Source organism: Hymenobacter defluvii (assembly GCF_017589435.1).
Taxonomy (GTDB): Bacteria; Bacteroidota; Bacteroidia; order Cytophagales; family Hymenobacteraceae; genus Hymenobacter; species Hymenobacter profundi.
This window is the reverse complement of sequence record NZ_JAGETX010000002.1, coordinates 1-57,671: the sequence shown is the minus strand read 5'-3', so window position 1 is coordinate 57,671 and position 57,671 is coordinate 1. Positions and strand designations below refer to the sequence as shown.

Sequence of the window (57,671 nt, the reverse complement as noted above, 5' to 3'; positions counted from 1 at the left end):
TGGGCCGTAGATGTCGGCGCCGATTGGGCCTGTACGGTATGGCCGTAGCCAAGTGCGCTGGCAAGCAGCAAATAGGTAATGTAATGCTTCATACAACTATAAAAAGGAAGGCGATAAAGAGCACGATAAGGAGCAACCGGGCCAAGGATTCAGAAAGGATAAACAAGGTTGCACCGGCTAGCCAACGCCAAACATAGATCAATTGTGATATAGACGATGTTAAATTTCTATAAACTCCTTACGCGGGCTTATCAAAGTGCTAATTGCTTCAACAAAAGGCCGTAAAGTCCTACTAATTAGGCCTGTTAATTTCGTTGAAGAAAGCAAGCCGTCTGGTACGGCGTGGGCTTGGTTCGTTGAAAACTAACCGGACATAAAGTGCTAGTTTGTTATTTGTGACGGCCTACCCCTGCACTTCTCTTATGTCTCTTTCGCTTTCTACTACTGCGGCCGTGCACCAGCGGCTGCGGCCCTGGCTGCCCGCGTGGCTGCCGCTTCGGCCGTGGCCCCATGTGGTGTGGCTGGCGCTGCTGCTGTTCACCGATTTTCAGCTGTGGTACGGCCAATTTGGCCTGTACTACCAGGAAACTGAAACCGGCTGGCATTTTCTGCTGAAAGCGCTGTGGGTGGATGTGGTGGATTGCGCGCTGTTTTACTTTAACTGGATCGTATTGTCGCGCCTGCTCCCGGCGCGGCGGCTGGTGCTGTATGCCGGCGCGGTGGTAGGGGGCGTGCTGGTGTTTGCCGCGTTGCGCATCGGCCTCAGCGTATTCTATGCTGAGGGGGTGCAGCAGTTCAAGCTTGCTGAACACGTGCGAATGCTCAGCAACTACCATTTGGGGCTAGGGCTACTGATTATAATTCTCAGCGGCAGCCTGCGCCTGGCCGTCGACTACCTAGAGGAGCGCGACAACCGCCGCGAGTTGCAGGCCCAACATCTGGTCACGGAGTTGTCGTTGCTGAAAGCGCAGGTAAATCCGCATTTCCTGTTCAATACCCTCAACAACATCTACGCCCTCACACTGCAACACTCGCCCCGCGCTCCTGAGGCCGTCTTGCGTCTGTCTGAAATCATGCGCTACGTGCTCTACGAAAGCGGTGCTGATACCGTACCGCTGGCGCGGGAACTGACGCACCTGCACGGCTTCCTGGAATTGCAGCGCCTGCGTCTGCCCAGTCACGCCGCCGCTACCGTGCAGTTCTGCACCACCCTAGTGCCCGGTGCCGACTACGTGTTTCCAATAGCACCCATGCTGCTGTTGCCGCTAGTCGAGAATGCCTTCAAGCACGGCCACTTGCTGGCGCCGGCACCTGCTATCCGGCTAGATCTGGAAGTAGATGCGGCCGGCGCGTTGTGTTTTACGGTGCGCAATGCAGTGGCCGCGTCGCCAGCAGCTCCGCTGGAAGCGCCCGGTGGGGTAGGGCTACCCAACCTGCGGCGGCGGTTGGCGCTACTGTATCCGCAGCGCCACGCGTTAACCATCAGCACCACGGAGCAAGCGTATTGTGCTACCCTCACGGTGCAGCTACGCCCCACGGCCGTTATCTTATAAGTCTATGGAAAGCTCTTCTGGGCTGCGTGTACTGTCCTGCGTCCTCATCGACGACGAGCCGCTGGCCCTGGATGTGCTGGCTAGCTATTGCGCCCAGCTGCCATTTTTGGCCGTACAAGCCCAGTTTCACGATGCCGCGGCGGCGCTGGCATTCATTCGCACGCACCCCGTCGATGTAGTTTTTCTGGATATCCAGATGCCCGGTCTCAACGGGCTGCACCTGGCGCAATTGTTACCCGCGCCTGCCCCGCGCATCATCTTCACCACTGCCTACGACCAATACGCCGTGCGCAGCTACGAGCTGAACGCCACTGATTATCTGCTGAAACCTGTGGCGTTCGAGCGGTTTGTGCAGGCCGTGAGCAAAGTATACGGCGGCGCAGAGCGCGCCGAGCCAGCACTGCCCGCGTTGCCAGTAGAGCCGCCACCCGAGGCTATTCTGGTGCGGCACGATGGCCAGCTCCGCCGGGTAGCCTTCTCCGAAATTCAATACATCGAAGGCCGAAAGGAGTACCTGCTGCTGCATACCACCCAAGGTAGGCTGCTCACGTTGCAGTCGTTTCGGCGGGCCGAGGAAGTGCTGCCGCCCGCCCGTTTCGTGCGCATTCACCGCTCCTACCTTATTGCTCTCGCGCACGTGGAGTACCTGGAGCGCGGCCGAGTGCGGGTAGCTGGGCAGCTCCTACCTATTGGCGACACCTACCGCGAAGTACTGTTGGAGCGGTTGAGGGGGTATCAGCAGTTGTGAGGATAGGGAAGTTTGAAAACAGTAAAAGGCCGTCCTGCTCAGCAGGACGGCCTTTTTATTGGAGGCTCTCACGCCTCAAAAAGCATTGGCTTACGAAGCCAGTTTCTTGGCAATCTGGGCAGTGTGCTTGCCCTGGAAGCGGGCGCCTTCCAACTCGTTTTCGCTGGGCTGCCGCTCGCCCTGGCCACCGGCCACGGTGCTGGCGCCATAAGGCGTGCCGCCAGTTACTTCTTCGTGGCCCATCTGGCCCTGCCAGGCGTAGGGTAGGCCCACCAGAATAATGCCGTGGTGCAGCAGCGCCGTGTGCATGGCCCGGATGGTGGTTTCCTGACCGCCGTGCTGGGTAGCTGTGCTTACAAAAGCGCCGCCCACTTTGCCTACCAGTGCACCTTTTGCCCACAGGCCGCCGGTGCTATCGAGATAGGCTTGTATCTGGCCGCACATGTTACCGTAGCGGGTAGGGGTACCTAGGATGATGGCGTCGTACTCCGTCAATTCGTCGGGGGTGGCTACTGGTACGTGGGCAAAAGCTTTCTGCGCTTCGGTGGCGCCTATTTTATCGAGCACTTCCTGAGGTAGGGTTTCGGGAACGCGCTTTACCACTACTTCATTGCCGTCTACTTCGCGGGCGCCTTCGGCAATAGCTTCAGCCAGTTTATACACGTGGCCATACGTGGAGTAGAATAGGATGAGCGTTTTCATGGGCAGAATAAAAAGTGAAGAAAAGGACAGTTGAACCGGCAACCTCCGGCAAGACAATATATGTACATACATTAAATAGTGCTATATAGTTGTGCTACTTGAATTTAGTTTATTTTTAAAATTCTGATAATGAAATAGTTGATAAATAAAATGCCGTAACTATATTATCGTTTGCAACCTTGCCCAGGGTAGGTAGCATCTACCACACACAATCGTTAGCCACGCCCTTTATCTGCTTCCTATTTTACTGTTCCGCGTTGTATGTTGCATCCGTACTGCTGCCCCTGCGCCTTTCAAGCTATTTCTGTAAACTCTATTGCTGCCTGCCCTGGTAGCCTAGCCCGATGAGTGCGCTAGCTAGTGCTTTTGGGGTTTCGGGGGCATTGCGCGGACTGCTCAGCCGACAAACGGCCGAAGAGCTACCCGCACCAACCGCCGCCGTGCGCCGCCTGACGCCCCCCGCCCAACTCACCGAAGCCGAGCTGATTGACGGTTGCCTGAATGGTAGCCGCCTGATGCAAAAGCACCTCTACGAGCGGTTTGCGGCGCGCATGATGGCCGTATGCCTGCGCTACGCCCAAACTACCTTCGAGGCTGAAGATGTATTGCAGGAAGGCTTTCTGACGGTGTTTAAGAACCTGAGTAGTTTCCGGCGGGAGTGTCCGCTGGAGTTCTGGATTCGGCGCATCATGGTGAATGCGGCCTTGCGCCAGCATCGCCGCAACATGCCCCTGGTAGCTGTAAGCGACGGGGGCGACTACCCCGAGGACCTAGCTGGGGAAGAATTTGTACTGGCTAACTATGCCTTCGAAGACCTACTAAGCATCGTGCAAGAGTTGGCCCCGCGCTACCGCATGGTGTTCAACCTGTTTGCCATCGAAGGCTACAGCCACAAAGAAATTGGGGAGATGCTGGGCATCTCCGAGGGCACCAGCAAATCGCAATACTCGCGAGCCCGCGTTATTTTGAAGACTAAACTTGAGCGCCTCGACGCGCAACATTCTCATGGGCACCTCCGCAAATAAAGCCGCCCCCACCTCTCCGGACCCCCGGCCTACCGGCGACCTGGAGTACCTGTTCCGGCAAAAGCTGGGCGAGGCCGAAGTCGCGCCCCGCTTCCAGTTGTGGGAGCAGCTCGACCACGACCTACTAGTTCAACAAAACGAAACCTACCGCAAGCGGCTGCTGATGCACCGCTGGGTAGCGGCCGCCTGCGTGCTGCTGTTACTAAGCGTAGGTGGTTGGCTAAGCGTACAGCAACTGCAACCCTCTACCTCCCCAGAACTAGCCGGCACCACCACCGCCAACCGTACTGTCGCCGATTACTCCGCTACCACCGCTGGGCGCCGGGCCGCCGCAGCACAAACCGGCTCTTTAGCAAAAGCCGGAGCCGTACCTGCAGCGCAAGAAGAAGAGGAGTTGAACCTGACCACTGGGCTTAGTAAAACAGCTGCTGGTAATCAGCTGCTGGCCGCGTTGTCGCAGCCGGAAGGGGGCTTGATGGGGGAGGGCACTTCTTATACTAAGGGGCAACAAGTTGGAGGGCAACTGGCTGGCGCTGGTAGTGGCGCTTCTGCTGGGTTTGCTAATACGTTCTCGCGCAACGGCTCGCCGGTGTTTGCCGCGTATACGCCCGCTACTACCGAGGCTAATAACTACAGTATCAAAGCAGGTGCTAGCACCTGGGATTTACTTACGGCGCGGGCAGCGCGGTTGGGCTCGGCCCTGGGCCGCTTCACTCACCCCGATACGCTGAAACCTTCCTTGCTGGCCGCGCCGCCCATGCTGGCTGCCGTGATGCCACCGATGGAGGAGGAAGAAGAGAAAAAGAAGAGAGCGTTGGGTGGGTGGCGTTTCGGCGGCTCGCACGCCGTATCGGCTTTCAACCCCAACATTAACTTCGCGCAGGCCAGTACGCAAAGCACTGTTTCGGCCATCAATAACCTGGCAATGCTGGATAGCCGGGGCGTGCAGAAGGTAGCGTACGAAACCGGTGCTGCTGAGTACCGTCAAAACCTGCGCGCCGGGGTAGGGCAGCGCGTGGCCCTCACAGCAGCTCGCCCAGCCGGCAAGCACTGGGTGCTGCTGGCCGGCGTAGAAGCCGCCGAGTACCGTGCTTCCTCCGAAACGTCGTTTTCGTCGGTGGCGCAGAGCGAAACGGCCTATGCGGGCCGCGCTACGGTCGCATATCAGGCTGCGTCTAATTCGTTCTCGAACAGTGCCGCGTATGCCCGCGATGCAGTAGGCTACACGGCCGCGCCGCGCGCCACTTCCTACCGCTACCGCACGGTGGGCGTGCCCGTGGCCGCTCGCTATGGTTCGCAAAAAACGGGGGTGTCGCTCTACGCGAAGGTAGGCGCTGCTGTAGACCTGCTGCTGGGTAGCCGGGTAGAAGTAGCCGACGAAGCCGCCGCCACGCGAGACTACTCGCTGAACACTGCCAACTCGCCTTACCGCCAGGTGATTGCTACGGTGCGCGGTGGTGGCGGGGTGCAGTACCGTCCAGCTGGTGCTACCTGGGCCATCTTGGCTGGCCCTACCGCCGAGGCCGGCCTCACTACCCTCAACCGCGACCCCGCCCAGGCGCTGCTGCGCCGCTCACGGCCGTACATGGTAGGGGTAGAAGCCAGCGTGGAGTTTGGCGGCGGCAAGGCCGTGACCGTGCATTAATAACTCATTCTTCGCATAGCGCCTCTATTGACCTATGAAATCCATGCTGGCTTTGCTGAGCTTGAGTTTATTGCTGGTAGAATGTAGTAAAGATGACAGCGTGCCCAGTGCTATTCGGGCTAAGATTGCCGAATTGAAGAAGAACCCCAAGCAGAATCCGCCCGCCGCAGTATACAGCTACCTTTACCACGGGCAGGTTGTTTACACAATCTCCAGCGACTGCTGCGACCAGTTCAACTACCTGTACGATAAAGACCTGAATATCATTTGCGCCCCCAGTGGTGGCCTCACTGGCCGCGGCGACGGCCGCTGTCCTGATTTTGCCGCCGCTGCCACCCAGGAGCACTTACTATGGCGTGACCCCCGTTAAAAGCTGGTTGCGTTATACCGGTGGGCCGTTGAAAGGGTGTAAAGACGCATACTTGCGTCTCATCGTTGAACGAGATGGCGCACGCGACGAGACGCAAGTATGCGTCTCTACACGTTCATAGACCAGACTCAAACAGCCTCTAAGGTCTCGGATTCTCTCAATCTATTATATCTATCTCTAGTAGCGTATTGCTAGTTTAGTATCAATAAGAAGCCCCACGTAGTGTACTATGTGGGGCTTCGTGCGTTCAGGCGAATTTCGCCTGGGCAGACTATTCAGTAGCTGATGGCTTGCTCATGATAGGTGCTGAGGCTCTTTAAATTAGGTTGCAGATAGGGCACAGCAAAGTGCGTACCTTCAAAAAAGGCGTTCTGCTTTTGCAGTTGCGCTCGAAGGGTAGGACTGGCGGTGCGTGTAAGCTGTTGAGTGGTTTTACCACGTTGGTCAACTACGGTTACTTCTAGTGTTGCGCCCGTGTGTCGCGCTTGCAGCGTGGCACCGGCCGGCAGCGACACCGCAACCTCCTCAAAGCCGGGCAGCGAAAACCGCATGGTAGGCGCCACGCCAACCGCCTGCACGGAGTACGTACTGGTAGCCCCGGTTTGATAGTGCGCCCGCAGCTGCCCCGCGCCTACAGCCACGGCAAAGGCTACATCCGTCAACGCGGAGGGTAAGCACGGCCGAACAACGACTTTATTGCGCAGCATATCGGGCCGTATGCCCAAGAAATATTGGTACCACACGCGCAGTTGCTCAGCATTAGACCACGCCTGCAAGAACGTGCCCGAGGGCTTGCCCCGCGTCTGGCCGGAACGGGGTAGGGCATCAGCGTTTTCGCTGAGGCTACCCACGGCGCCCTCGGCCAGCGCCTGGTGGTTCATGCGCTCAAACAGCTGGTAGGCAATGTCAGGCTGATTTTCTTCCAGCATCCGCTGCATGGCCATACCGTTGTTCCAGAGCCAGACGGTGCCGTTGTGGTAGGCCGCGTCTTTGTGGTAGTAGTGCCAGTTTTCGTGGTAGGGGTGAAAATCCGGGTCGTGCTGACTGAGCGAGGCCACGCCCCACGGGTACACCAGCTCCTGCCACACTAGCTTAGTGAGTTGCATCCGGCGTACCGGGTCGGGCACCAGGGAGTAGGCATAGAGCTGGTTAGGCCGCAGTTGAAAGTCGCGCTGGCCGGCGACGGTGAGGCGGTCGGCCATGTAAGGGTGCCGGGCATCGAAAAAATCCTGCGGAAACTGCTGCTTCACCTTTGCCGCCACGGCGCGCCACTGGTGGGCGCTGGCGTCGTCGTGCAGGTAGTCGGCTAGTTGGGCGCTGGCTTGCAACTGCTCGTACCACAGCGCCTGAATATCGTTGGCGCGGTTGCCGCGGGGCGAAAGCGGCGTTACATTCTTGATTTTGGCGTCCATCCACGTATCGGCATCGTCGTGGGTGAGGTAGCCTTTGGCGTCTACCCAATACTTCAGCGAGCCTTCAGCGGCGCGCTTCACGGTCGGGTAAAACTCCCGAATGGCGGCCGTGTCGCCGGAGTAGCGCAGGTAATCGAGCATTTCGATAACGAAGCGCGGCGTGCCATCAGTGGTATTGTAGATGATGTCGTCAGGACGGGCACGGTTGGGCACACGGCCGTAGTCTTTCGAGGTAGGATCGAGGTTTTGGAACTTAGCAAACGACAGCAGAATCTTCTTAGCCGTCTCAAACTGCCCCGTTACGAGGCAGGCGCCGGGTAGGGAAATGAACAGGTCGCGGCCCCAGTAATCGTTGAACCACGGCAGGCCCGCGTAGATGCCCCAGCCCTGCTGGTTGGTCACCAGCTCGTCGGTGGTCAGCAACAGCGAGGGTAGGGCTTTGTCGAGCTGGGGGCTGTTGCTGGCAATGGGGTTCGTGTTGGCTACCAACGTGTTCATCCGTCGCCGGCGCTGCTGTAGCCACGCCTCGTGGTGCGCCCGAAACTGCCCTAGCAATGCCCGCGCTTCGTCTTTGGAATGACCATACACCAACACGAATCCGCCGCTGGCGGCCGCAGTGCTTAAGGAACCGTTTTGCACCGTTATAGCCGCAGGCTGCCACGGCGCCACCAGAATGCGGTGGGTAGGCGCTTCCTTTGGAATCAGCCATAAGCCCTCGGGTGCGTCTGCTTCAACTGTCGTCAGGTCGCCGGCGGGGCGCCAGGTGAGCTGCTGCCCGTTGACGTTCGTAAGCTGGATACCTACTACCCGTTGATTATCATAAAGATATAGCTCCTCGGTGGCAGCGGCGAAGGTGCGTTGCAGCTTGTAGGGGTACACGCGTACGCGGGCCGACTGGCGGTCCAGTGGGGTGCCATCCAGTAGCAGTTCGTAGTCGTGTAGTACGCGGTGGGTGGCAATGTTCCAGCCGGCGTGCCAGGCCGGCTGCTCGTTGGTGTGGGTGGTGGCGTAGTAGTAGCCCGACTGCTTATCGGTAAACGAAAACTCGCGGTTCTCGGCGGGCGTCACGTCGATGGCTAGCTGATCGAGGAGCATGGAGGGAGTAAGGGCAAGAGTGGCTACACGCGAATGGGTAGGGCTGCACGTGGTCAGCAGCAACCCCGCTAATACGGTGGCCAGGTAGGCAAGTGTTTTCATGAAAGGCACGTGGCAAAAGGTAGCGCAAAGATCAGCTGTGGGCGTCGTATGCACAGAAAGCCGAGGAAGATGGCAAAGCAACAGGAGACAGTTAACGAGTAATTACAAGCGAAATTTTTTCGCGTAAGAAGACAGGTCTAATGCTATAATTGACAACTTTTATACATATAAAATAATGTAATAATTATAATTATAGCAAATCGTAAATTTTTATAAATTAATGATTTAGGGTAAGATTATTGACTTATTTATGTTTTAAGCTATGCTTATATTTGTGGCCAGTTTCCTTTGTAATTTATATTCTATGACCAGTGCTTCTAAGCATGTTACAGTGCCAACAGAGTCGTCTTTTTCGCCGGAAAGCGAACAGCTGTGGCGTGGATGGGCCGAGAAGCATATCATAGAATTAGAGCAAGCAGTGGCAGCCGCGCAGGCGCAGGCGCAGTTGCAGGAAGCTCGCTTTCAGGCACTCCTACAAGCACTGCCGGGGCACGCTATAGTAGCCACAGCCAGCGGCGAAGTAGTGGCCACTAACGACCAGAGCCGTGCGTTGCTGGCATCAACCCAGGACCAATTGCCCGAGCAGTTGCTCCATGTGCTACGTACTGCACCACATACGGCCGCGCAGCCACTTGCAATAGCCGATAGCCACTACGAAGCGACAGCCCAGCCAGCCGGCGCCGAAACGGTGCTGTACCTGCACGATACCACTGCCTTGCGCTGCGCCGAGGCGGCCCTGGCTACACAGCAAGAATTTTACGAAACCATTTTGCATGCGCTACCGGTACAGGTAGCCGTATTCGATGCCGCATACCGGTTTTCCTTCGTAAACGTAGCGAGTATGACATCGCCAGAGGTGCGGGCTTGGGTTATCGGGAAGGATAACTTTGCTTACTGCGCGCACCGGCAGCGGCCCCGCGAGGTGGCCGTACGCAGGCAGGAGCATTTCGACCATGTGGTGGGCACCCGGAAGGCGGCTATGTGGGAAGAAGTAGAGGGCATAACCGGCGAAAAACGATACCTGCAACGGCAATACCTGCCCGTATTTGCCTCCGATGGCTCCCTGCGCATGGTCGTGGGCATGGGGGTAGACGTGACGGAGCAGCGCCGGATGGAAAAACAATTGGTCGATCAGCGGACCTTCTACGAATTTGTGCTGGACCATTTGCCTACCGATGTAGGCGTATTTGACAGCCAGTTTCGCTATCTGTTTGTGAATGCCCGCGGCATTAAAGACCCGGAGATGCGCAAATGGGTGATAGGCAAAGACAATCTCGCGTATTTCAAGCGCACCGGCCGACCAGATGAAATGGGCCACGAGCGGCAGGCTCAACTGGAGCACGCGGCCCGCACCCGCGAGCTGGTTACCTATGAAGAAACCTTCACGCGGCCCGACGGCGACCGGCACCTGCTGCGCTGCCTGCAACCCGTTTTTCATGCCGATGGCTCCCTGAACCTAATTCTGGGCTACGGCCTAGATGTGACGGAGCGCGTGGCCACGGAGCGCGCCCTGCGCCACGCCAAAATCACGGCCGAGTCGGCGGTGCGGGCACGAGAACTGTTTCTGGCCAACATGAGCCACGAGATTCGCACGCCCATGAACGCCATTCTGGGCATGAGTCAGCTGCTGGCCAAAACGCCGCTTACTCCCAGCCAGAGCAGTTACCGGGAGGCCATTACCACCTCAGCCGAAAACCTGCTTGTCATCATCAACGACATTCTGGACCTCTCGAAGCTGGAAGCGGGCAAAATGACGCTGGAGCAGGTAGGGTTTGGGCCCACGTTGCTGCTAGACCAAGTAGAGCAAACCCTACGCTACAAAGCTGCCGAAAAAGGCCTGCGTCTGCGCACAGAGCTGGATGAGCGCCTACCCCAGGTATTGCTCGGCGACCCATACCGCATCACGCAAGTGCTGCTGAACCTGGCCGGCAACGCCATCAAGTTCACGGAGCGCGGGGAGGTGGTGGTAGCCTGCCAGGTGCTAACTACCTTGCCATCGGCCACTGGGGTAGAGATACTGTTTCGGGTGACGGATACGGGTGTGGGCATCGAGCCGGAGTTTCTGGCGCGTATTTTCCAGGAGTTCAGCCAGGAAGACGCCTCTGTGACGCGCAAGTTTGGTGGCACTGGCCTGGGCCTGTCTATCTGCCGCAACTTGGTGAAGCTGATGGGCGGCGATGTGCGGGTGAGCAGTCAGAAAAACCAGGGTACGGTGGTGGAGTTTTCGCTATGCCTACCCGTTGGCACTACCACCGACCTGCTACCCCAAACGATACTACCCGAAGACAGCTCGATCCGCCAGAACCTACGCTACAAGCACGTGCTGTTGGTGGAAGACAACCGCTTCAACCGTCAGATTGCCCGCACGTTCCTGCAACAAGCCCAGGTGCAGGTAACCGAAGCCGAAAATGGCGAGCAGGCCGTGGAGCTGGCCCTAGCACAGCCCTTCGACCTGATTCTGATGGATATTCAGATGCCGGTGCTGGATGGCTACGGGGCCACTGCCGCGCTACGCCAGCAACTCCAGATTACTACCCCCATCATCGCCCTCACGGCCAACGCCATTAAGGGAGAGCGGGAAAAGTGCTTGGCGGCGGGCATGAATGGCTACCTGGCCAAGCCCTTCCAGGAAACAGCTTTGTTGCAGGTGGTGAGCGAGTGGATGGCTCCGCACCATGCGGCGCCCATACCGGTGCCCGCGCCGCCCCTGTTCCGGGTAGACGAGCTGCTCAGGCTTGGACAGGGCGACCAGGAGTTTGTGACGTTTATGCTGGAAACCTTCCTGGAAAGCAGCGAGGAAATTCTGTTGGAGCTGACCCAGGGTTTGCAAGAAGGCAACCTGACCCGCTTGAAAACGGCTGCTCACACACTCAAGCCCGGCCTGACGCACCTCGGGGTAGACCACCTGATACCGCCTGTGGCAGAGCTGGACCAGTGGCAGGAAGAGTTCCAGCGCGACGCCCTCACAGCGCTGGTTATGACCATTGCCCCACCCCTGCGCGAAGTGCTGGACGCCATGCGCGCCTACCTGGTCATGCCGGAGTAGGTAGGCGTTGTAAGCAAACCCATCTGTCATCCTGAGTGCAGCGAAGGACCTTATCACGCCTGAACGAGTCGTTGTTACGCTCGCCGTTTTAGCGTGATAAGGTCCTTCGCTGCACTCAGGATGACAGATGGGTTTGCTTACAACGCCTACCTACTTCAACTCCCTACCCGCCACGTCTTCCCAGCGGTAGTAATGAAAGTAGCGCCCTTCCGACATCACCACAAACAAGCCCTTCGGAAACTGCTTATTAAGCGCTATGCTCGTTACGTCGGAGCCGTCGCTGTGCAGCGCCTCTACCTTGATGACTTTTACCAGTTCATGTGAATGGTTTTTGCCTTCCTCGCGGCGGTAGATGTGAAACTGGTTGGCGCCTTGGTCTGATACCAAGAGGTAGCCTTTCTTTTTGCTGGTTTTGTAGATGCTGATGCCCTCATGGTCTTCCGTGAAGCCTTGGGTAGCAAATAGACTGAGCTGCTCGTCGCCGCGGGTAGGGTCGGCGTAGTACTGGCGCACGCCCACGCCTTCGTCGGAGTAGTAGATGTAGCCCAGCTCATTGTCTACGGCAATCGACTCGATTTCCTTGCGGCCGCTGTAGGTGCCAAACTTGCGCACCAGCGTCATTTTTACGTGGCCCGTGCCATCGTCCTCTAGCCGATACTGCCAGAGGTAGCCGGTGGTAGGACCATCTTTGCGGCCCACTATCGCAAACATCGCCTTATCGGAAGGGCGGGTGTAGAGGGCAATGCCCATGGGCAGGTTTTGCGCTTCGCCTGTAAATACAGCGAGGCCGCCGTTGTCTAGCGGCTGCATGTCGGGTAGGCGGAAGATGCGCAGACGCTGCCGCTCGCGCTCCGTGGTCACGACAATATCGGTGGGCTGGCCGCCGAGGGGTAGGCCGTAGGCTACGTCCACGTTGTTGGGGCGCTCAAGGCCGTGCACCGTGCGGCCGGGCACTTCCTTACCCTGCAAATTGAACACGTAGAGGGCACCGTCAGAATTCTTATCAGTGCCGATAATCAGGCTCTGGCTGGGGTCTTTCGGGTTGATCCAGATGGCGGGGTCGTCGGTGTCGTACCGTACCGGATCAGTGATAATAGCAGGCTTGAGAGTAGGACCCATAGCCACGCCGGGCGTAACGGGGGGTAGGGTAGTACGCTGACAGCCAACGGCCAGCAATAAAACGACTACGCAAATACTAGATAAACGACACATTCGGGAAGCGGAAGATAGAACAGAAGTAGCCTGCAAGTAGTTGATTTTCTGGTTAGTGTAGCATGATGTAGAGACGCATACTTGCGTCTAGCCGCTGAACGATTTGGGCGATGTACGTTCAACGGCTAGACGCAAGTATGCGTCTCTACATCATGCTACACTAACCAGAACAACCTCTTACCTCACAAGTCGAACTTCAAGCCAGCGTTGAAGCGGGCGTTGTAGTACTCGCTCTGCAACGTGCGGCTGCGGCTGCCTTGGTAATAGCGTAAGGGCTGGTTGGTGAGGTTGTTGGCCTCCACAAAAAAGCGCAGCTTGGGCGTGAAAGCGTAGCCCGCGTTGGCATCCAGTTGCAGTTGGTGGTCGAGGTGGCGGAAGGTGGTACTGCCGTCGGAGAGGGTAAGGGTCGATTCCTCGGGGTCGATGAAGCCGCTGTGGCGGTTGACGGACACGCGCAGGGTCAGGCGCTTGCTCTCATAGGAAAGTGACGTATTCCAGTTGTGCTTGGCGGTGCCGGGTAGGGAGGTGCGCTCGGCCAAGCCGTTGGCGCGGGAGCTGGTGTAGGTGTAGTTGGCGTAGATGCCCAGCCCGCGCAGCACGCCGGGTAGGAAATCGAGCTGGCGCTGCACGGCTATTTCGGCCCCGCGCAGGGTAGCAGAGTTGCCATTTAGCGGACGGCTGTAACGCAAAAACGTGTTGCCGGTTACGGGGTCGGTGTAGTTCAGCTCCGTGGTCGTGAACACGAAGTTCTCGATGTCCTTATAAAATACGCCGCCCGAAATCAGCCCCACCGACGTGAAATAATGCTCGGCCATCAGGTCGAAATTGGTGGACGTGGTGGCTTTCAGGTTGGGATTGCCCTCGGTCAGCTCGTTTTCCGAAGCATCGATGGTGCGGGTAGGCGCCAGGGCCGCGTAGTCGGGGCGGGCTAGGGAGTTGGTATAGGCAGCCCGTAGAATGGTGTTGTCGGTCAGGTTGTATTTCAGGTGCAGGGCAGGCAGGAAATTGGTGTAGCTATTGATGCCAGTGGCCTCTGTGGTGGGGCCTTCGCCAGTTGCATCGGCCGGAATAGTAGCCTGATAGCGGATATACGTGTGCTCGACCCGCAGGCCGGCAATAGCCGAGAACCGATTGCCCAACTGCTGGTTCAGCATGGCATAGCCCCCCGAAATGCGCTCATCGGCCCGGAAGCTGGCCGAAAGGTTATCGTACGTATCATCCTCGTAGGTGGCATTGAACTGCTGCTGAAAGGTAGGCAGCGCCGAGTTTTGCGGAGCCGGTCCTACCCGGTAACGCGTGCCGCCGCCGTTGGCCAGGAAGTTATTATCAGAGTAATCGGCGGTAGGAATAGCGCCCCAGGTCACGTCCTCGTCCGTCACCAGCTCGCCCCGGCTGCGGGCTACCTCTTTGTGCTTGTCGCGGTAGCGGCCGCCTACCTTCAGGCTGTTCATAAACGGACCTTCGGTTTGCAGGGGTAGGAGCAGGTCGATGCGGCCGTTTAGGTCGCGCTCGTGGGTGTTGTCGTTGCGCAGCTGGTAGCGGCGGAAGGGAATGGTGGCGTAGTTGATGGGAGCAGCCGGCTCTACGCTGGGGTGTTCCTCATCCACTGTGTTGGGGCGCAGCGAAATGTTGCCCGTCCGGAAGCTGATGTAGCTTTCCTGCGGCCGGTCTTCCGAAGCGTAGGCGTAGGTGCCAGCCCATGTGAGGCGGGCGCGGCTGGCAATTAGGTGCTCACCGGAAAGCGTATTGCTGAAGGTTTTCTGGCGCTCCAGGCGGGCATTGTGCTTACCATTGCCGCCTTTGGTCTCAATTTCGTAGCGGCCTGTGGTCAAGCCATTGCTGCCGGGCGCCTTCAGGCCGGAGTAGGTAGCGCGGTAGCGGTTCTCGAAATCGTCGCGCACATTGTAGAGGCTGCGTAGGGTAATAGTGGAGTTGGGTGACACGCGATAATCCACCGAAACGGAACCGCTACGCCGGATGCGCTGCACGTCATACTTGCGAATTTCCTGCTGCGTGAGGTAGTCTCGTCCGCCTTCGGTTCGGTCCCAGGCGGCCTCCACATTGTCGGAACCAAAGCGGTGGTTGAAGTAGGAACCGCTGGCGATGATGCCCAGCTTGCCATCCAGGAAGCGGTTGCCCACTACCAAAGAACCGAGGTAGGGTACCTTCTGCGACAGGAAGTTGTAGCCCGCGCCCGCCGTGCCCGACACGCGCAGGCCGTTGGGCGCGGCGCGCGTCACCAGGTTGGCGGTGCCGCCAATGGCATCGGCGTCCATGTCGGGCGTCAGGGTTTTGCTCACTTCAATGGCCTGCACCATGTCCGACGGAATCAAATCCAGCTGCACGCTGCGGGTGCCGGACTCGGCCGAGGGTAGGCGCTCCCCGTTCACCGTCACGGAGTTGAAGCGCGGCTCCGTGCCCCGAATCAGGCCGAAGCGGGCCTCACCCTGGTCATTGAGCACCGTGATGCCGGGCACGCGCTTCAGGGCGTCGCCCACGTTGGCATCGGGGAAGCGGCCGATTTGGTCGGCGGCCACCACGTTGGTGATGTTGGCATTGGTGCGCTGCTCGTTCAGAGCCTTGGCCTGGCCTTGCAGGCGGGCGCCCAGCACCTGCACCTCGCCCATTTGGTTGAGGCCTGCGCTCAGCTCAATGGGTAGGGTAGTGGTAGCGCGGTCCGTCACCGTTACGGTAGTCGAAAACTCTTGGTAGCCGAGGTAGGAAACCAGTAGCTGGTGCGTGCCCACCGGCACATCGGCCAGCAGGTAGCCGCCATCCTCATCCGACACGGCCCCGCGGCCCAATGCCGGCAGCCGCACCGAAGCACCCGGCAACGACAGGCGCGTACCATCCAACACCTTTCCCCGGATAGCACCTGTTTGAGCCAGCAAAGCGGGCGATAAGAACAGACTCAAGAAGCTCAACAAGAGCAATCGACGTAAAAAATAGGGCATATGCCAGGCAAAAGATGAAGATTCGATGAAATCGACTGCAAAGCTCTTGGTGGTATATTGCCTTAGTTTGTTGAGACGGTTACGCTTGTGTTAAGAGTGGGGGGTAGGGTGGTTAAATAGAAAGCTTCCCCTAAAGAACGTCGTGCTTGATCTGGCGTCCGCTTGTCGAAGCATGATGTTCTCTCGTCAGCACGCGAGATTCCTCGACCAGCTTGAAATGACGTTCTTTCAGTAAGAAATTCATCCTGATTATTTAGCTTCCGAGGAAACCTCTGCCCAGCGAAACAAGTTATCCTAGGCTACCTTTCCTCGTCAGATGCAATACCAACTTACCTCGGAATTCGAGCCGACCGGCGACCAGCCCAAAGCCATTGCCCAGCTGGTGCAGGGCATCAACAACGGCGAGCCGGCGCAGGTGCTGCTGGGCGCCACCGGCACGGGCAAAACCTTCACGATGGCCAACGTTATTGCCGAAACCGGCAAGCCGGCTCTCGTGCTCTGCCACAACAAAACCCTGGCTGCGCAGCTCTACGGCGAGTTCAAAACGTTCTTCCCCAACAACGCCGTCGAGTACTACATCAGCTACTACGACTACTACCAGCCGGAGGCCTACATCGCCAGCACCGACGTGTTTATAGAGAAAGACCTGGCTATTAACCAGGAAATCGAGAAGCTGCGGCTGCACTGCACCTCCACGCTGCTCTCGGGTAGGCGCGACGTGATTGTGGTGGCGTCGGTGTCGTGCATCTATGGTATCGGCAACCCCGAGGAGTTCGGCAAAAACGTCATTTACATGGCGCCGGGGCTGAAATTCTCGCGCAATAACCTGCTCTACCAGTTCGTGCAGATTCTGTACTCGCGCACCGAGGCCGAGTTTACGCGCGGTTCGTTCCGGGTGAAGGGCGACACCGTGGACGTATTTCCGGCCTACGCCGACTACGCCTACCGCATCTTTTTCTTCGGGGATGAAATCGAGGCCATTCACCGCATCGACCCGATCAGCGGCAAGAAGCTGGCCGACGAGAAATCGGCGACACTCTACCCCGCCAACCTGTTCGTGACGGGTAAGGACACGTTGAACGAGGCCATCAAGCAGATTCAGTTTGACTTGGTGCAGCAGCACGCCTACTTCGAGAAGGAGGGTAGGGACTCGGAGGCTAAGCGCATTATGGAGCGCACGGAGTTCGATCTGGAGATGATTCGGGAACTGGGCTACTGCTCCGGCATCGAGAACTACTCGCGCTACTTCGACGGCCGCCAGCCCGGCAGCCGCCCCTTCTGCCTGCTCGATTATTTCCCCGACGACTTCCTCTTGGTAGTGGACGAGAGCCACGCCACTATGCCCCAGATCCGGGCCATGTGGGGCGGCGACCGGAGCCGCAAAACGGCCCTCATCGAGTATGGCTTCCGCCTACCCTCGGCCTTTGATAACCGCCCGCTCACGTTCAACGAGTTCGAGAGCATGTACCGCCAGGCCGTGTTCGTGTCGGCCACGCCGGCTGACTACGAGCTGGCCCAGGCCGACGGCGTGGTGGTGGAGCAGATCATCCGTCCCACCGGCCTGCTCGACCCCGAAATTGACATTCGCCCCAGCATCAACCAGATAGACGACTTGCTGGACGAGGTAGACGAGCGCGTGAAGATGGGCGACCGGGTGCTGGTGACCACCCTCACCAAGCGCATGGCCGAGGAACTGCAAAAATATATGGAGCGCTTGGGCATCAAGTCGCAGTACGTGCACTCCGATGTGAAGTCGCTGGATAGGGTAGAGATTCTGCGGCAGCTCCGCCTGGGCGAAATCGACGTGCTCATCGGTGTGAACCTGCTGCGCGAAGGTCTTGACCTGCCGGAAGTTAGCCTGGTAGCCATCCTGGATGCCGACAAAGAAGGCTTCCTGCGCGACCAGCGCAGCCTGATCCAGACCATGGGCCGCGCCGCCCGTAACGACCACGGCAAAGTCATCATGTACGCCGACCGCATGACGGGCTCCATGCAGCGCGCCATCGACGAAACCAACCGCCGCCGCGCCACCCAGATGGCCTACAACGAGGAACACGGCATCACGCCACGCACCGTGAAGAAGTCGCGCGAGGCCATTATGGGCCAAACCTCCGTGGCCGACTACCGCATTGCCGAGCCCAAAGCCTACGTAGGCCCCAGCGAGGAAAGTGCCTTGGCCCTAGCCGCCGAGCCCATCGTGGCCATGATGAACCGCACCGACCTGGAAAAGCTCATCAAAACCACCGAGAAGCAGATGGAAGCCGCCGCCAAAGAACTGGACTTCCTGCAAGCCGCCAAGTTCCGCGACGAACTGGCTCAGCTTAAGCAACTGCTGAAAAGCAAGCGGGAGTAGGTCGAAAGTGAATTTTGAAGGATGTAGAGACGCATACTTGCGTCTCGTCGTTGAACGAGTGTCGTTGCGCTTCAGCAGTTATACTGGTGTAGCGTCTCGTTACTGAATGCCTGTCGTCCCAACCTCAGCAACGACGAGACGCAAGTATGCGTCTCTACATCGTTATAGAAAGCCGGAGTGCCTTCCAACTACTTCAACTGATACACCTCCGCCAACTCCTTCACTTGATCTAGCGTGCGAGTAGGGGGCGTGAAGGGCGCTGGGATGGGTTGGCGGGCGAACGTCTGGAAGTAAAGCACGCAGGCGTCGCGCCACCAGAGGGCTTCTTTGTGCTGGGTTTGCAGGCGGGCCTGCACGTTGGCAAACAGGGTAGGGTCGAGGGCAGGCTGCACCTGCTGCCATTGCTGCTGGAGCCACAGCACCGAGTCGGCGCCGGTGTAGTAGCGGTAGCACAGCTCATTCCAGAGCGTTTTGCCGGTGCGCAGGGGCTGCGACCAGCCCACGTGTTGGAACCACATTAGGTAGTCCAAGGGGCATGTTTGGCGGTTACCCCACTGCTGCTGTATCTGCGGGGCGTATTGGCCCAGGGCGTTGCTGCCGCTGGCTGTGCGGTCGAAGCCCAGGCCTTGGGCGTCGGCGCTGTGGTAGAACGCGGCCGTCCAGCGGTTGCGGGGGGTAGACGGCAGCCACGGCTCGGGACCAAAATGGACGCCGTGCCCCATGATGTGGTGCAGACCCAATGGCGTAGTGTAGCGCACGTAAATATCTCGCGACTTCACCATCATATCCGTGATAGTAGCCACGGCTTTGGGCTCGGCGGTAAGCGTCATGCGCGTCCATTCCTGCGCAATGGCTTCCGAAGTCAGCTCATAATCCCAGGCCAAGCGGCCGAACGCGTACCAATTGGCCTGCGCGATGGGATGGCCAGTCCAGTTGCGGTCGGAGCCTATGTTGGCCACGCCCGCAATGGCACTGATGGCGTGGTGGTCGAGGCTGCCGTCTACTATCTTCGCCACTGTCGAACCGGGGCCTTTGGCGTAGGTATCCGAATCCAGGCACTCTTTGAACAGCGGCGCTAGATACACCAGGTGGGTAGCGAAGCCCAGGTATTCCTGCGTAATCTGTACTTCCAGCACCAGCGGCGTTTGGGGCATCTTGCCGAAGAGCGGGTGAAATGGCTCCCGCGCCTGAAAATCCAATGGGCCGTTCTTCACCTGCACCAGCACCTTATCGGCAAACTGGCCGTCGAAGGGTTTGAACTCGTCGTAGGAAGCCCGAAACCGGTCGTTGTTGACGTCGGCCTTGTACACGAAGGCGCGCCACATCACGAGGCCGTCGTGGTTGCCCAAGGCGGCGGCGAGCATGTTGGCGCCGTCGGCGTGGGTACGGTTGTAGTCCTGCGGGCCGGGCTGGCCCTCGGAGTTGGCTTTCACCAGAAAACCGCCAAAGTCGGGAATGGTGCGGTAAATCTCGTCGGTTTTAGCCTTCCACCACTGCTGCACCCGCGGGTCGAGCGGGTCGGCAGTGGGTAGACCGCCCAGCACCTTGGGCGCCGCCCAAAAGACTGACAAATACACCCGAATACCATAGGGGCGCATCACGCTGGCCAGGGCCGCTATTTTGCCCAGATATTCCGTAGTAAGATAGCGCGGACTGGCATTCACGTTATTGAGCACCACGCCGTTGATGCCGATAGAGGCATTGGCGCGGGCGTAGTCGGTGTAGCGTGGGTCGAGGCGCTCGGGTAGCTCGTACCACTGCCAGATGCTGGCGCCCGCGTAGCCGCGCTCGATGGTGCCGTTCTGGTTGTCCCAGTGGTTGAGGAAGCGGTACTGAATTTTGGGTGCGCTGCTCAGGCTGATGCCCGCTAACGGCTGACCGGTTTGCAGGTGGCGCAACAAGGCAAAAGCCCCATAAAGCACGCCCGCGTCCCTCTGCCCCGTCACCACTAAGTTGCCCTTCTCTGTGGTAATGCGGTAGCCTTCCTTCGCCAATGCAGCAGCGGTAGCACCCGAGCCCGCATCGATACGCACGTTCGGATCGACGCGCAACACAATACCGCCCTTCTTGCCCGAAGACCTACCTACCACCGGCACCGATTGGCCCAGTAGCCCGTTCAATCCTCGTTGCAGCTCGGCAGTGGCCGCCTGTAGGGTAGGGTTGGTGCGTTCTTCGGTAGCAATAAAGCGAAGGCTTCGTTGGTAGGCTTTGCGTTGGGCAGCATCGGGTAGCAAGTCGTATTTCAGCCACAGGCGGTAGCCGTCGTCGGCCACGGCGTGGCGCGTACCCACGGCGAGCAAGAGCATTAGCAAAAGGCAGCGCAAAGAAAGGGTAGGCGTTTTCATGGATAGGGCAGGTAAAGGAAGGCTGCCAGCATAAAAGCAACCGGTAAATAGCACAGGCATGTCCTGCATAAGAAACGGAAAACTACTCGCTCTAACGCTAGATACGGGCGGCTTCGGTAGATAAATCAGCGGAAACGTTTTCGTAAATAGGAGTTTACAGCCGTCTTGTAATCAGCGCTGGCGTGACCCCACCCCCAGCCCCTCCGGGAGAGGGGTGCGTTCGACGACACATTAGTCTTGCGACTGGCACCCCTCTCCCCTCCCGGAGGGGCTGGGGGTGGGGTCACGCCAGCGCTGATTACAAGACGGCTATAGGAGTGCCCGTTGCAATGATTGGCCGCGAGCTGGAAGTAAGCGTCAGCGCGTACTTTAGCCGCTCTACTTACTTTATCTGTTGATTATGCAATACACTGTGAGACGCGCGGCCATACTGCTTGGGCTGCTGCTACTGGTATGGTCGCATGCGGCCACTGCCCAAACGCGGTACCACTTCATGCAAATGACGGTGGCAGGACGTGTTCCCTTCCGGATTTACTTTGCTCCAGCCCTCAAAGGTCAGGGAGTGGTAGAATTAGAACAAGGTTTCCTCACGTTGTCGCAAGACAAATTTGCGGATCGGCTACAGCGAAACGACAGTTTCGTGATGCAGAAGCTAGACGAATTGTCGGCCGCCGGTTGGGAACTGGTAACGACGACCAGCCAAACCGGCGGGAAAGACGAAACGGACTACGTGCGCTACCTTTTTCGGAAGGCGTATTAGGTATCTAGCACCGCCCGCGCCGCGGCCAAGTGCGCTTGCTTGCTGGCTTCGCGGCGTTGCAGGGCCGTGCGCGTCCAGTAACAATGCTCACTCAAGAACTTCACTTGCAGCTCCTGCCAGGCACGCAGGTTCTGCATCTTGCCGCGGGCTTGCAGCTCTTGCAGCAGGGTGTTGCTGATGGGTAGGAAATCGGGGCGGCCGAGGTAGTCGAGGTCAGCATCGCAGAGGATTTGGGCCAGGTGCGAGGTGCCGGGGTTTTGAGGCATCTGTGTGGCCATAATCAACTGGCAGATGCTCTCAATCTGCTCGGGCGTGTAGCCCATATCGGGTAGTACCTGGCGGGCCAGCGCGCAGCCGGCCTCCTCGTGGCCCTGGTAGGTAGTCAGAAAACCCGTATCATGAAAAAACGCCGCCGTGCGCAGCAGAATCCGCTCCTGCGCGTCGGTAACGCCCTCAGCATCAGCCAGCGACTCGGCTTGCGCCACCACATCCAGGGTATGGTGCAGGCCGTGGTAGTAGAGGGTAGGGGAGAGGTGCTGCAACTGGTGCAGCACGTAGGTTTCGGCGCGTTGGCAGTCCATACGATGTCAGCAAACGAAAAGAAGCAGGCGTAAGTACAGGAAAATTACGCTGTCAGCCACTTTATGCTCCTATCTTGCGGAGATGATTTTAGCTGCTGGCTAATGGCTATTAGCTGCTAGCTTTCGACAGCTATTCCAGAATGGGAGCTAATAGCCAACAGCTATCAGCTAACAGCTACCTACTATGACACTACTCGCACGCTGGCAACAACTGGTGGGGATTCGCGCCGAGGAAGGCCGCACCGTTGGGCTGTTCTTTTTGCACAACTTCCTGCTGGGCATCGGCACCATTCTGGTGTACGTGTCGGCCAACGTTATTCTGCTCGAAAATCACCCCGAGCGCAACTTGCCGCTGGCCTACGGCGTGTCCGCGCTGGCGATGCTGGCCGCCGGCCGAATCTACGCCCACTACGAGCACCACCTGGGGTTGCAGCGCGTGGCGGTGCGGGTGCTGCTGGCCGTGGTTGTGCTCACGGGCGTGCTGGGCGTGTTGGTCTACGCGGGGCACTCGGTAGCGGCGGCCGTAGCCATTATGGCGGGCTATAGGGTTATCTATTTGCTGACTAATCTGGAGTTTTGGGGCGTGTCGGCGGTGGTGTTTGATGTGCGTCAGAGCCGGCGCCTGTTCAGCGTCATCAGTTCCGGCGACATGCCCGCCAAGGCCTTGGGAGCCGTGCTAGCTATTCTCATTCACCACCACACCGAGCTGTTGTGGCTGCTGCTCACGGCGTTTGGTGCCTACCTGGCCGCCTTGCTCACGCTGCGCGCTACCTCGCGCCGGCACGAAGTAGCTGTGCAGCCCGCCCGCCGGGCCACGCGCCAGGAAGCGGTAGCGCCGGGCTTGCAACGCTGGTTCGGTAGCAGCCGTCTGGTGCTTTCTATGTGCCTGAGTATGTTGGCTATTGCCATCGTGACAACGGGCGTGGAATACTCGTTTTTCGTGAACGTGAAGCACCGCTTCCACGATCAGGCCCTGGTAATGCGCTACGTGGGCGGCGTGCTGGTCGTCACCTACTTAGTGGCGTTGCTGATGAAGCTCCTCCTCACCGGCCAAGCGCTGGACAGGGTAGGAATGCGCCGCGTGCTGCTGGCCCTACCCGTGGTGATGCTGGGTGCGCTGGCCCTGTTTGGCGGATTGCATCTGGGCGGTATCGCCAACAGCATGCTCTACTTCTGCGGCTTGTTTCTGACGCTGGAAGTGCTGCGCCGCGCCGTGTTCGATCCAGTGTTTCTGGTGCTGTTTCAGCCCCTTTCGCCGCCCGAGCGTCTGGAGGCGCACACACTAGCTAAGGGCGTATACGAGCCGCTGGGCATGGGCTTGGCAGGTGCGGCGCTGTTTCTGCTGTCCAGCGGGCAGGGGCTAACTCAGGGTATGATGTTCGCATGGCTGGGGGTGTTTCTGCTGGTGGTGCTGTTCTACCTGCACCGCACCTACGGGCACTACCTGGCCGAGCTGCGACACGCCGTGCGCCGCCGCTTCGCCGATGACGCTGTGCCCACGCCTACCTCCGAAGTCGAGAATACACCCGCTGCGCCGGCTGAAATCCGCCAGCTGATTGCCAACCTACCCGACAAAGCCCGCCGTGCTGCTGCCTCGGCCCGCTTGTCTCGGCTGGGCACCACGGCTCTACCCTTGCTCACAGAAGCCCTACGCACCAGCACCGACGAGCACATTATTCGGCGGGTGTCGCAGCTGTGTGGGCGACTGCCAGTAGCAGCCAGCCGGCAGGCGCTGGTGGAGCTGGTGCGCCAGCCCAACCTGTTCCGGCGCGAAGCCGGGCTGCGGGCGCTCCGGTCATTCGACCCAGCCGTCGCCGACGAGCCGGTGTTTCAGGATTTGGTGCAGGAGGAACTGCGTCTGGGCCAGGAGTTGCTGCACGGCCAAGCTGTTGCCCCCGATATGACCCTACGCGACAGCCTGGAATATGAGCTGACGCGCCTGCAACAGCGGGTGTTTGGCTTGCTGCTCCAGCTCTACCCGCCCCAGCTCATTGCCGATGCCCAACGTGGCGTGGCCCACGCCGCCCGCGAGCGGCAGGCCAACGCCCTCGAAATGCTCGATAATCTGATTGCGCGTCCGGTGTACCAAGCCCTGCAAACCTTGCTGGACGTAGCCCCACCTGCTGCCAAAGCCCGCCGCTTCGAGAATCTGCTAGGACCAACGGCTGCATCTACCCCTCTCACCGAAACCATCATCCGGCGCGGCAGCGCGGCCTTCTCTGACTGGACCATTGCGGTGGCGTTGCGCCAGTGGCACCCTACCCCCTACACCATTGATGCGCTGCTGCCGCACCTGAACAGTGCCAGTCCGCTGGTGCAAGAAAGCGCCCTGGCCGTGCTGGACCGCTTCGCCCACGACGCGCCCGAGGGCTTTCAGTATCTTCTTACCGCTCACCCTACCCTAGCTTCCCTACGCATGCACCACGCCGCTTCCGCTTCTCGTATCTCGGCCACCGAACGGGTAGCCTTGCTGAAAAACACCGCTCTGTTTGCTGCTACTCCCGAAAACGTGCTCAGCAGCATTGTGCCTATCATGAAGGAAGTGACTTTCGAGAGCGGCCACCAGATTTTCGCCAAGGGCGACCTGGGTACGTCGTTGTTTATTGTGTACGAAGGGGAGGTAGGCATTTTCACCGGCGCCCAACAGCTCGCCACCTTCCAAGCCGGCGACTTCTTCGGCGAACTAGCCCTACTCGACGCTGAACCGCGCTCTGCCTCAGCCATAGCGCAAAGTCCCGTCACCGCCTTCCGCCTCGATCAGGAAGATTTCTACGACGTGATGGAGGAACGCGGCGAGGTGTTGCGGAACATCCTGCGCGTACTCTGCCAGCGCCTGCGGCGGCAGAATGAAGCGGTGAAGTTATGAGGCGGCAGCGAGTGACTGAGTGCGAGAGTGACTGAGTGAAAAATGCGTCTGTCATCCTGAGCGGAGCGAAGGACCTTCTACCAGTTGAACGAATCGTTGCTACGATGGTCGTTCTAGCGTGATAAGGTCCTTCGCTCCGCTTAGGATGACAGACGCATTTTTCAATTCACCACTTTACAATCTCACCTCTAGCTCACTACCTCATAAATCATCATCGGTTGAGCCTTGTTCTTCAGGCTGACTTCCTGCAACGGTTGGCAGTGAAAAGACTCTTTCACCTGCTGATAGGTAGCCTCTGTAATGATGATTTGGCCGGGCTGGGCGGCTGATTGGAGGCGCTGGCTAGTATTCACGGTGTCGCCGATAACGGTGTAGTCGAGGCGCTTGAGGGAGGCCGAGCCGATATTGCCCGACACCATTTCGCCGGTGTTTATGCCAATGCTGACCTGGGGCCGGTAGATCCGGCCGTCGGGTAGGGTGAACTCGTTGGCCTGCACCACGGCCCGCGCCGCCAACGAGGCGTCGATGGCGCGGTCGAGGTGGAACTCGTCGCGGAACACGGCCATCACGGCGTCGCCCATAAACTTGTCAATGTAGCCGCCCTGCGCAATCACCTCCTTCACCATCTGGTCGAAGTAGGTGTTGAGCATGGTCACGATATCGGCCGGGGGTAGCACTTCGGAAAGCGACGTGAAACCGCAAATGTCGATAAAGACCACGGTAGCGTCCACCGTTTCGCTCACCATCAGCGTCTTCTCGAAATCGGGTCTACCCATGAGGTTGAGTACCGTGCCATCCACGTACATGCGCAGGATGTTGTTTTCCTGAATGGCTTTCAGCGTCTCGCGCATCTGCCGCACCTGCTGGGCGGTCTTCTCCACGGTTACCTCCAAATCGTTGAAATCTACAGGCTTGCAGATGAAATCGAAAGCGCCGCGGTTCATGGCCAGCCGGATGTTCTCCATATCCCCGTAGGCCGACACGATAACGGCTTTGGCCATCGGGTTGGCCTCGGGGAGCTTGCCTAACAGCGTCAGCCCGTCCATCACCGGCATGTTGATGTCGCTGAGGATAATGTCCATATCTGGGTGCTCTCGAATGCAGTCTAGGGCCTCCTGGCCGTTGCTGGCAAACACAAACTCGTAGACGTTTTCCCGGATTTTGCGCCGGAACTTCTGCTTGATGAGCAGCTCCAAGTCGGCCTCGTCGTCTACTACCAGTATCTTAGTTTTCATGGCTCGCTAGCACAGTCAGTTTCTCTTTCAGCGCGACAAAATCTACGGGCTTGGTCAGGAAGTCGTTGGCTCCCAGTTGCATGGCTTGTTGGCGGGTAGGGTCGTCGCCGTAGGCCGTCAGCATCATCACCTGTGGTGGGGTAGGGGGCGGGGCGGCGTAGGTCTGCTTGATGTGACGCAGCAACTCCAAGCCACTCATGCCGGGCATATTAATGTCGGATAAAATCAGCACCACTTCTGAGGCATGATCGTGCAAATACGTCAGGGCTTCCTCGCCCGAGTAGGCAAAGGAAAAGGTGAACAACCCACTGCGGATTTCGCGTCGGAAGCGCTGCTCAAATAGCACGCGCACATCGGCTTCATCGTCTACTACCAGTATTTTCATCACAAACAAAGCTATGCGTTTAATTTAGCTAGTAGCTGCCGGCTGTTAGCTATTGGTTCTTCTCAAACGAGAGCAAGCAATTCACGAAAGCCATCAGCTAATAGCAAATGACTAACAGCTAAAAATCACCCAGGTAGCCTGATAATAAACTCCGTGCCTTCGCCTTCCTCGGTTTCCACCGTCAGGGTGCCGCCGTGGCCCTTCGTGATGATATCGTAACTCAGCGACAGACCCAGCCCGGTGCCCTCGCCGGTGGGCTTGGTGGTGAAAAATGGCTGAAAAATCTTGTCTTTCACGCTCTCCGGGATGCCCGTGCCATTGTCGCGCACCCGAATCTCCACCTCCCCCGACGAGCGGTGCAGCGTGTTTACGCTCACGGTAGGCACGTAGCCGGGCGTGTTACCGTCCTTTTGCTTTTTCTGTACCGCGTAGAACGCATTGGTAAACAGATTCAGCAGCACCCTACCCAAATCCTGCGATACAGCACTAATATGCCCCAGCGACGGGTCGAAAAAGGTGGTGATGGTGGCGTTGAAAGTCTTGTCTTTGGCGCGCAGGCCGTGGTAGGCGAGGCGCAGGTATTCGTCGGCTAGCTTGTTGAGGTCGGTGGGCTGCCGCTCGCCATTGTTGGCGCGGGAGTGCTCCAGCATGGCCCGCACAATGCTGGCGGCGCGCTGCCCGTGGTGCGTGATTTTCTGAAGATTCTGCTTGAGGTCAGTCAGGATTTCGGCTTCCAGCTCTGGGTCGCGGTCGGGCTTTTGCTGCTCCTCTTCCAGCTCTGTGAGCAGCTCGGTACTTACGTCGGAGAAGTTGGTAACGAAGTTCAGCGGGTTCTGAATCTCGTGGGCAATACCGGCCGTCAGCTCCCCCAAGCTCGCCATCTTCTCGCTCTGAATCAGTTGATTCTGTGTGATGCGTAGCTCCGTGAGAGCGTAGCGCAGCTCCTCGGCCTGCTGTGTGAGGGTAACGGTGCGCTCGGCCACCAAGCGCTCCAACTCTACATTCTGGGCCGAAATGCGCTGCTTGGTCTTCTCTTCTTCCTCGCGCAGCAGCCGGTCCTTTTCCAGCTGGTTTTTTTGATTGCGGGCAATGAGCGCAAAGGTGAATAGCCAGATGAAAGTGAAGGCCTGCGCTACCTCAAAGCTGTCGTCATACTCTTTCAGCATAGCTGGCGCAACCAGCGCCAGTACCAGTTCAAAGGCTGAATATGCAACGAAGGGTAGGGCGGCCAGCAGCAGCAACCGCGCTGGTCGGTACGTGCGCAAGCGCAGCGACACCCAAATGCCTACCCCAAATACAAAGAGCAGATACAGCTCATCTAACTGATCGGATTTCCAGTGAATGAGCGAAGAAAGCGCAAACAGCACCACGCCTGGCACCCAGATGTAGTCCAGCAGCCGGTTGATGCGGGGCAGGCGCGTGGGCAAATCCAGGAACTTCCGGATGACACGCACCAGCCCTACGGCTATTAGAATACTGAAAAAGATAGTCGTATTGACGCTCATAAACGGGTAGAAACAGCAGGATTAACAGCAAAGAAGGGCGTGTTACCGAGGTAGGCAATTACGGACTGGCTTCTTTCTCTTTCTTCGTGCCCCAGCCTTTGGGCAGCGGCAGCGTGAAAACAATGACCGGGTTGCTGGTGCGCAGCTGTTTAGGAGCAGTGAGCGTTTTGAGTTTGTCTTTCTGCTTGGAGAATAGCGTACTAGCGTAGTCGCTCAGCGTTGCTATGGCGGTAGGCACCGTCACGCGCACCACCAGATCCTGCTGCTCTTCAGGGGGTGCCACAGAGTGGGGTGCACTCTGTGCCTGACTGCCGCCGGCTGCCAGCAAAAGCCCAATAAGCAAAAGAAGTATGCGAAAGGCAGCCATAGGAAGTGTATTAGCGCCTTAAATATGCCACGAATAAAAGAGGATACCCAATGCTGAGAAGAGGAAAAACATTGCTGTGCGCTTGCTAAACCCAACAAGTAAGTAACGAATCATGTATTGCAAAACGCGCATCTGTATTTTGATTTAAATTCTGATAGTCAAGCGTTTATTTGTCTTGTTGATAGAATAAGAACGAGTGTGCTTTCCGTGATAAGAGTACCTATACTAAGGAAAACTAGTACAGAATGCTTCAGAAAAAGCAGGTAAGTTGGGCAGTCTTAAAGTGGGGTTAGGTTCTGAGGTAATCAGGCTAGTCAACAAAAAGCCCCGCCGGCAAATACCGGCAGGGCTTTTCTTCGTTGCGTATTTGCGCGGTGCAGCAGGGCTATAGTGCCTGAGATACTGCACGGAAGGCATTTACGCGGCCGTGGCCATAGGCGGCATCGCGGCCGGGCTTGCCTAAATCATCAGCAGAGGCGCGCAGAACGGCTTTCACGCGTGCCGGGTCCATCTGGCCACCATTTTTACCAATGATGAGGGCAGCTACCCCAGTAGCGTGAGGAGCGGCCATGCTGGTGCCAGCCATCCAAGTGTACCCACCGTTTTTGGCCGTGCTCAGTACCATATCAAGCGCCCATACGTACTGGCGTACGCCTCTGAAGACTACTATCTCGCTGCCAGGGTAGGCAAAATCGCCGCCGGGAGCTGCAAAGTCGATAGCCGACGTGCCGTAGTTGGAGTACGAAGCCAACCGGTCCAGATTCGTCGTGAGCGGATTTAGCGCCCAGCCCATAGGGCCAGTGGCCGAAATAGAGATAACGCCCGTAGCATCGGCCGGAATGTGCACCAACGACTGATCCTTGTTGCCGTCGTTGGCATCGTTGCCCGCCGATGCAATGATAGTAACCCCCTGCTTGGCAGCATAGCTAGTTACCTTGCTGATAGCTACCAGTAGCTCCTGCGTGCCTTTGGCATCGTGCTCGATGAAGTCATCCGACGGATCGTTCGGCGTACCGTTGTTATTCAGGAACTTACCATTGCGTAGAATGGCCGCACCCAAGCTGAGGTTGATAACCTTGGCATTGTTCTGCACAGCATACACAATGCCGCTCATCATCCAAGAAAACGAACCTGATCCGCTGTCACGCAATACTTTAACTAACAAAAGCTTGGATTTGGGTGCTACCCCAATAACACCAATGTTGTTGTCGGCCGCGGCAATGGTACCGGCCGTGTGGGTGCCGTGGCTAGAGCCTGCGCCACGAAACTGAGCATCCTCGCCGGGTACAAATGAAACGCTACCCACGATGTTAGACTGTAGGTCGGGGTGGGTCAGATCGAAGCCACTGTCCAGGTCGGCTACCACTACCCCCTCGCCTTGCGCGCCCGTGTTCCAGGCCTGGGGTGCCTGAATGGCCGTGTGGCCCCATTGCAGCGGGAAGTAGGGGTTGCTGTCGCCAGTGCTGGGCGGGTTCACGTTGTTGGCAGCCACATCGGCTGAGCGCTCTTTTTGCGGATCGAAGGCTTGGTAAGTGAAGTCGCGCACCACGGAGCGCACGCCGGTAATTTGAGAAGCCTTAGCAGCAAATTGGGGGTCGTCGGAGGTAGCAACGGCAATGCCCGCTTCGCTAAGTAGCGAGGTAATGGTGCCGTTGGCTGATTCAGCCCGAGCGGTAATGTCGCTAGGCAACTGGTCGCCAGAGGCAATGATAATGTACCGTTTGGAGTCTAGCGTAACGGTGGGGCCATCCTGCGTGGCTTGCTGGGCGGTAGTAGCGCTAAAGTCCTCGGTGGGGGATAAGTCTTCTTTAGCGCAGCCAAACGTGAAAAGTAGGCCTAAGCTGAAAAGAGGAAGGATTTTGTGGGTAAGAGGTTTGGTATACATGGAAGGAAGTAAGAGTGGATAAGAATGCTTTGTAGCTTCTTGTTAACAAGCAGTTACAAAGCGTAATAGAGCCATTTTCCTCCTGTATACCTAATTAATCGAGGATAAAATATAACATTGTTTATATAATATAAATTAAAAAGGTACTATGTTTAGTAATACGTTGGCAATAAAAATCATATTAGTCAATACGTTATGCGCATAAGCGCTCATGATTGGATAATGCATAGCTGCCAGACGGCAACGAATAATCATATAGCATAGTAGTGCGCCGGGAAATAGCCAAAAACCGGTAACAAGCTGGCTTTCTGCGAACATGCGCCGAGGTGCATGAAAAAAGCCACTTACCCGCATTAGGATAAGTGGCTTTTAAACAACTGAGCGAGAAACGAGGCTCGAACTCGCGACCCTCAGCTTGGGAAGCTGATGCTCTACCAACTGAGCTACTCTCGCTGAACTACTTGGTAAGGCAAAAATACACCGCAGAAACCAATTTTCAATACTTGTGCGTATGGGTTTCTACAGGTTGCTTGCAAGGGCAAGCGCTTCTTTGGTTTCTGACAGCTTCTCCTTTTCAATTATGGCTGCAACGCCCAATTCCCGCTCCGGCGGTACTATTCATTTGCTGGTTGGTGGCGTGCTGCTACTGGTGGAGCTGTACTTGTTATTTGGCCGCTATACCGAGTGGCAATCGGGTAACTTCAATACCTTCGGCTTCGTCATCAACATTGCCTTGCTGATTCTGGCGGGCTACTTTCTGCGGGCCGGTTGGGAAATGCGACGCGGCAAAAACAATCTGCTGGATTGAGCCCGTTTGTGCCAAAACTGCTAGGTGTATTGGCGCTGTTACTGAGCGCTGCCCTGTTGGTGCGCGTGTTGGTGAGCACTAGTACGTACCTAATGGCGCCCCCGGCAGCGCCCACCGCCAGCTTGGCTACTGGCAATACTATTGGTTACCTGCTGGCGCTAGCACTGGCCGCACTGGTATCTTTGTGGCTAGGAAGATGGGGCATTCGTCGCCTGCGTCGTTGATTTCACTAGAATTATGTCCTTACCCCTTCGTATACTGGTAGCAAAGCGCACCCCCGAAACGGCCGCGAAACTTGCCGCCCTGGGGCGCCAGACGTTCCACGAGACGTTTGCTGCCGATAATACCCCTACCGACATGGACGCCTACCTGGCGGCTACCTTCGGGCCGGAGCAGCAGTTGAGCGAGTTGCAAGATCCTAATGTCATTTTCTTGCTGGCCCAAATGCAGCAGGAGTTGGTAGGCTATGCCATGCTCCGGCTGAAATCGGACCTAGGCCTAGAGTCGGGTAAACCAGTGGATAACCGCCTGGAAATAGCGCGCCTTTATGTGCGCGAGGACTGGGTAGGCACCGGCCTGGGCGCTACCCTAATGCGCCGGACGCTGGAAGAAGCCCGGGCGCACAAGTGCCGCACGGTGGTGCTGGGCGTGTGGGAGCGAAATACGCGCGCTATTAGCTTCTACCAGCGGTTCGGCTTCAAAGAAATCGGGCAGCATGCCTTTACGCTGGGCTCCGATGTGCAAACGGATTTGATTCTGCGGAAAGGGTTATGAAAACGGCTGGATACGATGCGTTCAGTGGCAACGTTATCTTTGCAGCGTGAATAATCTTGCCAGAAGTATATCTGTACTGAGAATAACCATGTCGGCTAACGGGTTGGAGGCGCTATGCCAGGTAGGGTGGCTAGGCATAATATTGCTGTTGAGCGCATGTTCAAGCCAGTCCGAAAAAGAGAGCCTACCTGTTCTGACTGGTCATTTTGAAGGGCCAGTTACGTACCAGGGCACCGATTTGCGGGTGACACTGGACGTGCGCGAAACAACGTCGGGCCAGATTCAGGCCGATATGCACTTCCCCGAAATTCCTGGTATCAGCTTTCCCGTGGCCAACCTGCGCTACCGGGAGCCGCAACTCCATTTCGAGCAGCAGCCGGGGCAACCGGGTAGCATCACGGTAAATGCCGTGCGCGAGGGCGACTTCCTACGTGGTATTTTCACCTGGGACACCATCCAAACGCAGTTTGTGTGGGTGCGGCGCGGGCAAGCGGCCACGCGGCCCTACCGCGAGCAGTCGGTACGGCTGCCGGGGCTAGCGGCCAAGAGCATGGCCTCGCTGCTGATTCCGCAGGATACGGCGCAGCGCTACCCGGCGGTGGTGATACTGCCCGACCAGATTACGGCGGGCGCCGCCGCTACCCGCGCCGACTTGCTGGCCCGCCACGGCTTCGTGGTGCTACTCTTACCAGCCGTAGCCGCCGACTCAGCCAGCGCGGCCGATTCGGTGGCCTACCATACTGCCAGTGCCGGGCTGGCCGCCTGCCGCACCGAGACCAGCATCGATACGGCTCATGTGGGCTTGTGGGTGCGCGGTGCCAATGCAGCGCTGGCTACGCAAGCGGCGTTGCGGGCACAGGCCAAATGCCGGTTTGCGGTGTTGGAAGGCGTACCCGTCGCGTCGCGTGCCCAGGCGCAGCCATTCCAGCTACTGGCCCGGCAGCTACCCGTGTTGGGACTCTACGGCGCAGCCGACACTACCCTGAACGTGCGTGAGAGCGTCCGGTACCTGCGCCCGGCGCTGAAGGGTAGGGCCAGCACTGTACGACTTTACCCCCACGCCAACCGCAACCTGACGGTGGTAGGCTACACCAATGCCCAGGGCCAGTGGCAGTGGCCCCAGCCGGCTCCCGGCTACGTGAGCGACTTATTGACCTGGCTGCGGCAGCAAGCTGTACGGTAGGCTGGCAATATCAGCGGGCAACAGAATACGTTTTGCGCTGCGGTCCTACCCCCGTTATCTTCACCGACTGCCAGCCCGTGGGCAACGTGGTTTTGCGTTGCACAATGCCAGTAGGTGTAATGTCAAGCCCGCCAAATCCCATCAGCACGGCTTGCAATATCCCGCCCGCGCCCGTAGCAAAGTAGGGGTTCGTACCGCCCTTGGTCTCGGCAATAACCCGGAATGGTGGCAGCAGATTAGGCTCATATGCATCCCGGAAAAACTGCCGTGCCTTTGCGCCATCGCCTAGGCGAGCATAGAGCAAGGCAAAAATGGCCTGGGTCATGGCGGGAGTGCCTTCGTTGGGCACGCGGGTTTCGTAGTACTCCAGGTCTTTTCTGATTTGCGCTGGGTCTGTAATCACTTTTAGAGGGTAAGCCAGCAGATTGACATCGCCCTGCTTGATGCCCTCGCCTTGGTAGGTGGCGTGCTCCTGCGTCACGCCGTTGGGTAGGCGCAGGATGGGAATGTTTTGGGCAACCAGCGCCCAATCGGGGTTGGCGGGTAGCCCCAACAGTTTAGCTGCGGCAGCAGCATTTTGTAGGTTTACTTTGGCGGCGGCATTGGTGAAGGCGTTGTTGTCCACGTTTTCGGCCCACTCGTCAGCGGCTACCACGTTCTTGATGTCATAGTGGCCGGGGCCGTTGCGTTCTACCCGGCTAGCCCAGAAATCGGCGGTGGCTTGCAGGATGGGCCAGCCTTTTTCGCGCAGCCACGTTTTGTCTTGGGTCACGCAGTAGTACTGCCAGGCGGCCAGCGCCACATCGGCCGAAATGTGGTGCTCAAAGGGCCCGCTCAGCGCCCACACCGGCGTTTCCTCTACTCCCGTATCGGCGCTTTCCCACGGAAACATAGCGCCTTGGTAGCCGTGTGCAAAGGCATTGCGCCGGGCTGCTTCCAGCCGGTTGAACCGGTATTCAACCAACGACTTCGCAATTTCGGGGTGCAAGACCAGCAGGGCCGGGTACATCCACAAGTCGGTATCCCAGAATACATGCCCGTTGTAGCCCAGACCCGAAAGGCCCATGGGCGAAGGCGAAAAATCGGTACCGGCCCGCGAAAAGCTGTAGAGATGGTAAAGCATACTATGCACGTCTTGCTGGGCCTGCGCATCGCCGGTAATCTGAATGTCGCTCTGCCACAAGTCCTGCCACGCTTTTTGGTGGAAAGCCAGTAGGCGCTCCTTGCCTTCGAGCCGGGCAAAGACCGTGAGGCGCTCTACTTGGTTCAGCGGGTCGGCATCGTGGGCGGAGGTGAGGGTAGCGCCCGTCACGCCGTACGTGTAAGCTTGCCCCGCCTTCAGCGTTTTACCGAACTTCATCAGGTGCATGTTGCTGTCCCACATCTCGTGAATGACGCGCGGCTCCTGCCCGTGCGGCTCCGAGAATAAAAAGCTGGTGCTGGCACACAGTTGTAACTTGCTGGTAGGGCTGCGGGCCGTGGAGGTAAGCAGGCTGATGGTGACGTGCGGCCGGTCGATTTCGTTGTAGTAGTTCTGCACGTCGCGCAACGCATCGGGCGCTTCCATCACACTGGCAGCCGTTAGGGCAAGGTCTTTTTTGGCGGTGATGGTCACGTCCATCAGCACGCAGTAGGGGAGGTGGCGCAGCGCACGGTAGGTGTAGCTAATGGTAGCCTTATCGCCGTAGTCGAAGGTAGTGGTGAGCGAGGCGCCCCGCATATCGAGCTGTTGCCGGAAGTTGCGGGCATCAGCCGGTCCCAGCCGCCGACCGTCAATTTCCAGATACATATTCAACAGATTGAAACCGTTGAGAAAGTTGCTGACTCTGCCTCGTCCATACTGATCGTAGGCCCCGGCTAGTACTACGCTTTTCACCTTAAACGGCTCGAGCGACGACACCACGCCCAGCATGCCGTTGGCCACCGTCACACCGTAGTAGGCAGCGGGGTCCACTTTGTCGGCCGATAGCACCCAGGGGTCGGGAGTGGTTTGGGCGGTGGCAAGCAAGGGCATCAGCCCGAAAATAAACAGCGTTGCGGCACCCAGCGCACGCGACAGAAAAGCAAGTAGGGAAAGCAGCATAGAAAGAAAAAGGGTAGAGGCAAGCATAGGCTACTGCGCCAAAGGTAGTACCACGGCTTGCCAGGGCTGGAGCGTGAGAGTGGGCTCCATGGTAAAACCAGAGTAGTTGTTGAGCCAGGGCTGACCACTCGACTTCAGCCCTGCTGGCATAGGCCACCGCCGCACTTCCGATGAGAAGTTGAGTATCACCAGCACCTTGTCTGGGCCCTGCGTGCGCGTATAGGCGTAGATGTGGGGGTTAGCGGCGTCGAACAGCTGGTACTGACCATATACCAGCACGCGGTGCTGTTGTCGCATAGCAGTTGCCCGCCGGAAATGGGTTAGCACCGAGGTGGCATCCTGGTTCTCGGCGGCTTCATTAACGGTGCGGTAATTAGGGTTGACGGGTAGCCAGGGTGTGCCGGTGGTGAAGCCTGCGTGCGCCGTGCTGTCCCACTGCATCGGCGTACGGCTGTGGTCGCGCGAGAAGCGGCGGAGGTTTTTAAGGTAGGCAGCTAAGTCGCCGCCCTGGCTTTTCACCAACTGGTAGCCGTTGCGAGCAGCCACGTCGCGGTAATCTTCAATCTTGGCCAGTTTGGGGTTGTTGGTCATGCCCAGCTCGTCGCCATAGTAGCAGTAGGGCGTGCCGCGCATCGTCAGCAAGAAGGTGTTCAGGAGCTTGGCCGAGGCGGCCCGGAAAGCCGGCCGGTCGTCACCAAATTTACTCACCATCCGGGGCTGGTCATGGTTGCCTAGGTCGAGTGCCTGCCAGCCTTTGTGGGCAAAGGTGCTGTCCCATTTCGTGAACACGCGCTTCAGCTCAGTGAGTTGATAGGTATCGGAGTTGCTGCCCACGCCTGTGCCCTCAAAATGGTAGGTCATGCCCAACTCCTTGCGGGCAGGGTCCACGAACAGCATGGCCTCGGTGGGGTTGCGGCCGGCGCCCTCGGCCACGGTCATCAAGTTGTAGTGGCTAAGCACTTCGCGGTTCATTTCCTGCAAATAGTCGTGCAGGTGAGGGCCATGATTGTACGCGTTGGCGTAGTTCTGCTCCGTTAGGCCCGGCATGGGCGGGAAGGTAGGATCCTTCGCCACAAACTGAAACGCGTCCAGCCGAAAGCCATCAATGCCCTTGTCGGCCCAAAACCGCATGATGTTGTACACTTCCTGGCGCAGCTTGGGGTTGTTCCAGTTCAGATCGGGCTGCTTGCGCGAAAAAATGTGCAGGTAATAAGAGTTCGTAAGCGAGTCGTAGGCCCAGGCGTTTTTCTTTACGTCGAAGGTGCTGTAGCGCGCCGGGGGCGTGCCCTTCTCAGCGGGCCACCAGTAGTAATAGTTGCGGTAAGGATTGGTGCGGGAGCTACGGGCCTGCTGAAACCACTGGTGCTCATCGGAGCTATGGTTGACTACCAGGTCCATCACTAGTTTGAGGCCACGCCGGTGCATTTCGCGAAGTAGTTCGTCGAAGTCCTGCATGGTCCCAAACTCGGGTATAATCTGACGGTAGTTGCTGATATCGTAGCCGTTGTCATCGTTGGGCGAGGCATAGATGGGGTTCAGCCATACGGTGCCTACCCCTAGGCTTTTGAGGTAGTCCAACCGCGAGATGATACCGCGCAGGTCGCCTACCCCGTCGCCATTGCTGTCCTGAAAGCTGCGCGGGTAGAGCTGGTACACCACGGTTTCCTTCCACCAGTCAGGGTTTTTAGTGAGGACTGTGGTATCTGCGGCGGCAGTGGCCGTAGCCTCTGTGCCGACTGCGGATTCCTGCTTGGAGTTCTGGTTGCAGGCTGTAGCCCCGGTCAGGAGTAGTAGGCTGCTTAGCAGGCTACAAAAACTTCTCTTGTGCAGAAAAACAGGAAAGAGCATAAAAATCAGACAAGGAGCGAGGCATTCCGACTAAAAGCTTGGCTATTAGACTTTACATTCTGGCCACGGGGGTAGGGTAGGGGCCAGAAAAAGCCCCCGACGTTTGGCACCGCGCCAAGCATCGGGGGCTTTTCTAGACGGTTAGTAGCCGGGATTCTGGGTGATATTAGAATTTACATCTACCTGGCTTTGCGGAATAGGATAGACTAGGCGAGTAGGGTCACTCACGGGCTTGTCTTTGCGTGCCAGTAGAAACTTGCCAAAGCGAATCATATCCTGTCGGCGCCACGACTCGCCATATAATTCCCGGCCGCGCTCCGCGAGCAACATATCCAGCGTGAGTGAGGTGAAGGCGCTAGCGCCGCGCCCGGGATCTGTGCGAATGGAGTTAACGATGGCCAGCGCGGTACTGCCATATTGGCCGGCACTGGTAGGCGTGCCGCCGCGCATAATAGCTTCGGCCTTCATCAGTAACACGTCGGCCAAACGGAAGGTCACGTGGTCGTTCTCGCAGCCGTTGCCGCCTTTGGCCTCACTGACGTAGTCCACAGGGTACTTCAGCGGCCGGGCACCCTTCGATTCCAGGTCGGGGCCGGTTTCAAAGAGGTTGACTTCTTTCGTAAAGACCAGTGGAGCGCCAGCGCGAGTTTTCACCTGCGCATCGTTGGTAAGGTCGTATTGTTGGCCAATGTAGAAGCCCACGTTAACGCGGTTGCCGGGGTTGGCTGGGCCGCCTTCGGTTTTGTAGGCCACGCCGCGGCGCTTGTCGGTCGCTTCAAACAGGTCATAGAATTCGGCCGTAGTAGCCGGGCCATTGTAGCCATTGACGGGCAGCAGATTATAGTGAAAAACAAACTTCCAGAAGTCGCGGGTAGGGCCGGCGTTGCCGAACGTATTCTCCTGGGTAAAGATGTTTTCTCTGCCAATGGCCGTGTTGTTGGGGGCAAAGTTGTCGAAGACGCTGGGCGCAAATGAGTATTTGCCGCTGTTAATCACTTCATCGGCCAGCTTAATCACCTGGTTCATGTCGGCCGGGTCGAAAGTAGGGGCCTGGCGGTTGGCATATACGCCTTTGTTGAGGTAGCACTTCATCAACAGCACCCGAGCGGCATCCTTGTTGGCACGACCTGCGGGGCCGTCGGGTAGGTTGGGCTGCACGGTATTGATTTCACTCACAATGTAATTGAGCAACTCGGTGCCGGTGCGCACGCGGGCCTTCATGCCCAGGTTCTCACCCGGGTCGCGGTACAGGGCTTGGTCGTAGAGGTCGAGGAGTAGATACATGGCCCAGGCGCGAATAAATCTCGATTCGGCCTCCTGTTGGGCGCTAGGACTAAAGCGCAGTAAATCGGTGGAAGAGTATACGATGCCCTCAAGCTGGGTGAAGGTCTCGCGCACCCGTTCGTTGTTGGGCGTCCAGGTATGGTTAAACAGCTCCCGCCACTTGCCGTTGTCATCCCAGTCAGGCCCACGAGTGGGCATGATCCGGGCATCGGTCGATACTTCTTCGAGGGCAAATACGCTCACGCAACCCTGAATAGGGTTTCGCTGGGCCTGATATACCCCAGTCAATAGGGCCGCGGGGTCGCCCGCCGGAATCTGAGAATCACTTATTTGACCAGCTAGCTTTTCGCTAACGTCGCAGCTATTGGCCAATTGCAGCACGGCCAGGAGGACGGCTGCGCGGGTGAACTTATAATAAGCCATGGGAAGTAGAATGGAAGATTACAGCGAGAAATTAATGCCGAACGTAAAGGTCCGGGCGCTCGGGTAGGCCAAGTAATCAATGCCCACAGAAGGCACTTGATTGGCGCCGCGCTTAACAGTGTTCACTTCTGGGTCGAAGCCGTCGTAGTTGGTCAGCACGAACAGGTTCTGAGCCGTGGCATAAATACGGCCCCCCTTAAACACCGGGCCGATATCGCCGAAGGCGTAGGCCAGCGTGAGGTTAGACATCTTCAGGTAGTTGCCCTTTTCAAGGTAGCGCGTGGTAGCGGCCGAGGGGTTGCCAACGGCTTCTTTCACCGGATTCTCGAAGGTAGAGAGAGCAATATTCTTACTTGCCCCTATCTGGCCCACGTTGCCTACTGCGTTAAGCGTGTTGTTATAGATATACTGCCCGAACGCGCCGGTCATGTTGGCCGTCAGCGAAAGTTTGCCATACTGAACATTAGCACTCAGACCCAGCAACGTTTTGGGGTTGGGGCTACCCGAGTAGGCAATCGGGCCCGGCGTATTCGACAGTCCTTGCTCGTTGAGGCCTGTGTATTGAGGGAGGAAGAAAGAGTTGATAGGATAGCCATTGGTGATGAGCTCCGCCAGCACACCCGATAAGCCTTGTCCGTTGATGGCCCCAGTCGTAATAGCCGCACCTTCAAGGTCTTTTACCTCATTGCGGATAAAAGTAGCGTTGGCATTTAAGCCCACGTTCACCTTATCGTTGTTAACAATGATAGTACCCAGCGCTAGCTCTACCCCTTTGTTGATGATTTTACCGTCGAGGTTAGTCCAGCGAATAGCTTGTACTGGTGGCGCGGGCTGGCCAGGCAACGTGGGGAAAAGTAAGTCAGAGGTAGTCTTGTAGAAGTAGTCAGCTGTAAGCGTAAGGCGGTTGTTGAATATGCCTACGTCAATGCCAGCATTGTACTGTGCGTCCGACTGCCACTTCAAATCCGGGTTTGCGTCGTTCAGAGGCGACTGCGCCCCGTTGTTATCGAATGAGTAGCGACCCTGCGAAGAGCCAGCCGGAAACTCTTGGTTGCCGGTGCGGCCGTAGCCGGCCCGCAGCTTCAACTGGGTGAGGCGCTCACTCGGGAAGAAGGACTCCTGGCTCAGGTCCCAGGCGGCGGCGAAGGACGGGAAGTAGCCTACTCGGTTGTTCGGCCCGAACTTGCTGCTTTCATCCCGGCGCAAGGTTCCCGTCAGCACGTAGCGGTCCTTATAGTTCAAGATTGCCCGGCCAAACAATGATTGTAATTGAGAGGAAGGGTCAATGAAAGAGGACACTGAACGGTTACCAGCGGCCGAGTACTGAATGTAGTTGGTATAATCAACACCGAAATTACCGAATCCCCCCTGGTCGGGGTTACCGAAAGCATTCATGTTGGAGCCCTGGTTGGCAAACTTCGTGTATTCGTAGCCCAGGAGGGCATTGACGTTTACACCATCAACAACTTGCTTGTTGAAGGTTAGCGTATGCGCCATTTGCTGCGTCGTCAGCTCATTCTGGCCGATGCCGGCAAAGCCTTTGTTTTGTATATCACTGTAATTGATCAAGCGCTGGTCAATAGAGGTTCGCCGTTCGCCAGTATTGTAATTGACGCTCAGGAGCGCTCGGTACTGAAGCCAGTCGGTGAACTTATAATAAGGCGCTGCGCTAGCCAAAATGGTGGTTACGCGGGAGTTATCGTTGAAATACTCCTGCGCAGCCAGCGGGTTTACTACCTCGCCGGGCTGCACAAATAGGGAGCCGTCGGCGTTGCGTAGCGGTTGGGTAGGGTTCCACTGCAAGGCCTGCCCAATAAGGCTTCCTTGAGAACCAGCGTCGGTGCTGATTGGGGCTAGCTGCTCACGGAACTGGCTGGTCGCAATGTTCACGTCGAGTCCTAGCTTCTTGCTTTCTAAAAATTGAAAATTGGTCGAAAGGTTAGCGCTGTACTTCTTGAAACCCGTTTTGTCTACGATACCGTTTTGGTCGAGGTAACCAATAGAAAGGCGGTAGCGGCCAGTTTCGTTACCCCCACTCATGGCTACGTTGTAGTTTTGCAAGTATCCGGTGCGCAGAATGGCATCGAGGGCATTTACATCACCGCCCTTATCGTTAGCGGCTGGGGCGCCGTAGTAGGCTATGGCCTCCCGGTACTGGCTGGCATTCAGGAAAGCGGGCCGGCGCAGCAGCGAGGAGAAGCCGTTCGATATGCCTACGTTCAGTTGAGGTGCTCCCGATTTGCCCCGCTTGGTCGTGATAAGCACTACCCCGTAGGCCGCCCGCGAACCGTAGATGGCCGTGGCAGAAGCATCCTTAAGCACCGTCATGGACTCTATGTCATTGGGGTTCAAAAAGTTGAGTGGATTGCTATCCGCGCCGGCGCCTAGCGCGCCCGTCGAGAGACCAGGACGAGCAGAGCGGCCATCGAGTGGTACGCCGTCCACCACATACAGCGGCTGACCAGTGCCCGTTACGGCCGAGTTTCCGCGAATACGAACAGTAGCTGGTCCGCCGGGCTGGCCGCTGTTGTTGCTCACCTGCACCCCCGATACCCGTCCTTGAATGAGTTGATCGGGCGAGGTGAAGGTGCCTCTGTTGAATTCCTTCTCCGTTACGGTCGTCACGGAGCCGGTCACATCTTCTTTACGGGCTGTGCCATAGCCTACCACCACTACATCGCCCAAAGCCTTGGAGTTTTCTTGCAAGCTGATTTGCACGGTAGACTTGCCCGTGATGTCAACACGCTGCGACGTGTAGCCTACCGACGAAACCGCCAGGGTAGTGGTAGCGGCGGGCACCTGTAGCTCAAACGAGCCATCGGAGCCAGAACTGGTACCCACGGTAGTGCCGGGAATAATAATTGTAACACCTGGCAGACCGCTGGAATTGGTGTCTGTTACTCTACCCGAAATAGACCGAGTGGCCTGGGCCAGACCGGAAAAAGGGAGAGAGACAAGCAAGGCCGCCAGAACCATCAGCAAAGTTACGTGCCAGGTTTGGCGGCTACTCGTTTGCCGGGCCGTAGCTGGCACAGACGAGTGATACCACATGTAATTGTTGTTCATACGCTGAAAGAATGAAGTGTGGGAATTTTTTAGAAATCGTTTGAAATATATCGAAATCGTTTGCAGAAATCCTTTTCATAGCTGTATATTTTTTTGATATTCCTAGATAGCGAAGAATGATACTCGCTCCATAATTAGTTGAGTAGGAGCAACAACTAGATGGTTTAGGAGCATCTCGCTTCGGAATATATAGCTTAGAAGCAAGGAAATAGCCCTGTTGAGCTTGCGTAGCCTGTGTATGAGGTGGCTTCGGGCTAACTAGAATAGTAGTAAGGCGCCGGATAACGCGGCTAGGCTAGGCCCGTGCGCCAAGTCCGGAATAACTTCCGGGCAAACCTCGTCAACGGCGTACTAATGCAAGTGCTTAGATTAGCAGAAGGCCCTTCTCCCGTAGCAGTTGCCAGGTAGGCGACTGTAAAAAAGCCTCAAACGACTGACCAGCTTCTACTGGGAAGGTAGCCGCCACCTCTTTGAGTAGCTGCTTGGTATCATAATCAGTAGTGAGGCGAGTGAGCAGCGCGTGCAGCCAGGCACCGAGGGTGGGACTAGTCTTCAATTCAAAGTCCTCAGCCTGCTCGTAGAATGTGAGCACAGCCCGGGAGCCTTTTTTACCGGCTTCCTGACGTAGTTCGGGTGCGTTGCCCAGCCAGAATAGCCGGTTGTTTTGCCGGGCAAAGTCGGGTTTGCCCGGCTCTTGCAACGCCTGCTGAATAAGGTGGCGCGTTACGGTAGGGCGGGGCGTCTTGAAATCAAACCAAAACTGCAATGGCTCGTGTAAGGCCACGCCGTGCATATAATTATAAAGCGCCTTAGCCAAGCCGGGGCCAAACTGTTCGTGGTCGGTACCGGTAGGGTCGTCGTGCCAAAGGTCATTCCACGCAAAAGGGCCGGGCTCGGGGCCAATGGCCGCTACCTGATACTTTGCCGGATTTTTGCCCACAGGCGAGTGCGCCGTCATGGAAAAGCGGTGCCAATAACCGCTTTGCACAATACCCGCTCCAAACAGCTGCCGCACCACTTCCAGCGAATCCACAGTTTCCTGCGCCGACTGGGTAGGGAAACCATACATGAGATACGCATGCACCATGATGCCAGCCTGCGTGAAGCCGTCCGTCACGCGGGCTACTTGGGCAATGGTCACGCCCTTTTCCATAAGGGCCAAGAGGCGGTCGGAAGCCACTTCCAGGCCGCCGCTCACGGCAATACAGCCTGAGGCAGCCAGTAGCCGGCATAAATCGGGCGAGAAGGTCTTCTCGAAACGGATATTGCCCCACCATGTAATGCTCACGCGTCGGCGCAACAGTTCCACGGCCAGGTCGCGCAGGGCCAGGGGCGGGGCGGCTTCGTCTACAAAGTGAAAACCCGTTTGGCCCGTCTGGGCAATAATTTGCTCAATGCGGTCTACCAATAGGGTAGCGGGTGCCGTCTCGTAGCGCGAGATGTAGTCCAGCGTTACGTCGCAGAAGGAGCAGCGCTTCCAGTAACAGCCGTGGGCAATGGTGAGCTTGTTCCAGCGGCCGTCGCTCCAGAGGCGGTGCATGGGGTTCAGCACTTCAATCACCGAGAGGTAGTTGGCAAGCGGCAAATCGGAGTAGTCGGGTGTGCCTACCTCGGGGTGCGGAATGTCAGGGAAAGGCTGATTGACGTATTCGACTTCACCAGCCGCATTACGCAAGAAAGTGCGCTGAAAGGGTAGGGGGAGCGATGCTTCGGCAAGCTCAGCATGACGTTCTGGTTGACTTAAATATTCCAACAGCCGCAGCCACGGCCCCTCGCCATCGTCCAGCGTGAGGTAGTCGATGTAGTCGAAAAAGCGCGGCTCTTTCAGCTGACGTAGCTCAGTGTTGGGGTAGCCGCCGCCCATCAGGGTTTTGATGCGTGGGCGCAGCTGTTTGGCTCGGCATGCCAGCCGCAATGCCCCGTATAAGTTGCCCGGAAACGGCACCGAAAACCCTACCACATCTGGCTCCACGCGGGTCACCAACGCATCCAGCAACTCTTCCAGCATCTGATCCAGCAAGTTGGGCGCAGCTTGCAGTGCTTCGTGCAGCGGATCGAACGAAGTAGCCGACATGCCCAGCTTCTCGGCGTAGCGCGAAAAACCAAATTGCGGCCCTACCGTCTCTTTTATCAGGTCGCCAAGGTCTTCGAGGTAGAGCGTGGCCAAATGGCGAGCCTGATCAGTGAGGCCCATCGTGCCGAAAGCGCTTTCCAAATCGGCCACGTTATCGAAGCGACTGGCTTCGGGTAGGTAGCGGGCGTGGCAGATGCGCGGCGCTAGGGTAGTATCCTTATTTTGCAGAAATCGGATGACCGGCCCAATAGTAGTGAGGTAGCTGCGTTGCAGGCGCACCATACGGCGAGCGTTGTCGCTCAGCTCAAAACTACCCTGCTCTATAGCCGCAAAAACCCGCTTCAACCCTTCCTGCGAAAACATTTTCAGCACCAGTTCCAGCCCTAGGTCGGCCTGCGTAACCTGGTGGCCACGCCCCACCAGAAAGCCTTTGATGTAGGCCGTAGCCGGGTAGGGCGTGTTCAGCTGCGTAAGCGGCGGGGTAATAAGGAGAATGTGAGGACTAGACACGGCGGCAATAACCACCAAGCGGCGGTAAAGGTGCCCACAAAGATACGGCGTGGTCTATTGTTCTTACTTTAGAGTGCGTCAAATCAACTCAGTATTACTGTGTTCAATTTCCCCCAACTTCTGACCGCTTTACCTGCTGATGTGGCATTGGAGAAGCTGCGAAACGGCGAATCGCTCCAATACTATCATATTATAGGAAAGCTGGATCTGCTGCAATTATCAACCGACAATACTTATTGCTTCCACTCCATTATCATATTACACTGTGAGGTAGACGACTTATCTGGCGTAGTGCTTTCATATGAGCGACCGATGATACTGAGCTACTGCCATTTTCACCGGGCCGATTTCATATTTGCTTACTTTGTGGGTGGCTTACTTATTGAAGAATGTGTGTTTTATAGCTACCTGAATTTCTCGAGCGGCGGTCATAACAAGCCTGGTTTTCCAGTACGCCTGTTGCGTAACCTATTTAAAGGATTCGTGAATTTCTTCGACTGTTGGTACGAAGGTGAAGTACATGTGAAGTACAACATAATTAAGCAGGGTGCCAATTTGCTTGGTGCGCCTCACAATATTCCGGTAACGTTTGATATACAGCCAATTATTCAAAATAATGTTGGAAATTTATATTGTGCAGATGAAGGCTCATCCTTTAGCGATAGGTGAGACAGAGCCTAATCTGTAGAGTATTATAGATACAATACACGGAAGCCAAGATTCATATTAGATAGCCATCAAAATAAAACCGGCGGGATAGGAGAGCACAGCTCCTACCCCGCCGGTTTTATTTTGGACAGTTCCGTGTTACCCTACCTTGTCTAGCGACAAACGCTTGGGCATCAGATCACGGCGGAATTCGCTCACGGAGCGGCCCGTTACCTGGCGGAATTGGTTGCTCAGGTGCTGGCCCGAGCTATAGCGCATTTGGTCAGCAATTTCGCTTAGGGTCATTTCGCCGTAGCTCAGCATCTCCTTCACGCGCTCAATCTTGAGGCGGATCAGGTATTTCTCGATGGTGAGGTTGGCGGTGCGCGAAAATACCTTGCTCAGGTGCGAGTAGGTAGCCGCAAAACGCTCCGTCAGAAAGGCCGAGGTGGTGAGGGGCATCCGGGCGGTGCGCAGGTGCTCCAGGTACTCGGTCAAGGACGTTTTGATTTGCTCGGTGAGCTGTTCAGCCCGTCCAGTGAGCACGTCAAACCCCGCTTCTTGCAGGATAGGTGCCACGGCGGTAGGGTCGGCGGGGGTAGTACGGTCAAGCTGAGCCTGGCCCAGGGTTACTTCGGTGGGCCGGTAACCGGCTTGTTCCAACACAGTGCGTACGGCGTCGATGCACCGGGGGCACACCATGTTCTTGATGTGTAAGAGTGTAGTTTTCACGGGTGTCGTTTTTGGCTGGATCGAGAGGCAGTTCGGGTAGGTGTACGCGCAGACGATGGTGAGGTTGAGGCAGATGAACGACGAGCAGCAGTTTTTGTGAAGGAGTCGGAAGTCCACTCCTTACCAAACCAACTACGGGCAGCCCAGTTCACAAACGGTACGATGCCCAAAAAAGTGACTGCCAACAACCAGAAAAATACGAAAAAGGCGGAAAATAGTCTAGCAAAAAAATGATTCTCTACGCCAAAGGTGTAGCCAATCAGCAGCAGGGCCAGCAACAGGCTCACGCCAGCCAGGATGCCAGCTTGCCGTCGCAAACGCAGATAAGGAATAGAAGAAGTGAGTGTACGGGCCATAAGTGCAAAGCAACGGACTACAAATATATCATTACCTGGCACTTCGGAAAGAGAACGAAAACCGCGGCGGCCTTCCGCCGTACCATTACTTTCTCCTCGCTGATTTTTTGCTTTCCCTACCTCATGAAAACTCTTTCGACCCTGCGCCTGCTGGCCGCCACGTTGTTTATTTCCTCTGCTACTCTGCTGGGCGCGTGCAGCACTGGCACCGATAATGCTGATACGGACGTAGAGCGCGGCGCCGCCAAAGACTTCGGTCAGTCCGACGCTACTCCCGGCCGCGACTTGGACTCTATGCCCTCCACCCGCGCCATTCCCGACACGGCTGGTCAAAAAACCATCGAGCAGCAGTACGATCAAACCCTGCAAGCCACCGACCACAACCACGACGGTAAAGCCGATTAAGCATACTTCGTGACCATTTTATAAACTACGACGGCCCCGTACAAACCTGTACGGGGCCGTTTTAGCGATAGGCCACCTAGAATAGGGTGGGTAGGATAGCGCTCCTAATTATAAAACACAAAGCTGTTGGCGCTGGTACCAATAGTGAAGGAGTCGATAACCTGGCCAGTGGTCTGGTAGCGGAAGAAACGAGCCGTGCCCGTGAAGTTTTCCGGCGAGCCATATATTAGGCCCGTGCGCGGGTCTACATCAAGCCCGTAGAAACCACCCCGGCGCTGAAACAGCGGCGCAGTAGGTAGGGCGGTATCCGTAATGCTCATGCGGTACACGCCGCTTTGGCGACGGAAAAACAGTTGGTCTTTCGCGCCATTGGTGCGCAGGCCGCCGGCCTGCTGGCCCGCCGCAAAGCGCAGGGTAGCCGTCACAGCGTTGGTAGCCGGGTCTATCCGTACCAAGCTGCCCGGTACTGTCACGATGGGTGCGTAGGGAGGGGTAGAGCTGTAGGTGCTCTGGCCGGAGCACATCACCCATACGGCATTGTTCTTATCCACTACCATGCTGGCGGGGCTGTCGGCCACAGTGATAGTAGTTTCTATCACATCGGTTTGGGTATTTATAACGCTGACGGTGTTGCCGCCATTGTTTGACACAAACAGCTTGTTGCCAACTACAGCCATTTGTTCGGGCTGCTTTCCTACTGGAATAGTTTTAACTATTTGATTGGTTGTCAGATTTATGACGCCTACGAGGCCGTTCGGTACATCGTAATCCACCGTTTGCGATACATAGCCCTTGTTGTTACTGGTAGCGAAGTAGCGGGGTAAGCGTAGCGTATCCGCTTGCCCAGCGGCATTAGTGAAAGTAGAAATGTTTGCCTTCTCATTGAAATCTGGCAACGATACCACTTCAATCTTACGGCTGTTATTTACCACGATATAGCCCAGGTCGCCTACCACGGTCATTGACTGCGCCACATCACCCAGGACACGGTTATTCACTGAACGAAACAGCGCCGCGTTGGTAATAGCACTTACACTACTGTTGAAGCCCACTATCTCGGCATTAGACCGATTGAAGTTGCCTTCCTGCACGATAAACACATTGCTACCGGCCGGCGAAGCGTCGTTATCGTTGTCTGGGTCGCAGCTCCAGAGAGTCAGGCCGCTGGCCAGGATGAAGGCCGTGCGGGCACTCAGGGAAAGAAAACGTTGTGTCATATAAAAGAAAAGTGTGAAAAGTAGAATCAGCGCCAGCTCACGCGCAGGCTCAGCACGCCGTTGCGCGGGGGCATGGCGCGGGCTTCGTAGCTGTTATAAGTGAGGTTGGTGAGGTTGAAGCCCTGCACCAGCGCGGTCAGGCTCCAGGTGCTGCGGGTAGTGAAGGTGTAGCCCAACGACCCACTTAGCAGAAAGTAGGAGGGTAGGAATGTAGTAGCCGAGGCATCGGTGTAGCGGAAGCTGGTGAAGGTGCTCTGCGTGAGCAGCTGCCACCCGCGCCAACTCTGGCGCGTGGTGAACGCCACCGTGTGCAAGGGCACATAGGGCAATTGCACACCCACTGGGTCAGGGTCGAATGTGTAGCCACTCACCTTCTGCGACTGGGTATAGGCGTAGGCCGCCCGCGCCGTGAGGGTGTAGCGCCCCGGCTGCCAGCCCAGTTCCGAACTCAGCTCTATCCCCTGAGCCCGCACCCGGCGCAGGTTGCGCGGCGACCAGTAGCTTACCGTGTCGCCGGGCAGCCACTGCACCCAGTTGCGCACCTGTTGGCGGTAGGCCGTCAGTTCCGTCACCAGCGAGAGGGTAGGAATAGGCTTGAAAGTGTGCTGCACGCTGCCCTCGTAGCCCTGGCTGGTTTCAGGCAGCAGGTTGGGGTTGCCGCCGGGGCGCCAGTATCGCTCGTTGAGGGTAGGCACACGGTAGCTGCGGGCTGCGCTGCCTTTTAGCACCAACGTATGGGTGTCGTGTTGCCACACCTGCCACTCGCCGCCCAAGGTAGGAGCCAGTGGCGGCCGCCTACCCGGAATAAACGCCTGTCGGATATTGGCCGTGAGGCGGAGGGTAGACGTAGGGTCGTAGCGCACGAGAGCGTAGCCCGAGAAGCGGTTTTCGGTGAGGTCTTGGCCGTAGCCATCTACCCGTGCGGCAAAGTGCTGCGCCTCGCCGCCTACCCGCACGCTCAGGTTGGAGCGGAGTTGTAGGCTGTGGTCGGCCTGTATTTGGCTGGTGCGCACCCGCGAGTTGCTCTGCGCCACGGTGTTGCTGCGGTAGTTCAGAATATCCTCAAACCACGCCATGCGCACGCCCGTTTCGTGGCGGCCGGCCACGTGGCGGTAGCCGGCAAACAACCGACGGCTCTGGTCGCGCTCCTTGGCATTGTCGTTAGCGGCCCCAATAGCGGGCTGAATGCGGCGGTCGGCGTCTGTCAGCCACACGGCGCCCATCAACTCGCCGTGCTGGCCCAGGCGCAGGGTAGCATCTTGGGTGAGGCTCCATTGCCGGTAGGCGGCGTTGGTCTGCCGGCGTTCCACCAAGCCGTCAATCGTGCGCTCCTGGTAGGGGAAATCGTTCTGGCCCTCACGATACGAAGCAGCCGTGCGCAAGGCCAGTTTATCGTTGCTGAAGCTGTTCTCGACGCTTCCAGCCCGCATTCCATAGTTGCCCACATCGGCCTGCGCCTGCCCGCGCCACCCCGCTCCCCACTGCACCGGCGACGATAGCAGCACCGTGCCTCCTAAAGCGCCATTGCCGTACACCGCGCTGGCCGGCCCGGGCTGCACCGTAATTCGGGTAGCCCCATTCACGGGTAGCAGGGCAAAATCGGCTTCGCCCAGGGTAGGCAGGTTGATGTTGAAGCCGTTCCAGAGCACGGCCGTGTGGCGAGCCGAGGTGCCGCGCAGCGTGATGGACGACAGCTGCCCCGGCCCGTAATTCTTCAGATAAATGGGGGTAAGCCGGCTCAGCGCCTCGGCCAGCGTGCCCGCTGGCAGCTGGTTCACGGCCACCGAATCGAGGGTAGTGCGGCGGCTGCCCACGGCGTAGCGGCTCAGGCGGGCGGCTTCTACCACGGCCGTGGGTAGCAAATGTGGCGTGGTAGCGCTGGTATCAATGGGTGCGCGCTGGGCCTGCACTGCTGCGGTTGGCAACAGGCTTGCTGCCACCGCCAGCACGCGTAGCGTGCGGGTAGGGGTGGAAGAAGTAGCGCGTAAAAAACGTATCCGAACCAAAATTTCCGGGGTAGGAAAAGTCAGTTCAAAACTCCGCTGCGAGCCGAAACCCGCCACGTAGCCGAGGCCGAAAACAGAAAAAACCAGGAGGCCGAGGCCGCCCGCTGCATTCGTTCTCCGCCCTTCCACCGAAGGCGCTGAACATGGGGAAACGTAGTGGCAGGTCTCCTGGCTTGCTTCGGGCACATCGCCTTCCCATTTCTCCGGCTAAGTTTCGTGATCGAAACCTGGCGTTCTGCGAAACAGTGGCAGCTGCGTGATGCGCCCACTCTCGAAGCGTACAGTTGCGGGGACAGCTCCGGCCTTGAACCGGATTCCCTTTTCAGCCTCGCCCCGCATTTAGGGTCCGGCCACCGCTACGCCACAAAGATACTGTCTGAACCACGGATTCGCTCGGATTTTTCGGATTACACGGATTTCGTGGATGGGGCTGTTAGAAAGCTCAGGATGATAGGGTAGGCGATGGGCGAAAAAACTCTCGTTCACAAAAATTCGTGTAACCCTCAACATCCAAGCGAATCCGTGGCCAATATAATTTCCGCCGCTTTCTTCCAGCGCCCCGACCCTACCCTAATTGCCCGCGAACTTCTGGGGAAGTACGTCTTCTCCCGCATTGATGGCGAGCTAACCGGCGGCCGCATCGTCGAAACCGAAGCCTACTCTCACGAGGGCGACAACTCCCTCACAATGCACCTGAAGCGGCGCGGTCAGCACGGACAGGCGCTATATGAGCCGGGCGGCCGCGCCTACCTCTACACAGTGTACCAGCGGCACACGCTGTTCAACATCGTCAGCAACGCCGCCGATATTCCTAATACTGTCCTGATTCGCGCCATTGAGCCTACCGTGGGCATTGATACGATGCTCCGCCGGCGTGGTCTAGCGGCCATAGCCCGCAACCTGACGGCCGGCCCTGGCTTGCTCACGCAGGCGCTAGGCGTCACGCCCGCCCTCACCGGCACCGATCTGCAGGGCGACGTGCTTTGGCTGGAAGACCACGGCGAGGACGTGCCCGACACGCAGGTACGCGCTAGCGCCAGAGTAGGGCTGGCCTACGCTGGCGCGGAGGCGGCTGGCCTACCTTGGCGCTTCCGCATCAAGGATAGCCAGTGGACCAGCCCGGCCAAATAGTACGGTATACTAAGCCAATTGGGTAGCCGCTACTAGCTCTCCACTCCAACGCTTCACCTTTTCGCACACCAATACCATTAGGCGGCCCCGCAAATCGGTGGTAGCAAACAAATAGATGTGGCCGCCCTCCCGGATGCCGGTGCGTTGCCGGAATACGGCTACCGTATCTGGGAAATTGCGGGTAGTAACGTGTGCACGCGCTTCGGGGCCAAGGTAGGGTAGAAGAGCATCGGCATCATAACGCTCCACCGCCTGAATGCGGAAGATTCGACCCGGAAAGTCCGCACGCAGGTCGTCGGCCATATACAAGTGGCTATGCTGGTGCAGTTTCAGTAGCTCGAAGGCATTGCCGATGCTACGGAACGCTCCTGCTTTCAGGATGGCCGCGTTGGGTTCGTAGAGGTACTGCCCCATCTGCGGCTCGGCGTAGCGCGATATGGCGCGGGCTTCGCGGGCGCGGTTCAGGCGGAACTCCTGCTGCTCGCCGGTGCGGGTCAGGTTCACGGCGTAGCGCTCGGGGTCTACGGCGGGTTCTTCGCCTAGCTCATACAGCACCTCCTTACACTCGTTATCCACAGCTAGCACCCACAACCGACGCACATGCTTCAATTCCTGAATGGCTAGCTCAATATCGAGCATGGGTGAGGTTTTGAGCAGGATGCGCGGGGCTTTGTGCAGCAGCAGGGGTAAGATACGTAGCACATCCGGCTCGCAGTCCTGCAACCGGAAAATCTTGCGCGAGGCGGTGTCGCGGCGGGCCGGATCGAGGTAGAGCCAGTCAAACGTATCCGGTGTGCTTTTTAAAAATGACAGGGCATCAGTAGTGTGGTAGTGCACATTGCGCACACCTAGCAGACCCAAATTGTACTGCACCACCTCAGCTAACTGCGGATTTCGCTCCACATAGTGCACCTCGGCTACGTGGCTGGCAAAGTAGCAGGTATCTACACCGAAGCCGCCCGTGAGGTCGGCTAAGCGTTGCCCGCCAACCAACTCGGCCTTAAAAGCTGCCGTGCGGTCCGACGAAGCCTGCTCCACCGACAGGGCCGGCGGAAAAATCAATTCGGGGTTTTCGGCCCAGGCGGGCAGCTTGGTGCGCGCCTTTTGGCGGGCCTGAATCTGGCGAACCAGCTCGGGGACGGGGAGTCCCGGAAAGCGGCGGGCCTGCAACGCCAGCTGGGCCGGGTCGTGGTGCAGGTGGTCGGCTACATACTGCCGGGCCGCCGCGGGCAACGGATATTCCATGCCCCTATCTACGCAAAAACGGGCAAATTAGTGCAACTGCCAGCTCAACGCCAGCAAAGGCTGGCCCGTAGCAGTGGCGCTCATGCCTACTGTAGTGGGGCGATAGCGCTGCCAGAGGGCACCGTGCCGCGCTGCGGGCAACATGCCGTTGTGTGTTTCTACTGCCCGCAGCAAGTGGGTGTTGGTATTACGCGAGATGAGCACATTAGCTATCAAGCTGAAAACGGCCACGCCTGCGGCCACCTTTTGGGTGTTGTTGAAGTACTGCCGCTCGTCGCCGGCTAACACTTGCTGACCATATAGCGCCACAGAGCCAACAAACACCAGTCGCTCGGCCAAATGCAACGACTTCTGTCGGCGGTAATCGTTAAGAAATTCCAGCGCCTCGGAATTACCGGCCAAGTAGGGGCGAAGCTTCTGCCCGAAATAGCCCGCGTTGCGGTAATTGGTGCTGGTATCGGTGGCAAAGTAAAAATTGGTCTGCGGCCCGTTCAGACCTCGGTTTTTATCCTCGGGGCTCAAGCGAATATATTGCCCCATAGGGGTAGGCTGCTGCGCATACGCCTGAGAAAACCCCAGTAGAAAAAACAACAGCAGAGCAATGCGACGGCAGATCGTCGTAACAGAGAAGCGCATAGATGCAACAATAAAAAGTACCTAGACAGAACTAATTTGGCTTGTTAGCAAAAAAGAGTCCTATTTTTTTGTCGAACACTATTCCGGACTGATTCGTTCTGTACGCGGCGGCGACGACTGTCTACACTCGCTTTAAATAGCTTTGCAGAGGCCGTTTGCCGCACTATATGGTTTTGCAGAAGACAATAGTTTAGCACGCACATGCGACTATTTGCTAGTAATCTGTTTTCTTTAGGAATTTATATCCTTATAAAAACAATAAGCATGACACATATTCTATTTCCTGCATCACGTTGCGGGGCACTGTTGGCACCGGTTCTACTGATTTTGGCTGGCTGTAACGACGCGGAAAACACGCCAGCTGCTGGTAAGCTCAACATTGTGCACGTGGCTTCTGCTGTACCAACTTCCGTGAATGCGCGGGTGGATGATCAGACTGCAAAGCCCCTCTATTATGGTCAGAGCACCGGATATACTGAGCTAAGCGCCGGAGCGCATACACTGGAAGTTAAAGATGCTGCTACCCCATCTAACCTAGTGAGCGTGCCGCTCACGATTAACAGTCGGAAATTTCACTCAGTGTATATCTACAATAGCAGCCCCACTCAGGTAGCGGCCTTGAGCCTAACGGATGATCTGACGATTCCTTCGGCTGGCAAAGCGCACTTGCGTTTTATTAATCTGGGGTATGAAGCGCCGCGTATTACGCTGACTAATAGCAAAGCAGGTACTTCCCCCTATGCCCCGGACGTTGCTTTCCGTAGCAATACTGGCTTTTTGGTGGTTGATCCTGATACTGTAACGTTGCGTGCCGTGCAACCTGGAGGCTCTGTAATGGCTACTACCTCCCAGCCTTCCATTTTGCGGGCGGGCAAGCTATACAATGTAGTGTTGCGTGGGGCCGCGGCTACGGCTACCACGCCCGGCTCGCTGGCGCTGAGTGTAGAGGAGCTGCAACCCGCAAACTAGCAGAACGTCATCTCGAAATTCCTCAACAACTTGGCTACCTTTGTGGTTGAAACGCCAAATTACCTGCATCATGCTTGATACAAACCCAACCACGGCGACGACCTACGTCCCCTATAAAGTAAAAGACATTTCTCTGGCCGAGTGGGGCCGCAAGGAAATTCGCTTGGCTGAGGCTGAGATGCCAGGCCTGATGGCGCTACGCGAGGAGTATGGCCCCTCGCAGCCGCTGAAAGGCGCCCGCATTGCCGGCTGCCTGCACATGACTATCCAAACGGCCGTTCTCATCGAAACCCTGATTGCTTTGGGCGCCGATGTTACGTGGTCGTCGTGCAACATCTTCTCTACCCAGGACCACGCTGCTGCAGCCATTGCGGCCGCTGGCATTCCGGTGTATGCCTGGAAGGGCATGAATGAGGAGGAGTTCAACTGGTGCATCGAGCAGACGTTATACTTCGGCGAAGAGCGTCAGCCCCTGAACATGATTCTGGACGACGGCGGCGACCTGACCAACATGGTGCTGAACCAGTACCCCGAGTTGGCCGCTGGCATCAAGGGTATTTCGGAAGAAACCACCACGGGCGTGCTGCGCCTGCTGGACCGCGTGAAAGCCGGCACCCTACCCATCCCTGCCTTTAATATTAACGACTCCGTTACCAAGTCGAAGTTCGATAATAAGTACGGCTGCAAAGAGTCGGCTGTGGATGCTATCCGCCGCGCTACCGACGTGATGATGGCCGGCAAGGTAGCCGTAGTGGCCGGCTACGGCGACGTAGGAAAAGGTACCGCTGCCTCGCTGCGCGGCGCTGGCGCCCGCGTTATCGTGACGGAAATTGACCCTATCTGCGCCCTGCAAGCCGCCATGGATGGCTACGCGGTGAAGAAAATGGTAGACGCCGCCCCCCAGGCCGACATCATCGTGACGGCTACCGGCAACTGCGACATCATCACGGAGGAAATCTTCCGCTCGCTGAAAGATAAAGCCATCGTCTGCAACATCGGCCACTTCGATGATGAAATCGACATGGCGTGGCTTAACAAGACCTACGGCAGCACCAAAGACACCGTGAAGCCGCAGGTAGACCTCTACAACATCGACGGCAAAGAGGTGATTATCCTGGCCGAAGGTCGTTTGGTGAACCTGGGTTGTGCCACCGGCCACCCCTCGTTTGTAATGTCGAACTCCTTCACTAACCAGACGCTGGCCCAGATTGAGCTGTGGACCAATGCTGAGGCGTACGAGAACCAGGTGTACACCCTCCCCAAGCACCTCGACGAGAAAGTAGCCCGCCTGCACCTCGCTAAGATTGGGGTAGAACTGGACGAACTGCGTCCCAAGCAAGCCCAGTACATCGGCGTAGATGTGGAAGGCCCGTTCAAGTCGGATTTGTACCGTTACTAGAAAATAACCAGTGCTCAAACAAAACCCCGCCCGGTGCTATACCGGGCGGGGTTTTGTTTGTATGATATGTTAAGAAGCGGTTCGGCAATCAGGAAGGTAATTTATACCATTACTCCCAGCCGCTCACGCACTGCGGGTGCTACCTCCTTGCCAAACAACTCGGTGGAGCGCATCACTTGTTCGTGTGGCATTCCCTCCAGCATCAGCTGTCCGATAAAGCGAGTGTTGTTAAAAAGTTGACTGATATACAGCAGCTTGTCGATAATTTCCTGCGGACTGCCTACCAGCAATGGTCCCTGCGGACCACGCAAGTGGTCGAACTGCGCCCGCGACATGGGCGACCAGCCCCGCTCTCGGCCGATACGGTTCATCACGGTAGCGTAAGCGGGGAAAAACTCATCGGCGGCCTGCCGGGAGTTTTCGGCTACGTGAAAGTGGCAGTTGAGGCATAGCGGTAGGGTAGCCGGGTCGTGGCCGGCCTGCTGAGCCGCTTGGCGGTAGAGGTCGGCAAAGGCCACGTACTGCGCTGGTGCGCCGCCCAAAATAGCAATGGTGAGGCCTAGGCCCAGCGCGCCGGCCCGTTGGGCAGAAGCCGGCGTGCCGCCTACCCCAATCCAGATGGGTAGGCGCGGTTGCACCGGGCGCGGATACACGCCTTTTTGCGCGAAGCTAGGCCGGTGCTTGCCCTGCCAGCTCACAATCTCCTGCTCGTTGATCTTCAATAGAAGCTCTAGCTTCTCAGCATACAGCGCGTCGTAGTGCTTCAAGTCGTAACCAAAAAGCGGAAACGATTCAATGAAAGAACCACGTCCTGCAATAATCTCAGCCCGACCATTCGAGATAAGGTCGACTGTAGCAAAGTTCTGGAACGTGCGCACCGGATCGGCCGAGCTAAGCACAGTAACGGCGCTGGCCAACCGGATGCGTTGGGTAGTGGCAGCCACGGCCGCCAGCACCACCTCCGGCGCCGACACCACATAATCGGAACGGTGATGCTCGCCGATAGCCAGCACATCTAGCCCTACCTCATCAGCTTGGCGACCCAGGGCCAATATTTCCTGCATGCGTTGTTGGGCGGCGTAGTCTTGGCCAGCTACGTGGGCCGGTGCTACTTCGCCAAAAGAGCTAATGCCTAATTCCATGAGTTCAAATAAACAAGTGAATGTAGAAGCAAGCGACTAGCCGCCCCAAATGTTTCGAGGGGTAAACGCTTGCTGCTTACTCCAGAAAGTGCGTATCCGTCAGCTCCTCGCTGATTTCCCACAGTCGTCGGGCGTTCTCCGGAGTGTTGAAGGAGTGCTTCACTGCTTTGGTCTGCTTCGAATCGTAGTAGCCGCCGCTGATGTCGGCCACCGATGGATCGGAGGCCAGAAAGATGCTGGTTTGCGCGCCCTGCTCCGGCGAAATCATGAAAGGCCGCGCTACCAGCATGGCCACGGCCATTAGTCCGGTGCTGTCGCCGCCGAAGCTGCTGGCTACGGCGCCGGGGTGCAGTGCATTGGTGGTCACGTTACGGATGCCGTGGCTACGTAGTCGCCGCGCCAGTTCCTGCGTGAACATAATATTGTAGAGCTTGGTATTGCTGTACACGCGCAATGCGCTGAAGTTCTGTTCCGACTGAAAGTCAGCCAGATTAGGCTTGGCAAAGTGGTAGGCCTCCGATGCTACGTTCACAATACGTGCGGCGGAGCTTGCCTGGAGCATAGGCAGCAACAAGCTAGTTAGCAGAAATGGCCCTAAGTGGTTTACTGCCATGCCTATTTCGTAGCCTTGGGCGGAGGTTTCGCGCTCTTTCTTAGGCAATAAGCCTGCATTATTTACTAGCACATCAAGGCGAGGGTAGGTGGCTTTGAACTGGGCGGCGGCTTTGCGCACTTGGTCCAGGTCGGATAGGTCGGCCAACAGAATGCCTACCCGGTCGTGGCCGGCGGCGGCCACAATGTCGCGGCGGGCTTGCTCGGCTTTTTCAGGATTGCGAGCTAGCAGTATTACGTAGGCGCCTTGTTTAGCGAGTTCCTGCGCCGTAATCTGCCCAATACCGGAGGTAGCCCCCGTCACGAGTATGGTTTTGTCTTGTAGAATAGGCATGGGTATTTAAGCTAGGTTAGAATTCTTCATATACGCATCACAGCACGAAATGCTGAGTAATAAATGGAAACCGCTAGCCCTACTAAACCACAAGACCAACCCAGAAAGGTTGGTCTTGTGGTTTAGTAGGGTATTAGATAGCTAGATAAGATGCATCTCCATAGCTGTTTGCTTGGGGTCAGGACCAAAACTATTCGGACCATTATCGCCCGGTGCAAAAAACATCCAAATACTATAAAAGGGAATGATCTGAAAGAAACCAGTATTATCCCGGTCGTGGCATCTTTTAGCTCCTTGTGCCAAGCTAAACCAAGCCAAAGGCAAGAAAAGGAAGCCTACTATTGGCATATCGGCTTCACTGACAAAGAAGGAGATAATCAGTAAGCCAACGTAGTAGAGTAACTGACTAACAATATATTCTTTACGGCGGATGCGGCCATTAAAGGAAAAAGCATCTTTGAACATACAGGAAATGATTAGGTTGATTATATAAAATAAGTGCAATTAAGCTAAAGTCCTCAAATCCTGCAATTGCTGATGAAGTACGGTAGAAGGTGGTAAAGTGAGGTGGTCTAGTGAAAACAGACAGTGGCAAGTCTTACCTTCCAGTGCCTATGTCGACCAAAGTGCTTTCCAGCGG

At 57.2% G+C, this 57,671-nt stretch carries 44 protein-coding genes, 1 tRNA gene and 1 riboswitch (1 of these 46 running past the window's edge); of the genes, 18 read left to right on the top strand and 27 right to left on the bottom strand.

The features are described 5' to 3' along the window. A protein-coding gene (locus J4D97_RS04420; protein ID WP_208306542.1) for an outer membrane beta-barrel family protein crosses the window boundary here: on the bottom strand, positions 1 to 92 show its 5' portion. Its footprint begins 2,413 nt before the window's first position; the window shows 92 of its 2,505 coding nt (coding positions 1–92); the start codon lies at positions 90 to 92; its stop codon lies beyond the left edge, outside the window. A gap of 330 nt (positions 93 to 422) precedes the next feature. Between J4D97_RS04420 and J4D97_RS04415 the strand changes: the two genes are divergently transcribed. Then, positions 423 to 1,553, top strand: a complete 1,131-nt coding sequence (locus J4D97_RS04415; RefSeq protein ID WP_208306541.1) for a sensor histidine kinase — start codon at positions 423 to 425, stop codon at positions 1,551 to 1,553. Between the two features lie 4 nt (positions 1,554 to 1,557). Continuing rightward, on the top strand, positions 1,558 to 2,301 hold the full coding sequence (locus tag J4D97_RS04410; protein ID WP_208306540.1) for a LytR/AlgR family response regulator transcription factor: 744 nt from the start codon (positions 1,558 to 1,560) through the stop codon (positions 2,299 to 2,301). A gap of 90 nt (positions 2,302 to 2,391) precedes the next feature. Here J4D97_RS04410 and wrbA read toward each other — a convergent pair whose 3' ends face one another. Further along, positions 2,392 to 3,003, bottom strand: coding sequence for an NAD(P)H:quinone oxidoreductase (gene wrbA / locus J4D97_RS04405; protein ID WP_208306539.1), 612 nt, complete (start codon positions 3,001 to 3,003; stop codon positions 2,392 to 2,394). A gap of 344 nt (positions 3,004 to 3,347) precedes the next feature. Between wrbA and J4D97_RS04400 the strand changes: the two genes are divergently transcribed. From J4D97_RS04400 to J4D97_RS04390, 3 genes are read left to right on the top strand one after another with little or no spacing between them, the layout of a single operon-like run. Continuing rightward, positions 3,348 to 4,028, top strand: coding sequence for an RNA polymerase sigma factor (locus J4D97_RS04400; RefSeq protein WP_208306538.1), 681 nt, complete (start codon positions 3,348 to 3,350; stop codon positions 4,026 to 4,028). Then, positions 4,009 to 5,673 carry a hypothetical protein gene (locus J4D97_RS04395; RefSeq protein ID WP_208306537.1) on the top strand — a complete coding sequence of 555 codons (1,665 nt, stop codon included), beginning with the start codon at positions 4,009 to 4,011 and terminating at the stop codon, positions 5,671 to 5,673. Before J4D97_RS04400 ends, J4D97_RS04395 begins: the two co-directional genes overlap by 20 nt. Before the next feature lie 34 nt (positions 5,674 to 5,707). Next, positions 5,708 to 6,043 carry a DUF6970 domain-containing protein gene (locus J4D97_RS04390; protein ID WP_243900161.1) on the top strand — a complete coding sequence of 112 codons (336 nt, stop codon included), beginning with the start codon at positions 5,708 to 5,710 and terminating at the stop codon, positions 6,041 to 6,043. Positions 6,044 to 6,318: 275 nt separating this feature from the next. Here J4D97_RS04390 and J4D97_RS04385 read toward each other — a convergent pair whose 3' ends face one another. Then, complete coding sequence (locus J4D97_RS04385) at positions 6,319 to 8,652, bottom strand: amylo-alpha-1,6-glucosidase (protein ID WP_208306536.1); 2,334 nt, start codon at positions 8,650 to 8,652, stop codon at positions 6,319 to 6,321. A gap of 304 nt (positions 8,653 to 8,956) precedes the next feature. Here J4D97_RS04385 and J4D97_RS04380 point away from each other — a divergent pair, with 304 nt between their 5' ends. Beyond that, positions 8,957 to 11,698, top strand: a complete 2,742-nt coding sequence (locus J4D97_RS04380; RefSeq protein ID WP_208306535.1) for a hybrid sensor histidine kinase/response regulator — start codon at positions 8,957 to 8,959, stop codon at positions 11,696 to 11,698. Positions 11,699 to 11,848: 150 nt separating this feature from the next. On the opposite strand, the gene J4D97_RS04375 is transcribed toward J4D97_RS04380, so the two are convergent. Beyond that, positions 11,849 to 12,910: a phytase gene (locus tag J4D97_RS04375; RefSeq protein ID WP_208306534.1), complete on the bottom strand. Its 1,062-nt coding sequence runs from the start codon at positions 12,908 to 12,910 to the stop codon at positions 11,849 to 11,851. Positions 12,911 to 13,092: 182 nt separating this feature from the next. Next, positions 13,093 to 15,864, bottom strand: coding sequence for a TonB-dependent receptor (locus tag J4D97_RS04370; protein ID WP_208306533.1), 2,772 nt, complete (start codon positions 15,862 to 15,864; stop codon positions 13,093 to 13,095). Positions 15,865 to 16,180: 316 nt separating this feature from the next. Between J4D97_RS04370 and uvrB the strand changes: the two genes are divergently transcribed. Beyond that, on the top strand, positions 16,181 to 18,217 hold the full coding sequence (gene uvrB / locus J4D97_RS04365; RefSeq protein ID WP_208306532.1) for an excinuclease ABC subunit UvrB: 2,037 nt from the start codon (positions 16,181 to 16,183) through the stop codon (positions 18,215 to 18,217). A gap of 188 nt (positions 18,218 to 18,405) precedes the next feature. On the opposite strand, the gene J4D97_RS04360 is transcribed toward uvrB, so the two are convergent. After that, positions 18,406 to 20,562, bottom strand: a complete 2,157-nt coding sequence (locus tag J4D97_RS04360) for an alpha-glucuronidase family glycosyl hydrolase (RefSeq protein ID WP_432207207.1) — start codon at positions 20,560 to 20,562, stop codon at positions 18,406 to 18,408. 400 nt (positions 20,563 to 20,962) lie between these two features. Between J4D97_RS04360 and J4D97_RS04355 the strand changes: the two genes are divergently transcribed. Then, entirely contained in the window at positions 20,963 to 21,322 is a 360-nt protein-coding gene (locus tag J4D97_RS04355; RefSeq protein ID WP_208306531.1) for a hypothetical protein, read from the top strand. Here J4D97_RS04355 and J4D97_RS04350 read toward each other — a convergent pair. Further along, a complete protein-coding gene (locus J4D97_RS04350; RefSeq protein WP_208306530.1) occupies positions 21,319 to 21,903 on the bottom strand; it encodes an HD domain-containing protein in 585 nt (194 codons plus the stop codon). The two genes, J4D97_RS04355 and J4D97_RS04350, sit on opposite strands and share 4 nt — an antisense overlap. A 184-nt stretch (positions 21,904 to 22,087) precedes the next feature. On the opposite strand from J4D97_RS04350, the gene J4D97_RS04345 reads away from it, so the two are divergent. Continuing rightward, on the top strand, positions 22,088 to 24,769 hold the full coding sequence (locus J4D97_RS04345) for a cyclic nucleotide-binding domain-containing protein (RefSeq protein ID WP_208306529.1): 2,682 nt from the start codon (positions 22,088 to 22,090) through the stop codon (positions 24,767 to 24,769). A gap of 188 nt (positions 24,770 to 24,957) precedes the next feature. Here the strand turns inward: J4D97_RS04345 and J4D97_RS04340 are convergent, their stop codons facing one another. From J4D97_RS04340 to J4D97_RS04315, 6 genes are all read right to left on the bottom strand, one after another. Next, positions 24,958 to 26,004, bottom strand: a complete 1,047-nt coding sequence (locus J4D97_RS04340) for an adenylate/guanylate cyclase domain-containing protein (RefSeq protein WP_185281411.1) — start codon at positions 26,002 to 26,004, stop codon at positions 24,958 to 24,960. Then, on the bottom strand, positions 25,994 to 26,389 hold the full coding sequence (locus J4D97_RS04335) for a response regulator (protein WP_185281410.1): 396 nt from the start codon (positions 26,387 to 26,389) through the stop codon (positions 25,994 to 25,996). Before J4D97_RS04335 ends, J4D97_RS04340 begins: the two co-directional genes overlap by 11 nt. 125 nt (positions 26,390 to 26,514) lie before the next feature. Next, on the bottom strand, positions 26,515 to 27,894 hold the full coding sequence (locus J4D97_RS04330) for a sensor histidine kinase (RefSeq protein ID WP_208306528.1): 1,380 nt from the start codon (positions 27,892 to 27,894) through the stop codon (positions 26,515 to 26,517). Between the two features lie 58 nt (positions 27,895 to 27,952). Then, on the bottom strand, positions 27,953 to 28,261 hold the full coding sequence (locus J4D97_RS04325; protein WP_208306527.1) for a hypothetical protein: 309 nt from the start codon (positions 28,259 to 28,261) through the stop codon (positions 27,953 to 27,955). 385 nt (positions 28,262 to 28,646) lie between these two features. After that, a complete protein-coding gene (locus J4D97_RS04320) occupies positions 28,647 to 30,146 on the bottom strand; it encodes a S8 family peptidase (RefSeq protein ID WP_185281407.1) in 1,500 nt (499 codons plus the stop codon). A gap of 380 nt (positions 30,147 to 30,526) precedes the next feature. After that, positions 30,527 to 30,599, bottom strand: a tRNA-Gly gene (locus J4D97_RS04315). Positions 30,600 to 30,726: 127 nt separating this feature from the next. Here J4D97_RS04315 and J4D97_RS04310 point away from each other — a divergent pair. The 4 genes from J4D97_RS04310 (at position 30,727) to J4D97_RS04295 (ending at position 32,911) form a co-directional block, all read left to right on the top strand. After that, positions 30,727 to 30,954: a hypothetical protein gene (locus J4D97_RS04310; protein ID WP_208306526.1), complete on the top strand. Its 228-nt coding sequence runs from the start codon at positions 30,727 to 30,729 to the stop codon at positions 30,952 to 30,954. Between the two features lie 8 nt (positions 30,955 to 30,962). Beyond that, entirely contained in the window at positions 30,963 to 31,178 is a 216-nt protein-coding gene (locus J4D97_RS04305) for a hypothetical protein (protein WP_208306525.1), read from the top strand. A 13-nt stretch (positions 31,179 to 31,191) separates the two neighbouring features. Next, complete coding sequence (locus tag J4D97_RS04300) at positions 31,192 to 31,728, top strand: GNAT family N-acetyltransferase (protein WP_208306524.1); 537 nt, start codon at positions 31,192 to 31,194, stop codon at positions 31,726 to 31,728. A gap of 148 nt (positions 31,729 to 31,876) precedes the next feature. Continuing rightward, positions 31,877 to 32,911, top strand: coding sequence for a hypothetical protein (locus tag J4D97_RS04295; RefSeq protein ID WP_208306523.1), 1,035 nt, complete (start codon positions 31,877 to 31,879; stop codon positions 32,909 to 32,911). 10 nt (positions 32,912 to 32,921) lie between these two features. Here J4D97_RS04295 and J4D97_RS04290 read toward each other — a convergent pair whose 3' ends face one another. The 5 genes from J4D97_RS04290 to J4D97_RS04270 form a co-directional block, all read right to left on the bottom strand. Beyond that, entirely contained in the window at positions 32,922 to 34,994 is a 2,073-nt protein-coding gene (locus J4D97_RS04290) for a glycoside hydrolase family 65 protein (RefSeq protein ID WP_243900160.1), read from the bottom strand. A 30-nt stretch (positions 34,995 to 35,024) separates the two neighbouring features. Next, a complete protein-coding gene (locus tag J4D97_RS04285) occupies positions 35,025 to 36,842 on the bottom strand; it encodes a glycoside hydrolase family 13 protein (RefSeq protein ID WP_208306521.1) in 1,818 nt (605 codons plus the stop codon). A gap of 141 nt (positions 36,843 to 36,983) precedes the next feature. Next, positions 36,984 to 38,549 carry a RagB/SusD family nutrient uptake outer membrane protein gene (locus tag J4D97_RS04280; protein ID WP_208306520.1) on the bottom strand — a complete coding sequence of 522 codons (1,566 nt, stop codon included), beginning with the start codon at positions 38,547 to 38,549 and terminating at the stop codon, positions 36,984 to 36,986. Between the two features lie 18 nt (positions 38,550 to 38,567). After that, positions 38,568 to 41,615 carry a SusC/RagA family TonB-linked outer membrane protein gene (locus J4D97_RS04275; protein ID WP_208306519.1) on the bottom strand — a complete coding sequence of 1,016 codons (3,048 nt, stop codon included), beginning with the start codon at positions 41,613 to 41,615 and terminating at the stop codon, positions 38,568 to 38,570. A 364-nt stretch (positions 41,616 to 41,979) separates the two neighbouring features. Then, a complete protein-coding gene (locus tag J4D97_RS04270) occupies positions 41,980 to 44,199 on the bottom strand; it encodes a B12-binding domain-containing radical SAM protein (protein WP_208306518.1) in 2,220 nt (739 codons plus the stop codon). A 99-nt stretch (positions 44,200 to 44,298) separates the two neighbouring features. Between J4D97_RS04270 and J4D97_RS04265 the strand changes: the two genes are divergently transcribed. Continuing rightward, complete coding sequence (locus tag J4D97_RS04265; RefSeq protein ID WP_208306517.1) at positions 44,299 to 44,868, top strand: hypothetical protein; 570 nt, start codon at positions 44,299 to 44,301, stop codon at positions 44,866 to 44,868. A 138-nt stretch (positions 44,869 to 45,006) separates the two neighbouring features. Here J4D97_RS04265 and J4D97_RS23825 read toward each other — a convergent pair whose 3' ends face one another. Together J4D97_RS23825 and J4D97_RS04255 are read right to left on the bottom strand one after the other, a co-directional pair. Then, positions 45,007 to 45,579 (bottom strand): AraC family transcriptional regulator, encoded by a 573-nt coding sequence (locus J4D97_RS23825; RefSeq protein ID WP_185281397.1) that lies wholly within the window; start codon positions 45,577 to 45,579, stop codon positions 45,007 to 45,009. After that, positions 45,576 to 45,935 carry a hypothetical protein gene (locus J4D97_RS04255; protein ID WP_185281396.1) on the bottom strand — a complete coding sequence of 120 codons (360 nt, stop codon included), beginning with the start codon at positions 45,933 to 45,935 and terminating at the stop codon, positions 45,576 to 45,578. The genes J4D97_RS23825 and J4D97_RS04255 overlap by 4 nt, the downstream gene beginning before the upstream one ends. Positions 45,936 to 46,058: 123 nt before the next feature. Here J4D97_RS04255 and J4D97_RS04250 point away from each other — a divergent pair, with 123 nt between their 5' ends. After that, positions 46,059 to 46,340 (top strand): hypothetical protein, encoded by a 282-nt coding sequence (locus tag J4D97_RS04250; protein WP_185281395.1) that lies wholly within the window; start codon positions 46,059 to 46,061, stop codon positions 46,338 to 46,340. Positions 46,341 to 46,444: 104 nt separating this feature from the next. Here the strand turns inward: J4D97_RS04250 and J4D97_RS04245 are convergent, their stop codons facing one another. Together J4D97_RS04245 and J4D97_RS04240 are read right to left on the bottom strand one after the other, a co-directional pair. Beyond that, a complete protein-coding gene (locus J4D97_RS04245) occupies positions 46,445 to 47,557 on the bottom strand; it encodes a hypothetical protein (protein ID WP_208306516.1) in 1,113 nt (370 codons plus the stop codon). A gap of 26 nt (positions 47,558 to 47,583) precedes the next feature. Beyond that, positions 47,584 to 49,563 carry a TonB-dependent receptor plug domain-containing protein gene (locus tag J4D97_RS04240; protein WP_208306515.1) on the bottom strand — a complete coding sequence of 660 codons (1,980 nt, stop codon included), beginning with the start codon at positions 49,561 to 49,563 and terminating at the stop codon, positions 47,584 to 47,586. A gap of 141 nt (positions 49,564 to 49,704) precedes the next feature. After that, a riboswitch (cobalamin riboswitch) is annotated at positions 49,705 to 49,936 on the bottom strand. Positions 49,937 to 50,085: 149 nt separating this feature from the next. Here J4D97_RS04240 and J4D97_RS04235 point away from each other — a divergent pair. Next, entirely contained in the window at positions 50,086 to 50,694 is a 609-nt protein-coding gene (locus J4D97_RS04235) for a DNA-3-methyladenine glycosylase (protein WP_343217050.1), read from the top strand. Between the two features lie 9 nt (positions 50,695 to 50,703). Here the strand turns inward: J4D97_RS04235 and J4D97_RS04230 are convergent, their stop codons facing one another. Together J4D97_RS04230 and J4D97_RS04225 are read right to left on the bottom strand one after the other, a co-directional pair. Next, positions 50,704 to 51,939, bottom strand: coding sequence for a class I SAM-dependent methyltransferase (locus J4D97_RS04230; protein ID WP_208306513.1), 1,236 nt, complete (start codon positions 51,937 to 51,939; stop codon positions 50,704 to 50,706). Positions 51,940 to 51,966: 27 nt separating this feature from the next. Beyond that, positions 51,967 to 52,575, bottom strand: a complete 609-nt coding sequence (locus J4D97_RS04225; RefSeq protein ID WP_208306512.1) for a hypothetical protein — start codon at positions 52,573 to 52,575, stop codon at positions 51,967 to 51,969. A gap of 306 nt (positions 52,576 to 52,881) precedes the next feature. On the opposite strand from J4D97_RS04225, the gene J4D97_RS04220 reads away from it, so the two are divergent. Next, complete coding sequence (locus tag J4D97_RS04220) at positions 52,882 to 53,544, top strand: DUF4397 domain-containing protein (RefSeq protein ID WP_208306511.1); 663 nt, start codon at positions 52,882 to 52,884, stop codon at positions 53,542 to 53,544. 70 nt (positions 53,545 to 53,614) lie between these two features. Further along, entirely contained in the window at positions 53,615 to 54,943 is a 1,329-nt protein-coding gene (gene ahcY / locus J4D97_RS04215; RefSeq protein WP_185281389.1) for an adenosylhomocysteinase, read from the top strand. Between the two features lie 101 nt (positions 54,944 to 55,044). On the opposite strand, the gene J4D97_RS04210 is transcribed toward ahcY, so the two are convergent. The 3 genes from J4D97_RS04210 to J4D97_RS04200 all read right to left on the bottom strand — a co-directional run bounded on the left by J4D97_RS04210 (position 55,045) and on the right by J4D97_RS04200 (position 57,496). After that, positions 55,045 to 56,085, bottom strand: a complete 1,041-nt coding sequence (locus tag J4D97_RS04210; protein WP_208306510.1) for an LLM class flavin-dependent oxidoreductase — start codon at positions 56,083 to 56,085, stop codon at positions 55,045 to 55,047. 76 nt (positions 56,086 to 56,161) lie between these two features. Continuing rightward, positions 56,162 to 57,031, bottom strand: a complete 870-nt coding sequence (locus J4D97_RS04205; protein WP_208306509.1) for an SDR family oxidoreductase — start codon at positions 57,029 to 57,031, stop codon at positions 56,162 to 56,164. Positions 57,032 to 57,172: 141 nt separating this feature from the next. Next, positions 57,173 to 57,496, bottom strand: a complete 324-nt coding sequence (locus J4D97_RS04200; protein WP_208306508.1) for a DUF805 domain-containing protein — start codon at positions 57,494 to 57,496, stop codon at positions 57,173 to 57,175. Positions 57,497 to 57,671 lie beyond the last annotated feature (175 nt).

Excerpts from the sequence above, each read along its gene's own strand:
- J4D97_RS04415 (WP_208306541.1), top strand. The coding sequence starts at position 423 with ATGTCTCTTTCGCTTTCTACTACTGCGGCCGTGCACCAGCGGCTGCGG.
- J4D97_RS04410 (WP_208306540.1), top strand. The coding sequence starts at position 1,558 with ATGGAAAGCTCTTCTGGGCTGCGTGTACTGTCCTGCGTCCTCATCGAC.
- wrbA (WP_208306539.1), bottom strand. The coding sequence starts at position 3,003 with ATGAAAACGCTCATCCTATTCTACTCCACGTATGGCCACGTGTATAAA.
- J4D97_RS04400 (WP_208306538.1), top strand. The coding sequence starts at position 3,348 with ATGAGTGCGCTAGCTAGTGCTTTTGGGGTTTCGGGGGCATTGCGCGGA.
- J4D97_RS04395 (WP_208306537.1), top strand. The coding sequence starts at position 4,009 with ATGGGCACCTCCGCAAATAAAGCCGCCCCCACCTCTCCGGACCCCCGG.
- J4D97_RS04390 (WP_243900161.1), top strand. The coding sequence starts at position 5,708 with ATGAAATCCATGCTGGCTTTGCTGAGCTTGAGTTTATTGCTGGTAGAA.
- J4D97_RS04385 (WP_208306536.1), bottom strand. The coding sequence starts at position 8,652 with ATGAAAACACTTGCCTACCTGGCCACCGTATTAGCGGGGTTGCTGCTG.
- J4D97_RS04380 (WP_208306535.1), top strand. The coding sequence starts at position 8,957 with ATGACCAGTGCTTCTAAGCATGTTACAGTGCCAACAGAGTCGTCTTTT.
- J4D97_RS04375 (WP_208306534.1), bottom strand. The coding sequence starts at position 12,910 with ATGTGTCGTTTATCTAGTATTTGCGTAGTCGTTTTATTGCTGGCCGTT.
- J4D97_RS04370 (WP_208306533.1), bottom strand. The coding sequence starts at position 15,864 with ATGCCCTATTTTTTACGTCGATTGCTCTTGTTGAGCTTCTTGAGTCTG.
- uvrB (WP_208306532.1), top strand. The coding sequence starts at position 16,181 with ATGCAATACCAACTTACCTCGGAATTCGAGCCGACCGGCGACCAGCCC.
- J4D97_RS04360 (WP_432207207.1), bottom strand. The coding sequence starts at position 20,562 with ATGAAAACGCCTACCCTTTCTTTGCGCTGCCTTTTGCTAATGCTCTTG.
- J4D97_RS04355 (WP_208306531.1), top strand. The coding sequence starts at position 20,963 with ATGCAATACACTGTGAGACGCGCGGCCATACTGCTTGGGCTGCTGCTA.
- J4D97_RS04350 (WP_208306530.1), bottom strand. The coding sequence starts at position 21,903 with ATGGACTGCCAACGCGCCGAAACCTACGTGCTGCACCAGTTGCAGCAC.
- J4D97_RS04345 (WP_208306529.1), top strand. The coding sequence starts at position 22,088 with ATGACACTACTCGCACGCTGGCAACAACTGGTGGGGATTCGCGCCGAG.
- J4D97_RS04340 (WP_185281411.1), bottom strand. The coding sequence starts at position 26,004 with ATGAAAACTAAGATACTGGTAGTAGACGACGAGGCCGACTTGGAGCTG.
- J4D97_RS04335 (WP_185281410.1), bottom strand. The coding sequence starts at position 26,389 with ATGAAAATACTGGTAGTAGACGATGAAGCCGATGTGCGCGTGCTATTT.
- J4D97_RS04330 (WP_208306528.1), bottom strand. The coding sequence starts at position 27,894 with ATGAGCGTCAATACGACTATCTTTTTCAGTATTCTAATAGCCGTAGGG.
- J4D97_RS04325 (WP_208306527.1), bottom strand. The coding sequence starts at position 28,261 with ATGGCTGCCTTTCGCATACTTCTTTTGCTTATTGGGCTTTTGCTGGCA.
- J4D97_RS04320 (WP_185281407.1), bottom strand. The coding sequence starts at position 30,146 with ATGTATACCAAACCTCTTACCCACAAAATCCTTCCTCTTTTCAGCTTA.
- J4D97_RS04310 (WP_208306526.1), top strand. The coding sequence starts at position 30,727 with ATGGCTGCAACGCCCAATTCCCGCTCCGGCGGTACTATTCATTTGCTG.
- J4D97_RS04300 (WP_208306524.1), top strand. The coding sequence starts at position 31,192 with ATGTCCTTACCCCTTCGTATACTGGTAGCAAAGCGCACCCCCGAAACG.
- J4D97_RS04290 (WP_243900160.1), bottom strand. The coding sequence starts at position 34,994 with ATGCTGCTTTCCCTACTTGCTTTTCTGTCGCGTGCGCTGGGTGCCGCA.
- J4D97_RS04285 (WP_208306521.1), bottom strand. The coding sequence starts at position 36,842 with ATGCTCTTTCCTGTTTTTCTGCACAAGAGAAGTTTTTGTAGCCTGCTA.
- J4D97_RS04280 (WP_208306520.1), bottom strand. The coding sequence starts at position 38,549 with ATGGCTTATTATAAGTTCACCCGCGCAGCCGTCCTCCTGGCCGTGCTG.
- J4D97_RS04275 (WP_208306519.1), bottom strand. The coding sequence starts at position 41,615 with ATGAACAACAATTACATGTGGTATCACTCGTCTGTGCCAGCTACGGCC.
- J4D97_RS04255 (WP_185281396.1), bottom strand. The coding sequence starts at position 45,935 with ATGGCCCGTACACTCACTTCTTCTATTCCTTATCTGCGTTTGCGACGG.
- J4D97_RS04250 (WP_185281395.1), top strand. The coding sequence starts at position 46,059 with ATGAAAACTCTTTCGACCCTGCGCCTGCTGGCCGCCACGTTGTTTATT.
- J4D97_RS04245 (WP_208306516.1), bottom strand. The coding sequence starts at position 47,557 with ATGACACAACGTTTTCTTTCCCTGAGTGCCCGCACGGCCTTCATCCTG.
- J4D97_RS04230 (WP_208306513.1), bottom strand. The coding sequence starts at position 51,939 with ATGGAATATCCGTTGCCCGCGGCGGCCCGGCAGTATGTAGCCGACCAC.
- J4D97_RS04225 (WP_208306512.1), bottom strand. The coding sequence starts at position 52,575 with ATGCGCTTCTCTGTTACGACGATCTGCCGTCGCATTGCTCTGCTGTTG.
- ahcY (WP_185281389.1), top strand. The coding sequence starts at position 53,615 with ATGCTTGATACAAACCCAACCACGGCGACGACCTACGTCCCCTATAAA.
- J4D97_RS04210 (WP_208306510.1), bottom strand. The coding sequence starts at position 56,085 with ATGGAATTAGGCATTAGCTCTTTTGGCGAAGTAGCACCGGCCCACGTA.
- J4D97_RS04205 (WP_208306509.1), bottom strand. The coding sequence starts at position 57,031 with ATGCCTATTCTACAAGACAAAACCATACTCGTGACGGGGGCTACCTCC.
- J4D97_RS04200 (WP_208306508.1), bottom strand. The coding sequence starts at position 57,496 with ATGTTCAAAGATGCTTTTTCCTTTAATGGCCGCATCCGCCGTAAAGAA.